We start from the raw sequence: 57,671 nt of genomic DNA on the forward strand, positions 1-57,671 counted from the left end.
TGATTACATAAGAAATCAGACGACGGTTGGAGGGTTGACTAATTGGACTGTTTGCTTAATTAATTACGAAGCAACAGGAAGAAAGCCATTCCCAATTGCTTCTATAGATGCAGTTGGTGCAGGCTTGACAAGAGCAAATCCTCAGATTACTGACGGAGAAGCAACGTGTGATATCCATACCCTTTTATCAAAAGATCAGGAATACTTGGATTATGATCAAAAGCAATTTGAAAAAGTAAAGCAAATGCAAGAAGACGGTGATTCAGCCGAAAAAATTCGAAAGAATACTCGTTCAAGAGAACATGGATTTTTAATGCTGTATCCAATCGGTAATGTTGGTCCCATTACGGAAGAAATGGATCGCAATAACAGTAAAACACCATTTGCGGTAGCCGTTGTATTTCCGGATAGAAAGGGAAAAGGAAATATTAAGTCCTATCATGTAAATGATATTGCTGTGGAGAACAAGAGCTATGACTTTGACGCATAAAATCTACAATGATTTGAGTGTATCCTTAAGTGCCGGGAAGCACCAAACATTATCAAAAGTATATACAACACCTAACGGAATATCACTTATCTACGCAATGAATCGTGATACAGAAAAAAGAGCCTTGTATTTCGTTGCGGAAGAAAAATCAGTGGATAGTATGCCGCGATGTAAAGGGCTTGATATCGGAAAGGTACACTTGTATGAATACAGTCCTGTAGATTTCTTTTGCGAAATTGCGCAAAACTCTGGCGATGAAAGTTATATGTTTGAAATCATCATCGAGGACATACGTAAAAATGCTGATGAATTAAATGATAAGCAACAACTGGTTGCACGAGTGTCGAAGTTGCTTATTAAATGGAAGAGTTTTTTTGCACAGGAAAAGACCTTGATGCTATCGCCAGAACGCCAGCAAGGCTTATATGGTGAACTCTTATTTTTGAAGCAACTGATTGGCATGTTTGGGACTAGCGCTGTATCATTTTGGACTGGATGTGATTATGAAACACATGATTTTTACATAAGAGGAAATGCTGTGGAAATAAAAACAACATCTTCGAAAGCTCTATACAAGATGCACATTAGCAGTGAATATCAGCTTGACGATTCAGAGATATCAGGGGAGCTGCTTGTCGATTTTTTTGCACTAAGAAAAAGTTCTGCAGATGGTGAAACGCTTCCGCAGCTTATTGATGATATTAGATTCAAATTGGACGATAATCCATTGATGCGTAAAAAGTTTGACACAAACTTGGAGACATATGGGTATTTTGATGGTCTCGAGGATAAATACACGACTGGCTATCATATCCGAGAGGAGCACTCTTATCGTGTCGCAGATAGATTCCCTAGAATTGTTAAGAGAGACATTTCAAATGGCATTTCAGGGTGTACATACGATGTGCTGGTAAATAGTTGTGCATCTTTCGAGATTACTGCTTCGGAAAAGGAGCATAAAATGAAAGGAAGTGAGGAAATTGTCTGATAAACTGGCGGAATTTAATCAGGATATTTTGGAAGAAGTTGTATCCTATCGCACGAATAACATCGTTTCCACTTCGGTTGCGTTTAAGACAATTTTCTTATCCTATCTTGCAGATATAGGAGAATCTAGTATTTCGGACTGTCAGATTATTGATTTTAAAAAAAGCAGCAATAAGATGCGTCTTGATGGATACGTCTTTAACGAGTATTTTAATACGCTCACGCTTATCGTTAGTGATTTTAGTCCTTCACCGCAGATTGTAAAGACCGGAAAGGTTGAAATAGAGAAGACAATTAAACAGGCTCATCGATTTCTAAAGAACTGTTTTACCGGATACTTTGAAGAAGTCGAGGAATCAAGTGATGGATATCAAGCGTATGAATATATTCAAGCGTGTAAAGATGATATCGAAACCGCAAATATTATATTGCTTACAAATAAAAAAGCTGTTTTATACGTGCCAGAGGATTCTAAGATTGGGAAAATTACTGTTCGATATGATGTTTGGGATATAGAACGGCTGTATCAGCATGTGTTCCTGAATGCTCAAACGGATGTAATAGAGATAAAGCTTGGAAAAAAATATGGGGTAACACTGCCATTTATTAAAGTGTCCGGAAGCAGTCAGCAACCATATGACTGTTATGTAGGAGCAATCTCTGGTGAACTTTTGGCAAAAATCTATAGTGATGAAGGTCAAAAGTTGATTGAAAAGAATGTCCGTTCATTTCTTCAGGCTGCCGGGAAAATTAATAAGGGAATACGCGACTCTCTTAAGAATGAGCCAGATATGTTTATGGCTTACAATAACGGCATTTCAACAATTGCAGAGTCGATTGAGATCGATGAAGATGCTTCTTCAGACCGTTTTGTTGTAATCAAGTCTATTACAGGATGGCAAATAGTAAATGGTGGTCAAACAACCGCTTCGATCTATAATGCCTATAAGGGCAAAGTAGACTTATCTTCAGTTAGCGTTCAGATGAAACTAGCTGTAATAAAAGCTGAAGATAGAGTGAGTGAAATCGTTGGTAATATTTCAAAATATGCCAACAGCCAAAATCCCATTAAAATGTCGGATTTTAGCGCAAATGATGATTATCATATACGGATGGAGCGGCTATCGCGAATTGTATATATACCAGTTACCAAAGGAAAATCTGTGGATAGATGGTTTTATGAAAGAGCAAGAGGTCAATATTTAGTTGAAGTGAATCGTCAGCTTACCCCTGCATTAAAAAAAGAATTCAAGGCTCATAACCCGAAGAAACGGTGCGTGTCTAAAGCTGTTGCTGCCAAGTGTATGATGTGTTGGATGGGGTACCCGGATGTCGTCAGTAAGGGCCTTGAAACAAATTTTGTTTTCTTTACAGGACTTATAAATGACGGAAAGATTCCAGAGGCAACAGAAACAAACTACAAACACATGATAGCCGAAGTGATTCTTTTTAATGAGTGTGATCATATTGTGGCAAATCAAAAATTTGGCGGATTCAAAGCTCAGATTGATTATTACACAGTTGCATTATTAGGAACATACTATAAAGATCAAATCGATCTGGATATAATATGGGAAATTCAAACGATAGAGCCTAATGTTACATTACTTATAGAAGAATTGGTTTATAAGGTTTGGCGGCACTTTCAGAACCCCACTACTCCAGGTGTAAACATCGGTCAGTGGTGCAAAAAAGCTGAATGCTGGGAATTGTTGAAAAAACGATTTGAAAATGATGAGCTTCAGTGAGAGGTAAAAAATGTATAGAACAATAGACTTATTTGCTGGAGCTGGAGGACTAAGCCTTGGCTTTTTGCAAACAGGAAAATTTGATATTAAAGTTGCATTTGAAAATAACCCTAACATGCAAGAAACATATCGACGAAATCATCCTGGTGTTGATGTAAGAGGTGATGTATGTGCGGCTGATTATGAAGAAATCCAAAAGCAATATGGGAAAATCGATGTTGTGATTGGAGGCCCGCCTTGTCAGGGGTTTTCAAACGCTAATCGCCAGAAAAACCATGCGATAAGCCAGAATAATATGTTGGTAAAACAGTATATCCGTGCAATTCGCGAACTGCAGCCGCTGGCTTTTGTTATGGAAAACGTGAGTATGCTGCGCTCAGATGTTCATAGGTTTTATTTGGACAAAACGGATCACGACTTAATTATCCAAAATAGCTATGATATCCCAATGCAGGAAACAAAGCTGGTGTTGCTTGAAAAGGAGTATCTTTTTAATGGTGCCATGGAGATTGTGCAATCTTTAGATGCTATCTCCGAAAATATTTGGCCAGAGGACTGCTATGTAGCCCTCAATGTAATTTACAAAGCCACTAAAAATCCCAAAAAGGTCGTTAGTGCACTATCAAAGCACAAGAAGAAACTGTTGAAATATGCTGACAAAGTAACAAGTAATATTTCGGAGTCGTATATTGCCATTCAGTCCAGAACGGCTTTCAATGCCATTCAGCAGTTCTTTGATGGGACACTCGAAGTCTGCAAGCTGAAGCAAGCAATTGAACCAGCTATTATGATTCAGCGGATGCTTAGTAAGGCAAAGGAAATCTTTGACAATCAGATTGTTGTTGATTCATACAGTGATGAAAATGACTTGGTTGCAGTAATTAGGTCCTATGCAGTATTTGACTATTTGAAAGCAATTCTCGGTACGGAACCAAATAGCTATGCGATAAATGCAGATATTCTTTGTGCAGCAAACTATGGGGCACCTCAAAAGAGAAACCGTTTTATTGTAATGGGTATAAAGAAATCGTTGGCTGACGAAGTCAAATTACCGGTCGGTACTTTTTCAGAGGAAACATACCGGACCGTCCGGGATGCGATTAGTGACTTGCAAGAGGTGAAGACTGTAACTGAGGTGGCAGATGATACTGGTACATCTATAAAAGCTATGAGCAATATCAGTGAACTTGGACGTGCCCTTCGTGACACAGACACGCTGTTTAATCATATCATTACAAATACAAGAGAAACTGCAATGGAACGTTTTAAGGCACTTAAACAGGGTCAAAATTTCCATTCTCTTGATGATGATCTGAAGACTAATACTTATACAGATGTAAGTCGAACTCAAAACACGATATACCTTCGCCTTGATTATGATCAGCCGAGCGGTACGGTTGTAAATGTTCGAAAATCTATGTGGGTTCATCCTGTATTAGATCGCGCCGTGAGTGTACGTGAAGCAGCCCGCCTGCAGACATTCCCTGATAGTTTCGTATTTTGCGGAACAAAGGACAAGCAGTACCAGCAGGTTGGTAATGCTGTGCCACCAATTATGGCAAAGGCAATTGCTAAAAAACTGGCGCAACAGTTAAAGAAAATAGAGAATGGTTCGGAGCAATAGATAATGGCTGATAATCATACCAAAGAGGTACGAAGTCGAAATATGTCTCACATCCGAAGCAAAAACACGAAGCCCGAGGAGAAAGTGAGAAAGTATCTCTTTTCCAAAGGATTTCGATATAGGAAAAATGTTCACACTCTTCCGGGATGCCCAGACATTGTGCTTCCAAAGTACAAAACCGTTATTTTTGTAAATGGGTGTTTTTGGCACAAACATGACTGTCCAAGATTTGTTTGGCCCTCTTCCAATGAGGAATACTGGATTCCAAAGATTCAGAGAAATGTGGAAAGGGATGAAATGAATACTCGCCATCTTATGTCTCTGGGGTGGAATGTACTCGTGGTATGGGAGTGTCAGCTGAAGAAAAAAGCCTTTGAACATACTATGAGCCAGTTAGAGTCTGATATTAGGAAAGGAACGGAGAAACATGAATAGATATACTTTTTCAACACAATCAGGAAAGGCATACTATTGTAACTCCATTCCTGGATTTATTGCTGATCAGTCAACCGATATTGTGGGCCGACTGGTCAGACATGCATTTGATATTAACAAAGAACAGGCTAATGCTTGGGAAAATCAAATCACTGAGTTGCAACGCCGCCTGGAAGAATGCGGTATGGAGGGAGATATCATATTTGAGTATGATATTGTTCGCCTTGGCAAGCGTATTGATGTTATTCTGCTTATTCGACACATGGTATTTTCTCTCGAATTCAAAAACGGAAAAAATGTTTTTACCGCACAGGATGCGCAGCAGGCTGAGGATTATGCCATTGATATAAAGAACTTCCACAAAGAATCTGAAGATCTGTATGTTTGTCCTATTTTGATTGCTACCGATGCCGCACGATATCCGAAACCCCAATCTTGCGATTGTTATCCGGACAAGCAAGTTCATCTGCAGAGAGAGAATATTGAAACGCTTATTCCAAAGATTACAGAAATCTCCTCCTTGTACGGTGATGATGGAGAGATTGATTTTGATAAATGGTTTAATTCTCCTTACTACCCTACCCCTACTATTATTGCAGCGGCTGTGGAGGCATATAGTTCTCATAATTTAAGTCAGATTGCTCAATCAGAAGCTGGTCAAGAGAATATCAATCTTTGCGAAGCAAAAATCTATGAGATAATTGAATACGCAAAGGTACAAAAGAAGAAATGCATTTGTTTTGTTACAGGTGTGCCCGGTGCCGGAAAAACCTTGGTTGGCTTGGATGTTGTGGCTAAAAGCCTAGATGATGCAAACGGTTTAAGTGTTTATCTTTCGGGAAACGGTCCTCTGGTTGAAGTACTGCGCGAAGCATTAAAGAAGAGTGTCGAATCCAATGACAGAGAGCGTGAAGATCTTTGGAAGAGAGCAAAGAAGTCTGCAGGAAAAACATTTGATGTTCCTAAACCTGAGAAGCTGTTTAACAAACATACCCAAGCTGCAATCAACACACTGATCCAGAGTAGTTATGCATTCAAAAAAGACAATGCATCGCATAGTAACCCAACTCCGGAGAACATTCTGATATTTGATGAGGCTCAACGTGTATGGAATCAGGAAAAGATGGCTCGTAAACATGATGACCCCATAATGGCAGTAAGTGAGCCTAAGCTGCTGTTCAGTATTATGGATCGTCATCAGGACTGGGCAGTTATGATTTGCTTGGTTGGTCTTGGACAAGATATCTATGATGGCGAAGTGGGAATCAATGAATGGTTTCGCTGTGGTATTGAAGAGTTCAAAGAATGGGAATTGTTTTATTCTCCTTTGATTTTCAGTCAAGTTGAAGATAAGAATATTGACCAAGAAAAGATTCTCTCATGTGAAAGATGTCACCAGATCGATGAACTTCATTTGAAGACCTCTATTCGTTCGTTTAGAGCTGATAAACAGTGCCAGTTTGTTGATGCACTTCTTGATAATGATCCGAAACAAGCATCGGAAGTATATCAACAAATTGCCTCGAAGTATCCTATATACATAACAAGAGATTATTCTTTGGCTAAGAAATGGGTACGTGCGCATGTACGTGGTTCTCAGCGTTCTGGCGTTTTGGCATGCAGCAGTGCGCAAAGGCTGAAGCCAGAAGGCATCTATGTTCCCACTGAGATAGATGTCAAAAATTGGTTCCTGGCACCAAGTGATGATTTGCGTTCGTCCAACATGCTGGAGGTAGTCGCAAGTGAATTTAAGGTACAGGGGCTTGAGATTGACTGGGCAATTGTTTGCTGGGATGCGGATCTTCGACGCAGTAAGAATGGAGCAGATTGGGATCACTATTCATTTAGGGGAACGAAATGGAACAAAAGAAATAAGCCGGAACAAAAGCGTTATTTGGTAAATTCATATCGTGTTCTTCTTACAAGAGCACGCCAAGGAATGGTGCTGTTTGTGCCGAAGGGAGTTGATCCCGAGGAAGATCCGACAAGAGATACTGAGTATTATGATGGTATCTATAAGTATCTTGTTTCTTGCGGGATTCAAGAATTGTAGTAGATTTTTACTTTTTCCCAAATGATTACATAGACACTATCTTAACGAGGTTTCATATGGAAAACGGAGCAAAACTCAGAATCTTATATTTATATCAACATCTTGTTCAACATACCGATGCCGAACACACTTTATCAACCGCCGAGCTGATGAAGATCCTCAAAGAAGATTATTCGGTGAAGGTTTCCCGAAATACCATCAGCGATGATCTTGCCATGCTTCACGACTGCGGCCTACATATTGAGCACTATGAGTCTACCCAGAACAAGTATTATTATGACGGCCACATTTATGAGCTTCCAGAGCTCAAGGTTCTTGTTGATGCTATTTCTTCTTCCAAATTCATCACGCAGCGAAAGAGCGATGAATTGATAGCGAAGCTTCTTACCTTGACCAATTCGCAGAATGCGGCAAAGCTCCGCCGTCATATTTACGTTGCCGGTCGTGCAAAATCGGACAATGAAAACGGATATTATATCGTCGATGCCATCAATGATGCGATCGATACCAAGAGAAAGATATCATTCCGCTACACGGATTTTGATGTGACAAAGCAGCGTTATATCGCAAATGATGGCGAACCCTACACGGTAAGTCCGTATACATTGATCTGGGACGGAGATTACTATTACATGCGCGGCTTCTGCGATGAGCGTCAGGAAATGCGGAATTTCCGCCTGGATCGCATCGCGGAGCAGCCGAAGATCCTTAACCAGATTGCGGTAATGCCCCCAGAAGATTATACTCCGGCAGACTACAGCAAACATGTCTTCCGTATGTATGATACCGATGAGCCGGTTTCCGTGCAGCTGTATTGCCATGTGTCGGTGATGAAGTATCTCATCGATAAGTTTGGCAGCGATTTCGAAACCATGGTTGTGGATGACGAACATTTCAAAGCAACGGTCAGTGTATGCCCCAGCACCACTTTCTACAGCTGGGTGTTCGGATTCAACGGAAAAATCAAAGTTGAAGGACCGCAGAATGTTGCTGAGACATACAAGGAAATGCTCGTCAATGCATTGAACGAGATGTAATTCGCACTACTGCACAAAATTCTGCGCACCTGCGTTCCATTAAACAAATCACCCCTTGCTTCCCGGAGCAAGGGGTATTATAATACATTCAATGGAACGATTCGTTCCGTTATCGAGAGAAAGGAATTAAAACCATGAGAGCTATGAGCACAGAAACGATGCAAAACATCATTTCCTATGTTGATCAATACTTCTGCGACAAACATACCACACCCTCTGTAAATGAAATTGCTTTGGGTGTAGGTATTCCTAAAACGACTGCTTTTCGCTACCTGGTCGAAATGGACAACCGTGGAATGCTCGAATACGATGGTAAGTCTCGTACCATTCGTACTCCTATGATCAAGAAATTTGCTCCCGATTCTGCCCCCTGTCCTCTTGTTGGATCCATTCCCTGTGGTTCCGCGCAGACAGAGGAAGAAAACATTCTTGAATATGTCAGCCTTCCTGTTTCCCTTTTCGGGAATGGCCGGTACTATATTCTGGAGGCTTCCGGTGATTCCATGGTTGATGCGGGTATCGATAGCGGAGATCTGGTCGTTATCAGGACAGATTGCAATGCTGAGATTGGTGATATCGTTGTTGCCCTTACCGGCTACAGCGAAAGCACATTGAAGGTTTACGCCGGAATCGATGAAGATACTCAGGAAGCCATTCTTGAGTATCGGAATCAGGCAAAATATCCGGACGAAGAGATCCGCGTGAAGCAGCTGATCGTCCAGGGCGTAGCCAAGCATGTAATCAAAGCATTATAAATGATATTGTTGTCACCGGAGGTGAAGTACGAGATTATGAATACATATGACGTGAAATGCCCGGTATGCGGCGTAGTCAATCACAGCCTGTTTCTTGAAGAGACGGATGGCTGGATGGAATGCGAGCACTGCGGCCATACGGCAAAATACTGCTGGGAACCGCAGACAAAAAAACAGATTCCGGTATTTGTAATCCGAAATCTGCAGGCGCAGGTCGGACCTGCCGATTGCGTACACACATGTAGATAAGAAGGGAGTTAAATAAGTGCCACATGAAAACTTTGTATGGCGCTCAAGAAAGATATACTGCCCCAACTGCCGCCAGTTAGTGATTGGCTATGAAGGCAAAGATGGCATAACCCGAATGACCTGCGACAGATGCGGGACCGTGATGGTCAGCAAATCGATGGGACGCAGGCATGACCGCATTGACATATACGCCCCACGGGGTCAGGAGCGCATTTAACAATTGAATCAACTTGGCATAACGACGGAATGGTTGAGATGAAACAGGCTGCGTAAATCCATCTCCAGGTCATATGCTGTAATGATCGGTCAGTTAAACCAGACATACATGAGAGGCTGCCGACAAGACGGGATTCCTATATCCATAGGATCCCTGCCTTGCCGGTGGTCTTTTTCTTTTTTCGGCAAGGCTTTCAAAACCAAAACATCATATCGAAAGCCTGACATGCATTAAGGGCTGAGGATACAAATATTGCTCAATTTCTGATTTTCAGAAAAGCAGTATCGGTACCCTTTCTTTAGTGCACCTCTTTTTCGGGGACATGGTCAGGAACGTACTGTGAGCAATGGTATCCTTTGCTCTTCCGCAGCAGGCGGAAAGGAAAACAGTATGTATTTTGACGCAACCGAATTCGCAGCTCGCCTGAGCACTCTTCGAAAGGCACAAGGAATGACCCAGGAGGAAATGGCCGAAGCACTCAATATCAGTTTGGAGCATCTCAGCAAGATGGAACGTGGTAAGAGAAAACCGTCTATCGATCTGATCATTGCTATGGCCTGCTACTTCCATGTGAGCACCGACTATCTGCTCATGGGGAAAGATCATGACATGGTGGACAGTCGCACGAAGCTTCTGGATGTGGTGACTCAGTTGACAGAAATCGCAAAAAGCCTGTAACTCTAACAGCAATGCACGAAAAAGCAAGTTCAGAAGCGCCGAATTTGCACGAAAAAGCAAGTTCAAGGCATCACTCGCAAAAAAATATGCAAATCCGTACAACCAGGGCGGGCAACCCGTACAGTCGGTACCTAAAAACATCCATCCGTATGGGCTAAACTTGTACATGTAAGGAGCCAAACGACTCCTCTACAGGAACCTTGAAAATTACATACCATTCTTCAGGCACAACCCTGTGATGGGGAGCCACATCAGCGGATGAACGCAACGATCGCCATTAGGGGGCGGGAGCGTGAACTGGCCTGTAAGTATCGGATTGCTTCCGATATACAGCATTGATCCATCACAGCACAATGATACTTCTGTACGCAGCTCGGTGAGAACCACGGAGGGGTTAGATTCCCATGGATCTGGTAGCAGCCAGACGCCTGAATGTATTCCCGGCAGGTCAGAGCACCTGCCAGTTCCCAGGGGCGTCGAGGACAAATGTGGGGATAACATATTTTGCAACTATGCAGAGCCATGCAGCGATGCAAAACCAGGTGCTTGCACATGGGTTTTGTCATCGATATATGGCGAGCTAACCACATGAGCAAAAAAGCAGCATAGCTGCGGTTTTGCGAATGGGGTGCTGCATAGTTGCTGGGAGAAAAAGCCCTTAGCGGCTTTCTTGGGTGGGAAGCGATATCCCGCCCTTTTACATAGAACCTACATGAGGAGGAGAAAACATGCTTAAAAAAGATTGGAATTATAGACGCGGTGATATCTATCTGGCAGACCTGGGCGAGCATCGCGGTAATATTCAAGGCGGTGTTCGTCCGGTTATCAATATCCAGAACAACAGCGGCAATTTCTTCGGACCGACGTTGATCGTCGTGCCGCTTACCACGGAGCTGAAGAAACTGGGCCAGCCTACACACTGCGTTCTCAAAAAGCAGCGCGGTCTGAGTGAAACCTCCATGAGTGAGGCGGAACAGATTGTAACCATCAATAAGTGCCAGGTAATCAAGTATCTGGGGCGCACGAGCAAGAATCATATGGAGCGCATTGACGACAGCATCCGCGTAAGCCTTCATCTGGATCCGGACGATACCTTGCCCATTCCGGAGTGCGTGGAATTCCCCTGATTTTGAATTTGCGGCAAGGATGAAAACGGAAAGCGAGGAATGACATATGGAAGCAATTGAGACTTTTGAATTACCGGCAGAAAATGCAATACCCATCACAGAGAAACGCTGCTATACCGTTGAGGATCTGCAGATCATCCTCGGCATCAGCCGCGGCACGGTATATAAGCTGTTGGAACAGCAGGAATTTCGCTGGTTTAAGATCGGAACCGCCTATCGAATTTCAAAGAAGAGCTTTGATGAGTGGTTGGACAACAAGCTGTAAGCTGTCAAGGATGTCGAGCTGTTCCGCGACATCCTAACAATCCGAACGGATAACCGCTACGATGTAGCCAGGTCTTAAGACCTGGCTATCACTATATAAGGAGGACCCGATATGGATGAAAAGAAAAGGACTACAATGTCCGTTCCGGAGATGCGGCGGATGTTGGGGCTTGGAAAAACTGATTCTTACTGGCTGGTACATAGGCAGTGCTTTGAAACGATCATTGTTGCAGGCAAGATGCGAGTTGTGATCGACAGCTTTGAGCACTGGTATGCAAATCAGATCAAGTACAAAAAGGTTGATGGATCGCCGCCCGGTACGGAGCTCAGAGCATATTCTTACTCGGTTCAGGAAATGGCGGAGCTGCTCGGTGTGTCCGACGATACGGTTTATACCTTGATCAAGCGGGATCACATTGAGACCTTTGAGGTGGATACCTGGATGCGTATTCGAAAGGATGTTTTTGAGGCATGGTACAAGACGCAGACCAAATATCGAACCCAAGCGGATCGGGAACGAGATGCAGAGCTTGAAGCTGCATCCATGACGATGCCGGAAATGGCCAGACTGCTTTTGATCACCCGGAAGGAAGTCTACAATATCCTTCTTACCGGCAGAGATAAAGATCAGTTTGAGTTTGTCTATATTGCAGACCGACGGCACGTAACAAAGGACAGCTTTGAGCGCTGGTATGCCGGTCAGAGCAAGTATCGCAAACTTTGCGACAGATCACCGGAGGAGATCATGGCGATTGAGAGAAAGCAGCAGGAAGCCGTGAAGCCTCGTCTCAAGGTGGATGAAACAAAGGCAGCATTTACCCTGCAGGAAGCAGCCGTACTTCTTGATCTTACATACAATGAGGTGCGCAGGCTGATCCAGACCGGAGAAATTGAAGCCAAAAAATACGGACTCAAGTATCTGATCCCCCGGGATGATATTAAATGGTTCCTGTTTCAGCAGAAACTCGAACGTGAGAACTAGGAAAGGAGTGAAAGACAATGGCATCCATTGTGCAGAGAAATAACCGTTACAATGTCGTTTACCTCTACGACGATGAGGCAACCGGCAAGCGAAAGCAGAAATGGGAAAGCTTCAAGACCATGGCCGATGCAAAGCGCCGGAAAGCTGAGATTGAATATCGGCAGGAAATAGGAACTATGGTAATCCACCAGTGCAAGACGGTGGATGAGCTGCTGAAAGAGTATGTTGCTCTCTATGGCAAGACCACATGGTCCATGTCCGTCTACGGAAGCAATACGGCTCTGATCGAGCATTACATCTCACCAATCATCGGCAGTATGAAGCTCAGTGACGTGACAGCACGGGTTCTGGAGAAGTATTACATGCAGCTTCTGAAGACCCCTTCCGTACACAGAATCACTCAGAAAGCAAATTCAAAAAATGTGATTTATGTGGCTCCGCCGACCGTAAGAAAAATACATAACATTCTTCGCAGCGCTTTTCATCAGGCTGTGAAATGGGAGCTGATGGAGAAGAACCCTGCCATGTATGCAACGGTTCCAAAATCCGAAGCAAAGAAGCGCGAGATCTGGGATGCTCCTACTCTGTTCCGTGCCCTCGAGGTATGTGAGGATGAGCGCCTGAAGCTGGCCATCAACCTGGCATTCGCCTGTTCCCTTCGAATTGGTGAACTGCTTGGCCTGACCTGGGATTGCGTAGACATCTCTCCGGAAAGCATCGCTGCCGGAAAGGCCTATGTCTATGTGAATAAAGAGCTGCAGCGCGTCGATAAGAGTGTTATGAAGGTTTTGGGAAAGAAGGACGTGCTTCGCGTCTTTCCGGAGTTGCGGGAAAGCAATAAAACAGTCCTGGTATTGAAGAAACCAAAGACGGCAACCAGTACCCGCAAGATCTTCCTTCCGAAGACTGTCGCTGAGATGCTGGTAGACTGGAAGCGAGAGCAGGATTTTACGAAAGAAGCCCTTGGCAGTGAATACGCAGATTTCGATCTGGTCATGGCCAATGGCTTGGGCATGCCGACAGAGCAATCCCGTATCACGGCCCTCTTTGCAGAACTGATTGAGAAGAATGATCTGCCCAAGGTCGTCTTTCACAGTCTTCGTCATTCCAGCATCACTTACAAGCTGAAGCTGAACGGCGGCGATATCAAATCTGTTCAGGGCGATTCCGGCCATGCACAGGCGCAGATGGTTACGGATCAGTATTCCCACATTCTCGATGATGACCGCAAAAACAACGCAGCACTGTTTGAGAAGGCCTTTTACAGCGGGAAGGGCTCAGACAGTATTGAGGCACCGGCTGAAACCGGATCCGAAGCAAAAGCTGCCCCTTCAGGTGTGAATCCTGACCTTCTGGCAAAGATACTCAGTAATCCGGAAATGGCAGCGCTGCTGACAACTCTGGCGAAGAGTCTGAACTAAAATAAGGGCCGGATCACCGGCCAACACTTACATAGAGAGTATTGTAAACTCGGATTTCACTCGAACCGAGGATGCAATACTCTCTTTTTTATCATCTTCCCCAGCGAGTACTTTTCAGGGAGATGTGAGATATTCTGTTTAGACTCGCGGTTCGACTGCAGATGGATTTTTGCTCAAAATTGTGCTAAAATTGGCGGTAGATGAAAAATGTTCTTGTTCCCCTTTTTAGAAAAATCCAAAAAACTGCTAAAATGAACCGGTGAACATCTAACGACACCGGTGAACTTGGACGAACACGGAGCAATTCGGAACATGAAAAAAGCCTGACGGATAGCAACTTTCCTGTACATAGGTGAACACAGATGACAAATGTTCAATGGTTCTCCTAAGCAGTAGGCCGGGCGTTCGAGTCGCCCCGGGGACGCCAGAAAAAACGCCGAAAGCCTTGATTTTAGGGCTTTCGGCGTTTCGTTTTATTTCGGTTGGCTTTTTTGCTTCTGAGTGGTTGTGGTTCCCTACGTCTTATTATTTACGTTCCTCAGAAAACCTTTGTGCAGGAATTCTTGCCTGCGCGGAAGGAATTTCAGCTTCCCTTTTATAGGTTATTTTATTCCCAATATATTGATATTTGCCATTCCCTAAAGTTCTTATGGTTACCTCATGGGCAAATAGGCGGTCGGCGTGGTAATCGAGGCACATGACGTTTACGGTTAACTTTATGGTGTTTTTATCAATTGCTGTATAGCTGGTGACTTCCGGTATTAAGGAAGGGTAGTATAAAATGTTTTCGCAGCCGATATCCTGCCAAGGGTATGTCTTGCTGCTAGCATCATACAAGGCTCTTTTCCGGAATTCATTGATGGGAATATCAAAATACGGAAGTATGGTCTTTTCAAATAATTCCGCAGGGATAGCCATATGAGGATATGGATCGTTATAGTAGGGATAATCACTGGCAGAGAGATAGTTGTGGTTCTCTACTCTATACAAATATTCAAACAGGTCATTAAAACACAAATTTCCATAATTATTGGCACTCCAGTTCAGCAAAAACAGATTTACATTTTGATAGCCAATCGGTAGGATATATTTCCTATTCAAATCATAAAGGACTTTATCGACCGGATGCAGCCGGAGCAGCACCGAGGCACCCCAATGCCGATCGGTATAGAGGTCCTGGTAATACAAATCCTGATGATAGGTCATATTCCAATGGAGGATTTTCCTTTTCTCAATGCAGTTCATTTCGAGTTCTCCGTTTTTATTCCAACTGGCTGTTGCATAAATGCAGTAAGGCGTTTTGTTCCGGAATTGAAGCCGTCGATACGATAAGGCGCCAGATGCCAAGACACTCCAGATTTCGGTTTCTGCATCCGTTCCCTGCTGCACCTTTTTCCAAAAAGAATACACTCCGTCCGAATTTTGCAGGTAGTCCGGGTAAACACGGTCACTGTTCATGACAGGATAACCCGCAGAAGATAAAATATTTTCAATTTCATCTATGGTTTCCTGCTTCATTTCATCATCCGCTCCCCAATATTGGGATGGAGCCTTTTCTGCATTTTGGTATATTTTCTGATACAATCTAGAAACTTCAATACACTTTGATTGAATGGTTTCTTTTTCTTTATCGGTTACGGTTGCTGTCTGCGCGAACTCACTTGTACTTTTAGACCCGGATCCATCAGAGCTTGAAGTATTTGTCTGTATAGGACGGTTACGGTCATTTGAATATTTAGAATTCTGCATGAGGAGCAGGAGACTGCCACCCGCCAATACCAAAAACAACACAGCGATGACGATGGATTTCTTCACTTCCCGACACCCCCTTTCTTTAGGATATTACAAATGTAAGATTATTGAGCGGAACCTTTTCTTTCGTTAAACTGCACATAGGATTATTTTATTTCAACCATTTCTACTCCTTCTTGTTTAAACCGAGCGATGGCTTTTTGCGTAAGCGGAATGACGCAAAGATTTGCTGTCCCGGCTCCGTAATATCCATAAAGACCAACTGTGTCATATTGATATATCTTGTTTATCGCTGGCCGTTCGGTTCCATCATCGGAGGGATAATCCCCCCAGAAGTTTTCCTCTGTTTGTATATATAGCTTCTCATACAAATCGCGAATATCGGCATTACTTTGTTCCGGAAGAATGGTTTTAAGCGAGCAAAAGCACATTTTTTCAAATTGTGTGTACAGCGGTTCCTGATCCCCATGCTCATCAAAAGTTAGCTTTATCTCGTAGATGCCATCTTCATTTTTAGAAGTATAGATTGATATGGTCGGCATAGACCAAGTTTGTTCATCTGCGGAAAAACGATAATGAACGGAATCATATTCGAAGCAAGGAGATTGCTCCAGCAGACGGGTCCAGCTTGATATGGGAGGAAGATAGTCTTCTGCATACATCTGTTGATAAATGCGATTAAAGCTCGATATAAAATCGTTTATAAAAGCGGTAAATACCGTTTCACCTTTTTTGTTTTCGGCTGTCTGCGTTGAAAAATGGAATTTATCCGTATGAATCGGCGTGATATCCCACAATTTTTGGATTTCTTGGACTGAATTTTTTTTACCAATTCTTTCGGATGTCACCGTTCCATCGAAATACAGTGTATCGATTTCGTCCTCCTGCTCTTCTCCGGAAATTATAATCTGAACACAGTTGCCCTGCCAGATTACATGCCAGTTATCCGGCTGAAGCATTCCTCCATCGTTTGCAATCTTAATTTTAGATTGTGAAATGATTCCGTTTTTATCTTTTAATACAAGCCGGGCATGAGAAGCTCCAAACGGCCAATCCGGTTCGCCGATTGCCTGAAAACTAACTTGATAGTTGCCATCGATGGACCGAGCGGAATCGATATCCGATATTTTGTACTTTGTGGTATATAGAAAACGACCCAATAGGAGCGCGAAACCAACCCCAATACCAAGGAGCGCCAATGGGATCTTTTTCAATACCTTCATTGTAACTCTTCGCCTTTTATTTCACGTTTTATCTGCGCCATTACTTTTTCAAAATCTTTTTCCGTAAAACCGTCGCGCCGGACAACACAACTTGTTAAATGCGGAAAAGAAAGAATGATAAGGTTCTCTGTTAAAGCAATCTTCTGAATGTCATGATAGGAGAGCCGTGCGATGATTTCATTCCCTGCTTTCAGTTCCAAGTGGTCTTGATAAAAGGCTGTGGTTCCACAACATCCATTTCTGCATAAACGGTATTGTTTGTAACGCAGCCTTCCGAGCAATCTGCTTATGGCATAGCGGAAAAACAGCGCAATTACCAAGCAAACCGACACTAAAATAATATAAACAGAAGACACTGCCTTCCTGTTCAAAAGAAACGACGCCAGAACCACTGCATAAAACAGTGCGCAAAGGCTTACGGTAGCAACAAATGGCACCTTTGTTCTTATGCTTATAATTTCATCCATCCATTCGATGAAATCTCTTTCGCGCAAAGGCAAATTGTTGGCTGCGAGCAGGTCGTTGGTTGGAACAGAGCGATCCGGATTCATCATTTATTTTCCCTCACTTTTTTTATTAAAGATTACAAATGTAAGATATGAAGCAATAGGGGAAAGCTGCTCGGATTGCCGTCGCCTTCAGAGCAGCTTTGCATTTTTCGCAATTACTGAAACTCTTTCGCCAAAACAGATGTTGCAGTTCGATACGCAGCCATACCGTCGGCGCCATCGTTGGAGTTCAGGTAAAACGCGAAGAAGTAAGCGTTATTTTGCGTTTCTGCAAATCCTATAAACCAACCGGCAACATTTTGGTCATTGGCACAACCGGTCCCGGTCTTTCCATACAGGTGAAAGGTTCCATTTGACGCAAGTTCCATGGAATTCTTGACAGCATCAATATTTTTTTCCTGCAAATCAAAACCATTGCGGTACAGTTTTACAAGTGCTTCTACTTGTTCCAATGCGGAGATTTTGATTCCAGTCCCATTCCATAGGCTGTTTGGATCATCGGTTGGATTACCGCTGCCAAACCCAATCTTTTTAAAAAACGCTTTGGTTTGCTCATAATCTGCTATGCGGTCCAATTCATGAAAATACCAGTTCACCGAGGACTTCATAGCAGAATTTAGATCTTGGTCTTTATTCCATGCTGCATAATCATAGGCAGTTCCGTCCCATGCAAGGGTGTTTGATTCGGTGGTAATCACACCTTGCTCCAAAGCATTGAGCGCACTATAGATTTTATAGGTGGAACACGGCGGCATTCTATGGGTAATTTCCGCTTGGTTATAAACGGTATATTGATTTGCGTTCAAGTCAAAAAGTACCCCGCACCCATCGGCACCTTGAAACTCATTGGACCAGTCTGCCTGCGAAATGGATAGCGAGTCCGGCAGCTTGCAATAATCTTCTGAATCATCCGTGCAATACGCTAACACAGGTATTTGACACATGGTTGCGACTGCCAACAGGCAGGCAAAACAGCAACCAAACCTCTTTCTCCGCTTTGTCTCATGACGAAATCCAACAATTTGCTCCAAGCGGTATTTTATTTGGCGCCTACTCTGGCACAGGCCGTTTGCTGTATCAAACCGGGTGTTGCACAGCACGGCAAAATGCAGAACCGTCTGCCCATAGTTGATGCGGGCGGCTTCATTCTCCAAGCCATTCAGCACCGCCCAGTCACAATAGGTTTCTCGGTCACGGCGCATTTGCCGAAAGGCTACCCACACAAAGGGGTTGAACCAAAAAATTGCCTGCACAAAGCAAATAAAGTAATTTGAAACAAGATCTCTATGCTTAATATGTGTCAGTTCGTGGAGTAGAATATGCTCCAACTGCGTTTCAGAGAGCGAATTTAATTTATCTGACGGCAATACAACGAAAGCGGTTTTTACCCCGAAGCTGATTGGTGCCGTGATGAAGCGCGATTGCCTGAGTGCAATGTGTTTCTTTAATTGTAATTTGACACAGCATTTATCAAATAGCGACTGAATTTTTGAGGAGGGGGACAAAGCATACCGGCGAATCATCCGAAGCCGATGGCTGCCGCACCAATATACGCTAAGCAGAACCAATACACCAATCAACCAAATTGTGAGGACAGCAAATACGGCCTGACTGCTTTCCGGTTGGTACATCAGTTCCGCTGTATCTTGAATCCATTCGTGGCTAAGTGGGACATTCTTTGCAGCTGCCGCCTTCGCGCCGGCGATGGCAAATGTCTGCTGCGAAATGGGTTTACTATGGGTGGGTAATTCCAATATTCCTGTTGGCAGGAAGGAAAGCAGCATGGAGAAAAACAGAAGATACCAGCTTATATATTGAAAGCGAAGAGAAAGCCGGTTTCTTAGCAGGTATTTTAATCCAAGCATCAAGCAGATTAGAACAGTGCTCCACAAATTGCAAAAAAGAAATCGTTCTAAAAACATACCTTTTTCCTCTTAACTACGCCGCTTTTTATCTAAAACTTCTTGTAACTCCTCTAAGTCCTTGGGTGAAAGTTCCCTTTGATTTAAAAAGCTAACCACCATTTGATCCATTGCGCCGTCAAAAAAGCGGCTTGCCAGTCTGCGGCTTTCTGCTTCCAGGTAATCTTCTTTTTTTACGCAAGGCGTATAGATAAACACGCGGCTTTCTTTTTCATGGCGAATTGCACTTTTTTTCTCTAAGCGCGAGAGCATCGTATAAATTGTCTTTGGACTCCATTCCTTTTTTTGTGCCAGTCTTTCTGTGATTTCATTTGTGCTAATGGGAGCATATTTCCAAATGATGTCCATCACTTCAAACTCAGCGTCTGAAATCTGCGGTAAAGTTTTCATATTATCGCTCCAAGTCTTACAACTGTAAGATGAATTATAGTCCCGCCTGATTGGTTTGTCAACCCTTCTGATTGCCCACCGTGCAGATGGTTGAGAAAATCGAAAAAAATGCAGGGTGGGAATGCCCCAATGCCCCGCCGCGCGGGCGCGCTCTCTTTACAAAATTAGGGAACTGATGTATGATTAATATCATTATTGGAATGCCGCTTTGCCGGATGGGACCGGCGTGCGGTCAGCCGTGGATTTGCTTTTTGGACCGCGGTTTCACTCGGAACTTGTGCGTGAACGACGGTTCAACGAATATATTACATCCCCTAAAACGCGATCGGTCAGATGGCTGATACCGTTCTTTCGCCTGATTTTTGCGGGGCATGAGCGGGAAACGGCTTTTATCCAAGGAGGAACTATGAGTTATCCGCCCTATATACCATATCAGAATTTCGGAATGTACCAGGTAACACAGGCCGCCAAACACGACCTGCGCAGAACGGCCAATCGGCTTTGCTGGACGCTGATTATTGCCATGTTTGGAATGAGTTTTCTGACGATTGGCTGTCAGTCCCTACTGCATGCATTTGGAATTACGGGGGACTTTTCCAATCCCGATTTTAACGGGATGCCTCCGGTTTTATATTATCTTTCAGATGGAATGGGCTATGTGGTCGGTCTGGCCGTGCCTGTACTCCTTTTTTTTGCCATCTGGAAGATTCCGCTGGACGACGCGCTCGCGTTCCACAAGGCGGGATTTGCAAAAACCGCGGCCTGTGTGTTTTTTGGCACCGCCGTATGCATGCTGGCTAACATTCCGGCGAATATTGTGGTGAATCTTGAAAAGGCGATGGGGTTCAGCGGGAAAATGCCGGAAATGCCGCTGACAGACGACCCGTCGGTGCTGGTTCTGTATTTTATCACCATTGCGGTGATTCCTCCGGTTGTAGAGGAGCTGATGTTCCGCGGGATGATTCTGCATGGGCTGCGGCGTTTTGGCGACGGATTTGCCATTGTTGCTTCCGCTCTTCTATTTGGCTTGTACCACGGCAATTTTGTTCAGTTTGTTTTTGCTTTTCTGGCTGGGCTGGCAATGGCACTGGTGGTTGTGCGCACCGGCTCGCTGTGGACTTCCATTCTGATTCATTTTGTTAACAATTCCATTTCCGTTGGACTGGAGATGGTGCAGCGGTACTACGGGGAGGGACTTGCCAATCAGGTCAATTATGCCGTTATGGCTGCGATGCTTGCACTTGGCTTGTTCGCCCTGATTTGGCTGATGATTAAAGAAAAACGCTTTTTCCGGTTGGGACCCCCGGACCCGCTGCTGCGGATGTCCGCCAAACTCGGTGCAGTTTTTTCCAACCCGGGTGGGGTGGCATTGCTCCTGATTTTCTGCTTCTCCTCCATTATAATCCTGACAAGGTATTGAGCGTAAGATGGACGAAAACGAGAAATGGATGCGCGAGGCGCTTGCGCTCGCGCAGGAAGCTGCCCGGGAGGGCGAAGTGCCGGTTGGTGCTGTGGTGGTGCTGAACGGGCGGGTCGTTGGTTCCGGCCGGAACCGGCGGGAACGGGGAAAAAACGCCCTGTGTCACGCGGAACTGGAGGCCATTGATGAGGCGTGCAAAACGTTGGGTGGCTGGCGGCTCTGGCAGTGCGACCTTTATGTTACACTGGAACCCTGCCCCATGTGCGCCGGGGCGATGATTAATGCGCGGATTCCCCGCGTGTTTTACGGCGCGAAAGACCCAAAAGCCGGTTCGTGCGGTTCGGTTGTGAACCTGTTTGAACTTCCGTACAACCATAAGCCGGAGCTGACCGGGGGCGTGTTGGAGCAGGAATGTGCGGATTTGCTGAAAGAGTTTTTCCGCAATCTTCGGAAGAATCGCCGGGACAGTTCCGGTGAAAATCAATAAAGAAATGAAAAGCAGTAATTTATCAGACGGAGAGGGCAAAACCCTAGAATCAAAATGAAATCAAATGAAAAAGCCTGACGGGATAACACGGCACATGCCGGTTCCGTCAGGCTTTTCTTTTCTCCTGCAAGGGAGATACGGTTCTGTTTTTCATCGATTCTGTATTTGTTTTGCATTTCGCCCGGAAAAGCAGCCATTGGCCAAGTTCCCCAATGGAGGAAGAACCCCACCGGTTAGGCCGTTTTATTTTTTGCGGGTAAACTGGTTTTTGTCCAGGTAGAGTGTGTTGCCATCCAGCTTCAGCTGATACGTGTTTTTGATGTCTTTCATCAGGATGCGGTACTGAATTGTAATGCGATCGTCTTCAATCTGATAGGTGCCCTTAAACGAGCCAAGATTGAGGGCTTGTATTTTCATTTTCCCATCTGGCTGAAACTGATATTTTGTCAGCCCATAAGCGTCGCTCCATTCCCCAACAATGGTGTCCGGGTTGGTGCTTGCTTTTACGGTGGTGCATCCCGTAAAGGAAAAAATCATGATTACTGTCAGAAGAACCGTCAAAATTCTTTGTTTCATCCGTGTCCTCCTTTGCGATATTCAAATACAATTCAGGATTGCATGGAATCTTCGCGCACAGACATTCTAGCACTATTTTCAGCTTTTGCCAAGGTGGGGAAAATTGGAGAAAAGGGAATCTGCACTTCAGGAAAAGGGGAACAGTGTCCCAAAATAGTCCCATTGAAGGTGAAATTAGAACATTTGTTCTAAAAACTATTGAAATGCTTCTTTTTTTCTACTAGTATGGAATTATAACATCAATTCTAGTCCAGCGGAACGTACTGCTGAAGAATGGGACAAACGGAGGATGAAAGGAGCATTATGGATTATTACGAATGGGGGATGCAGTACCTGGGGGAGGCGCAAAGCTTGAAAGAACGTCTTTTGCTGCTGCGCCGTAAAGTAAGGGAGTGCGACAACGAAACGGCGCTGAAGCTGTGCCGGCGCATTTCCATGCTGAACGAAATGTACCTGGAGTGCCTGCATACGGGCAAATACCTGATTGAATACGGAGGAAGTCATGAGGAGAAAATCAAATCTCAGTCTTGATTTGTTTGGGGACAGGCTAAACCTTACCCCGCCCACGGACGAGGAGGACGGGGAATACCGCCGAATGCTGTGGGCCTTAAAACGCGCGATGGACGGGGAACTGACCGCGCGGCAGAAGGAGTGCATCCGGCTGAGGTATTTAGAGGGAAAGGGCGTTTATGAATCCGCCGCCCAGCTGGGGATCAGCGCGCCGACCGTTTCCAAGCATTTAAAAAAAGCGCGGGGTCGTCTGGAAAAAGTGATGCGGTATTCTTTTCCCAGATTGAACTGAAGTACGGTGGTAGTTCCGCTTCCATAGTCCCGCTTATTATTATTCAAAAAAGGAGGAAAACGATGCATCGTTTTCCTCCTTTTTTATTCTGTTTCAGCGATTACTGCGCCGCCTGTATGGTTCCGCCGCCAAGGACCAGATCATCATCGTAAAAGACGACGGCCTGTCCGGGTGTGATGGCGCGCTGGGGCGTTTCAAATTCCACGCGGATGGTTCCATCCGAAAGGGGAACCAGCTTCGCAGGGGCAGGCTGAGCCTGATAGCGCACCTTGACCTGTGCGGGAATTTCATGGTCGAGCGTGTCGAACGGAATGAAATTTAAATCCGCCGCGATGAGGGAAGAAGAATACTGGCTGCCTTCCTCGCCAAGCGTAACTTCATTGCGTTCGGTGTCAATTTTCGTCACATACATCGGCTGCCCAAACGCGACGCCAAGGCCTTTGCGCTGGCCAATGGTGTAGTGTGTAATGCCGCGGTGGCGGCCGATTACCCTGCCGTTTTTGTCGACAAAATTGCCCTGTGGGGCCTTTTGACCGGTGTACTTTTCGATAAAACCGGCGTAATCCTTGTTTTCGACAAAGCAGATTTCCTGGCTGTCCGGTTTATGTGCAACGGGAAGTCCCGCTTCTTCCGCCAGCGCCCGCGCCTGCGGCTTAGTATAACTGCCAAGCGGCATCAGCGTATGGGCAAGCTGATCCTGTGTAAAGGAATACAACACATAGCTTTGATCCTTACTGTTGTTTGCCCGCCGCAGCAGCCACCGCCCGGCTTCGTTCTGCTCAATCCGTGCGTAGTGTCCGGTTGCAACATAGTCAAAATCCAGCTCCCGCGCACGGCGGAGCATGGCGTCGAATTTTACATACCGGTTGCACGCAATGCAGGGATTGGGCGTCCGTCCGGCCGCGTATTGCGCAGCAAAGTAATCAATGACCTGCTTTTCAAAAATATCCTGAAAATTGAGCACCAGGTGCTCAATGCCGAGTTTGTAGGCGACCCGGCGCGCATCGTCAATATCATCCAGCGAGCAGCAGCCGCCCGCGGAGCACTGCTGCATGTATTCATCGGGGCGCAGGCGCATGGTAACACCCGTTACATCATATCCTGCGCGCAGCAGCAGCAGTGCGGCCACGGAACTGTCCACACCGCCGCTCATGCCAAGCATAACCTTTTTCTTCATTCGCGTTACAGCTCCGGCGGAATGGGTTCGTCGTCATCCGCTGCCTCTTCCGGAACTTCATCCGCGAACGCAAAAGAGGGCACAGCGATGTCTTCAGGGGATTCCTTGGCGGGAGCGGAGGGTTCCTCCATTGGTCCTTCCGCGGGGACGTCCACGTCGTCCAAGGAATCGGTGTCGCCGCAGTACGGGCAGAAATCGCAGTCGTCGACGCAGTCGGCTGCGGAATCCTCTTCACAGCCTTTGGGCGAGGCAATTTCGTCCAGCTTGGCGAAGGCTTTTTTCATGCGGCGGTCGGAAAAGTCCACAGCACGGCACAAGTGCTCGGTTTCTTCGTTTTCCGGGTCGCGAAGATGCTGATAATAGTATTTGCCCAAAGCGGCGAAAGCACGCGCCTCGTTGTCCCGCTCGTTTTTAATGACGATGCGGAGGCGGTTCATGACGGCCGCTTTACGGTTTTTTTCGACGAGATAGTCCACGGCTTTTGTTACATTGCCGGTTACGGATTCGATAAAGTTCATAAGCGCTCCTCCGGCCGCATAGGCGGCAAATAAAAAATAAATCTTCTTGCATTATTATAGCGCAAAAGTGCCAAAAATAACAGTACGGAATTGGTATTGTAAAAAATATCGGCAGAACCCCTAAGTTTATTAGGGCTTGTCTGCAAAATGCTGAAAAGGTTGCCGATAGGCGCGGCTGCCTTGGAACGGGAGACTGCAGCCGGTGGGTTCGCTTTGGAAAGGAAAAGCGGAAAAAACTTGCATTTTAGTTCCGATTGGGGTCTTTTTCTTTTTTAGAATAGGACTTGGTGCCCGGCGACAGAATTTTACAGAAACCTCATACCGTTCTACGCTAAAATGAACCAGAACTTCTGCGTTTTCGAATCCGTATTCCTTTTTTCCCCTTTGTGTGATATAATTACAAAATATGCAAAGGCAAAGGGAGGCAAACCGGAATGTCAACGCAGATGAACAGGGATGTGAGCTGCCCGCACTGTGGCGCCGCAGTAAAAACCAGAATGTATCCCGGCATTGGGGCCGACGAATCTCCCGAATTAAGGGAGCACGTGCTGGATGAAACGCTTTTTGACTGGAAGTGCCCGGCGTGCGGCTATGAAGCGGAGCTGGTATATCCCTGTCTTTATCATGATAAAGAACATAATTTTATGGTTTATGTGGTGCCCAACGGAAACGAATGTGAAATTGCGTCGGTGGATGTATCCAAAGAATTTCCACAGCTTTCCGGAATGCGGAAGCGCGTGGTGATTTCCTTGGCGGGGCTAAAAGAAAAAATACTGATTTTTGAAGCTGGCCTGGACGATACTGCGGTGGAACTGACCAAGCTGGCGTTGACGGATGTTGCGGCGCAGAAGCACGGCGCAGTGGTGGATTCCTGCTATTTCTGTTCGGCGGATGAAGAGGCCGAACGGATTACTTTTTCCTTTTTCCTGCATGGGGAAAGCAAGCCCGTGGTGCAGGGTACGCGGATGGATGTGTACCGCAAATCGCTGGAAATTGTAGAAAGCATTGGCCGGCCCGGCGAAGAATTCTGTGCGGTGGATGCCGGCGCCGCGCAACAGATTCTGCGGGCATACCGCGGAGAGGACTAGGCCCTGCGATGGGGTTTTGAAAGTGAAAGGAAGGTCATAAACAGATGTGTGGACTTTGCGGATTTACAGGAGAAGTGATTGACCGCGACGCGGTGATTCAGCGCATGACGGACCGGATTACCCACCGCGGACCGGATTCCAGCGGCGTTTACCAGGACGATTCCATTTCAATGGGATTCCGCAGATTAAGCATTATTGATATTGCTTCTACGGGGGATCAGCCGATTTACAACGAGGACAAAACGCTGGTGCTTACGTTTAACGGGGAGATTTACAACTATCAGGAGCTGCGCAAAATCCTGATGGAGAAGGGCCACCGGTTTTACACCAACACGGATTCCGAAGTGCTGGTCCACGGGTTTGAGGAATGGAAGGAAGACCTTCTGAACCGGCTGCGCGGCATGTTTGCGTTTGCCATCTGGAACACAAAGGACCACAGTTTGTTTATTGCCCGCGACTTTTTCGGCATTAAGCCCATGCATTACACGCAGGTTGGGGAACATTTCGTTTATGGCTCTGAAATCAAGAGCATTCTGGAATTCCCCGGGTTCGAGAAAAAGTTTAACCTCAACGCACTGAACAATTACATTTCCTTTGAATATTCCGTGCCGCCGGAAACGTTTTTTGAAAACGTATTCTGCCTGATGCCTGCCCATTACCTGTGGTACCGCGACGGCAAGGTGGAAACTCACCGTTACTGGGAACCGAAATTCTGCCCGGACGAGGAAATGACAGAGGAACAGGCGGTTGCCGAAATCGAGAAGGTGTTCGAGGACTCGGTCGCCGCGCACAAAATCAGCGACGTGGAGGTCGGTTGCTTCCTTTCCAGCGGCGTGGACTCCAGCTATGTTTCCACCTATTTTGCGGGGCAGAAAACCTTTACCGTCGGCTTTGACAACGGCGAAAAGTACAACGAAATCAGCTGGGCGAAGAACCTTTCCGAAAAGGTCGGGGTGGAGCATCACTGCAAGGTAATTTCCGCCGACGAGTACTGGGGCAATATCCGCAAGGTACAGTACCATATGGACCAGCCTTTAGCGGATGCCTCCTGCATTGCGCTGTATTTTGTTTCCAAAATGGCGAGCGAATATGTGAAGGTAGTACTTTCTGGCGAAGGCGCGGACGAACTGTTCGGCGGTTACAACATTTACCACGAACCAGATGATTTTGCAGCCTATAAAAAGCTTCCGTTAGGGCTGCGCAAGGTACTGGCGAAAATCGCAAAATCACTACCGTTTTCCTTTAAGGGCAAGAATTTCCTCATTCGCGGCGCTCAGCCGATTGAAGAAATGTTCTATGGCAACTGCAGCATGTTTACCATGGAAGAAAAGCGCAGCCTGCTGAAAGACACCATTCCGGTTACACGCCCGCAGGAATTGACGAAAAAGTACTACGACCGCGTAAAGGACCAGGACGACGTGACCAAGATGCAGTATCTGGACATCAACGTGTGGTTGGTGGGCGATATTCTGCTGAAGGCCGACCGCATGAGCATGGCGAACTCCTTGGAGCTGCGCGTGCCGTTCCTGGACAAAGAAGTGTTCGGCGTGGCGTCCCGCATTCCGCGCAAACTGCGTGTGAATCCGCAAAACACCAAGTACGCCATGCGCAAGGCTGCTATGAAGCATCTGCCTGAAGCGACTGCGCAGAAGAAAAAGCTGGGCTTCCCCGTACCGACCAGAGTATGGCTCCGCGAGGAGAAATACTACAATATCGTGAAAAAGGCGTTTACGAGCGACACTGCGAAGCAGTTCTTCAATACCGACGTGCTGATGCGCTTCTTGGATGACCATTACAACGGGAAATGCGACAACAACCGAAAGATCTGGACGATTTTCGTCTTTTTGATTTGGTATGACATTTACTTTAACAATGGTTCGCATGAACCGGGCGACATGCCGAATCTGCAATAATACGAATCCGTAATAATATAAATAAGATAAGGGCGGCGGATTGTAATCCGCCGCCCTTTGTTTTATTCCGCAATCAATCCCAAATGCTCCAACGCATGGTAGATGCCGTCCTCAAACACGGAACTAGTCACGTACCCGGCGCGCTGCTTGACTTCTTCCACGGCGTTCCCCATGGCGACCCCGAAGCCTACCGTCTCCATCATGGAAATATCGTTGTAGCCGTCGCCGAACGCGATGGTGTCGCTCCGGTCGATTCCGGAGTATTCCAGCAGGGCACGGATGCCGCCGGCTTTGTCTTCCCCGCGGAAGCTCAGGTCGGCTGCGCGGTTGCCCGGATGGTAGTTCAGCACCATGGTGTCGTCAAATGCGGGGCGGCAGCGGTGGTATTCCTCCTCATCCCGGAACAGGAAATCCATCATGCTCGCGTGCACGTTCTCCGGTCTCCAATCCATCACCAAGTAATCCGGAATGCCGTAAGCCTCATTCAGCCATTTTGGATACCGTTCGGAAATATTCCTTCCCCAGGCGTGGTCTTTTCCGACGAACGTATAGCGGCAGCCATAAGAATCGAAGTGCCGCATGAGCGTTTTGACCCGTTCGGTCGAGAATTCCCGCGTTAGCACCGTGGTGCCGTCAAACACTACGTGGGCACCGTTCAGTGCGACATACGTTTGAAACAGGCCGGGGAAATACCGGTGAATAAAGACTTCCGGTCGGCCGGAACAGATTGCAATGCGGTGCCCGTTTTGGCGCAGCTTCTCCAGCGCCTGAAGTGCGCTTGGCGGAATGCAGAACGGGCGGCCGTCTTTTGTGGAAAGAAGCGTACCGTCCACATCGAAAAAGATTAATTTTTTCTTCATTGGAAACTCCTTTCATGCGCCGTATGGATTCGATATTTAGGATAGCCGGCTTTCTTCCAGGTAAAAATACAGTGCTGCACAAACACGGGACAGATCGGGCTTTGAACTTCTGCAAAAGCGGAGGAGATTAATCTTTTGCCGAAGAAATTCTTCGATGTTTTGAATTGGAATTCAGTATAAGTTTTCCAAAAAAGGCGAAACTAAATCCGAGGTGATAATGTGGAATATGTATGGGCATTTTTAATCGGCGGAGCCATCTGCGCGGTTGGGCAGGTGTTGATTGACTTTACCAAAATGACCCCTGCACGGATTCTGGTTTTGTTCGTCACACTGGGCGTTTTGCTGACTGCACTGGGCGTATATGAGCCCCTGGTGAAATTAGCCGGGGCAGGCGCGACCGTTCCGCTGACCGGGTTCGGGTACCTAATGGCGAAAGGAACCATGGAAGCCGTGCAGCAGAAAGGGGTGCTCGGCGCGTTATCCGGCGGAGTGACCGCCAGCGCAGCAGGGGTTGCGGCGGCGGTCTTTTTCGGATACTTTGCGTCGCTGGTCGCCCGGTCGGGCGATAAAAGCTAAATGCCCCGCGAAGCGGTACCGCCGAAACGAGCCAATCGAATACTAGAAAACGGGCAGGTGTTCACCTGCCCGTAGCATTATGCGAATTTAAAATGATTCGTTACTGAATGGAATTGTTCAAATATTGCTCTAGTTCTTCTTCGTCTTTGCGCTTTTTTTCGAAGTATAGGGTGACAGCAACAACGGCGGTAGCGATCGCGGCTACTGCGGAAATTACTGACAACAGTATGCTGAATGTACTGTTCTTTTTCAACAAGAGCACCTCCGTCTCAAATCTGCAGCTCTGTTTGTAGGTTCTTTTTCTATATGATAACGAATAAATGAACAAATGTCAATTGCAATCATTCGTGGCTTTTAGGAACCTGCGGGTATAAAAAAAGCAGGGCGCGAGGCTCTGCTTTTGCTTTTAAACCGCGTACAAGGTTATGCGTTGGCTGCGTTCAGTTTACGGGCAAGAGCCGACTTCTTTCTCGCGGCGGTATTCTTGTGCAGAATGCCCTTCGCAGCGGCCTGGTCAATCGCTTTGACGGCGACTTTCACGGCTTCCACCTTGTCGGACGCTCCGCTCTCGATGGCAAGGTTAGCCTTCTTTATATTGGTCTTTAAACCGGAATTGATTTGTTTATTAAACTGAGTCTTAGTGGCAATAACCTTTACGCGCTTTTTCGCTGATTTGATGTTTGGCATGATCACACCTCCTTTGGCATCGTCACATAGTAATAATATTATCATTTACAAGCCTAAATTGCAAGGGTTTTTCGAAAAAATATACTGGGAGCTGATAAAGTGATTTTACGAACTGATTTGGCACTGGAAAATACCGAACCGCAGAAACAGGTCCGGCGCGAAGAAGACGGCTGCGTGGTTACGCACATTGATGAGGACGGCAAGTCTTACATCACAGTGGAAGTGCCAGCCATTTCCGACCATTTGGACGCCGACCGGGGCGTGCTGAAACTGGTAGTGGAAGAGCTAAATACCCTGCTGCCGAAAGAAGGCATGGCACTGGTCGCCGGCCTTGGTAACCGGGCTATTACGCCGGACGCGATTGGGCCCATGACGGCGGAAAATGTGATGGCAACCCGCCATATTACGGGCGAGGTTGCACGCCTGACCGGGCTGGAGGACTTGCGCCCGGTAGCGGTGATTGCGCCCGGGGTCCTGGGCAACACCGGAATTGAAGCGATGGAACTGTTGAAGGCACTGGTCCACAAGCTGAAGCCTTCGGTTGTGATTGCGGTGGACGCACTGGCCGCCCGCAGCCCTGCCCGGCTGGGCTGCACGGTTCAGCTCAGTTCGGCTGGTATTTCCCCGGGGGCCGGCGTGGGCAATGCCCGGCCGCGCATTGATGAAAGCACCCTGGGAGTCCCGGTTATCGGGATGGGTATTCCCACTATGGTGGACGCGACTACGCTTGCCTATGACCTGCTGGGGGAGGAGTACCGCGATGCTATGGACAAGGTGGAGCCCCGAGGAGCCCCAATGATGGTTACGCCCCGGGAAATCGACTTAATCATCGGGCGGGGCGCACGGCTGTTGGGCATGGGAGTGAATCTGGCGCTGAACCCGAGCCTTTCGGTGGAGGAATTTGAGGAGCTGATCTAAGTGCCTGTTTGTTTTCCGCGCGATTTAGGACGAGCCTCGTAGTCGGAACCTTCGCCGGATTTTATGCTTTGTCCCGTAGAAAATCACGCCGCACGGCCGGTCACCATTTCGGAAGAAGTCCTTAACATGAAACCGGGTCAATCCGCATAGAATGGTAACGGGCGTGGCGAATCATGTGCCAGGCCGATTGTTAAAATTGTTTGGCAAGGTTTGAAAAATCCTTTTCAAACCGGAAGTAAATTTTTCCCGCGGAAAAGACAGCGGGAATCCGGCTGCAGTAAGGCAGCCGGAACTTCCCGCCTGCGGCGAAAGGATGGTCGTAAATATGAAAGGCTGGACGCAGAAAGCAGCAGGATTCGGTTCCATTGTTCTAGTGATGATCGCCGTATTGTGCGTAGCGAACCGGATTCCCCAGGTGGTTACCCAGAACACCGCGCTGGCTGCGGCCGGATTTATTATGCCCGGCGGCGCTGCCGAAGCGTTTGAGTCCGATTTTCTGGAAGAAGAGGAAGAGGACGGCGGAACCGGTTCTCAGGCATTTTCTTCCGTGCCGCAGGAGATGAGCAGCATGCCTGCTTCCTCCGTACCGGAGAGCAGTTCCCAGGTATCTTCTCAAGCGTCCTCCGAAACATCCTCCACACCTGCATCTTCCGTGCCGTCTTCTTCTTTAGGCGCGAAGATACAAGAAATCAGCATTGCAAACTCCGGAGTTCAGTACCAGAACATCTGGGTCCGCAATTCTAATAAAAATCACGGAATCGATATTGCGTCGGAACTGGCGAAGGCACCCGCAGTGAAAATCAAGAAGAATTCCACGCCGCAGGTGCTGATTTACCATACCCACACCACCGAGGCATTTTTGGGGGACACGCGCAGCCAGGACCTTTCCCGCTCGGTTGTAGCGGTTGGGGATCAGATTGAGGCACAGCTGAAGGCGGCGGGGATTAATGTGGTGCACGACAAAACGGTGCACGATTATCCGACTTACAACGGTTCGTACGACCGTTCCAAAGTTACTATGCAGAAGAATCTGAAACAATATCCTGGCATTCAGGTGACGCTGGATATTCACCGCGATGCCATGGCGGCTTCGAATGGAACGCGCATTAAGCCGACGGCGGTCATCAATGGCAAAAAGGCTGCTCAGGTGATGATTATTTCCGGCTGCGACGATGACGGTACATATGGATTCCCCAACTGGGAGTACAATCTGCGGCTGGCAGTGCGTCTGCAGCAGTCGGTTGCCACCATGTATCCGGGCCTGGCAAGGCCGCTGAACTTTTGCCCGCGTAAATACAACGAAAACCTGACCAAGGGTTCCCTTTTGGTGGAAATCGGCACGGAGGTCAATACGCTGGATGAGGCGAAATACACGGGGGAACTGTTCGGAAAGGCACTGGTCGACACCTTGAATAAACTGACCTGACGGAAAAACCGCTGATTTACAGCCCATGAGCCGGGGCATACTAGAATTATAAAGATTACCGGCTCTGGGGGAAGTGAATTCAAGCGATGAAAAAGTATGACCGGAATGAAAAGCGAATTTTCTTCACGTCCCTGTTCAGCACACTCTGTGTTTTTCTCCTGATTGCTGGGATTCTGGAGGTGGATGCAAATTCCCGCAGAATCGGGTTTGGGGACGACCAGACACTTTACCGCCAAATTACGGGACAAACTTGGCAGGAAACTTGCAATGACATAAAAATATGGTATAATCATTTTATATTATTGATAATAGAGAATGATCCGGAGGAATTGCAATGAGGAAACAAGTGAAAGTATGGCTGTGCTGTCTTACCTTCGTATTTGCAGTTTCGTTTTATACGGTTTTGGCATACGCTTCTTCCACCTCTTCTGCACAGGATTTGACCGGGACCGGGGGCAATGTGAACGGACTAACCGCGTCGGAGGTTCAGAGAATTCTGGATGAGCAGTCCAAAGCAGCCATGGCGGCCTCCTCAAAAGCATCGTCCGCACCGAGTTCCAGAATTGCATCGTCCAGCCGAAGGGCTTCTTCCTTCAGCAGCAGTGGAAACGGCGATTCCTCCTCGGTTTCCTCCGGGGATACTTCCGGCGGCGTTTCCAGCGGACTTGCCTCCGACCCGGCGGAAAGCAACTGGGGATCCTCCAATGAAATCAGCCTGCCAAGCGTGGGCAGTGTGGAGGAAGAAAATCCGCTGAGTTCCGTGATCGTGAATCCGCAGCAGAATCAGCAGATGAGCCTGATCGGAATTATTTCCTGGATTTGCATTCTTTTGGGTGTAGTAGTTGTGCTGGCTGTAGTTTTCAGCAACCGCAGGCCGCCGCGGGGCGGCTCCGGACGCAAGCGGTACCGCCGGCAGAACCGCTCGAACAAGAAACATCTTCTGAACGATAAATATTACCGCCATATGCGGTATTGAAAAAGGCGGTGCGAAATGAACTGGATTCATTTTGCACCGCTCTTTTTGGCAGTACGCCGAATCATCGCGCGGCAGCTCCTTTTTTAATGAGGTGATTTTGTGGAAGAACGGAAACGTTCCTTCGATAAGGTAGTGCAGGCTTATGACCGAAGGCGCCCCCGCTATGTGCCGGAGCTGTTCGATGCTATTTCTCAATTTGCCCGGCTTACACCTGACAGCCGCCTGTTGGAAGTCGGCTGTGGAACCGGACAGGCAACGGAGCCGTTTTTAAATCGGGGCTGTTCGGTTACAGCGGTGGAACTGGGGAAGAATATGGCGGCGTATGTGAAAGAAAAGTTCCGAAACTTTCCCAATTTCCACGTATTCAACCAACCGTTTGAAGAGTTTGAGGGGGAGGAAGGCGAATACGACTTGTTGTATTCGGCGACGGCGTTCCACTGGATTGCGCCCGAAACCGGGTATCCGAAGGCGCTCCGGCTTTTAAAGCCGGGCGGAACGCTGGCCCTGTTCTGGACCCGGCCAACCCTTGCCCCAAACCAGCCGCTGACCCGGGAGATAAACGCGCTGTACGCGGGAAAATACGCGCGGTATTTTCCGCCGGACGAAGCGAAAAAGCCGGAAAGCCGCGGCCGGCTGTTTGAAAAAATTCAGCGCGAAATCGAGTGCTTCGGTTTTACAGAACTGTCGTTTCAGCTGTTCCACGGGACCAGGGTGATGACGGGCCGGGAGTATGCGGAACTGCTGGACACTTATTCCGATCACCGGACGCTGGAGGAACCGGTGAAACGGGAGTTTTACCATGCGGTTCAGTCGGCGATTGAGTCCCACGGAGACCGGCTGGAACTTTTGGACACCATGGATTTGTATCTGGCGCGAAAGCCTTGAACCCTCTGTTTTTTGCGAAAGCGGTATGGTATAATAGTCCAATCAGCAGGGCTGATTGGACTTTCGGAAATTGCTGTTCGGCACGCGGTGCCTCCGCGCCAAAGGCGCCGCAATTTCTGCAGCCTGGGACTTCTGCGGTCAGGGAATGATTGGACTATGGAGGCTCCTTTTCAACTACGGGTGAATTATTTTGCCTGTTTTCTCATTTGCTGTTTATTTTAACAAGATAAGGATTAGGTGATCAATTTGTCGGTATCACGCGATAAACTGCGCAATTTCAGCATTATTGCGCACATTGACCACGGAAAAAGCACGCTGGCGGACCGGATTCTGGAGCAGACCCAGGCGGTTGCGCTGCGCGATATGGAAAATCAGATTCTGGACGATATGGATTTGGAACGCGAGCGCGGCATTACCATTAAGGCGCACGCGGTTACGTTGGTGTACCACGCGAAGGACGGAAACGATTATGTGTTCAACCTGATTGACACGCCCGGCCACGTGGACTTTAACTACGAGGTTTCCCGCTCGCTCGCCGCGTGTGAGGGTGCAGTGCTGGTTGTGGACGCAACGCAGGGCATTGAGGCGCAGACGCTGGCCAACACGTACCTTGCCGTGGACGCGGGGCTGGAAATTGTTCCGGTTATTAATAAAATTGATCTGCCCAGTGCGCAGCCGGACAAGGTTCGCGCGGAAATCGAGGACGTCATCGGGATTCCGGCGGATGAAGCACCGTGTATTTCGGCAAAAATGGGCATTAATATCGACCAGGTGATGGAGCAGATCGTGAAAAACGTACCGCCGCCGGAAGGTGACGAAAACGCTCCGCTGAAGGCGCTGATTTTCGATTCCTATTATGATATGTATAAGGGTGTCATTATCCATGTCCGTCTGCGCGACGGGCAGGTTCACCCGGGTGACGTAATCCGGATGATGGCGACGGGCGCGGAGTTTACCGTGGTAGAGTGCGGCTATGGCCGCGCAACCCGGTTGGAGCCAAGCGACGGCCTGAGCGCCGGGGAGGTCGGCTATATTGCGGCTTCCATCAAGACGGTTCGTGACGCGCGCGTGGGCGACACGGTCACGCTGGCGGAAAATCCGGCCAAGGAGCCCCTGCCCGGCTACCGCTCTGTGCAGCCAATGGTGTTCTGCGGTATTTACCCCGCGGACGGGGCGAATTATCCCGACCTGCGCGACGCTCTGGAAAAGCTGCAGCTGAACGACGCTGCGCTATCCTATGAGCCGGAAACTTCGGTTGCGCTGGGCTTCGGCTTCCGCTGCGGCTTTTTGGGGCTGCTGCATATGGAGGTGATTCAGGAACGCCTGGAACGGGAGTACAACCTGGACCTGGTCACCACCGCGCCAAGCGTTATTTACCGAATTACTAAAACCACCGGGGAAGTCCTGATGATTGATAACCCCTCCAACTACCCCGATCCGTCGCAGATTGCACAGGCGGAGGAACCGATGGCGAGCGCACACATCTATTCGCCAAGCGAATACGTCGGCAATATCATGGAGCTTTGTCAGGATCGCCGCGGCGTATTCCGTGATATGAAATACATTGATACCGACCGCGTAGACATCCATTACGAACTTCCGCTGAACGAAATCATCTATGACTTTTTCGATGCACTGAAGTCCCGCACGCGCGGCTACGCCTCGTTTGACTACGAACTGAGTGGATACCAGAAGAGCCGTTTGGTGAAGCTGGACATTATGCTCAACGGCGATGTGGTGGACGCGCTCTCGTTTATTATTCACGAGGACAAGGCCTATTCACGCGCGCGCAAGATGGCGGAGAAGCTGGCAGAAAAGATTCCGCGCCAGCTGTTCGAGGTGCCGATTCAGGCGTGCATTGGCGGACGCATTATTGCCCGCGAAACGGTGAAAGCGCTGCGCAAGGACGTTTTGGCCAAGTGTTATGGCGGCGACATTACGCGAAAGAAGAAGCTGCTCGAAAAGCAGAAGGAAGGCAAGAAGCGCATGCGCCAGCTTGGCACTGTAGAAGTGCCGCAGGAGGCGTTTATGAGCGTGCTGAAGCTGGACGAGTAACTTTCGGAAAAGTCACTCGTCCATGAACAGAGAACAATGAACCGTGAACAAGTTGCAGCCGCGCGCTTACGCACGCGGCTGTGAAATTTAGTCCCTGAGGTTTTTCTATGAGTCGAATGTGTACAACAAACGGTTTGCTTTTTCACTGTTCACGGATTCGGGGGGTTCTATGGAAAAAGAAAAAAAGATAGGCCTTTACATTCATGTTCCGTTCTGCGACGGAAAATGCCCGTACTGCGATTTTTACTCCATGCGTGGAACCGAAGAACGTATGGAACAATATACAAATAGTATAATTTCCTCCATATTATCCTATGGAAAGCAGCTGAATCGTAGGGCGGACACCCTTTATTTCGGCGGCGGTACGCCCAGCCTGTTGGGTGCGGCGCGAATCCGTTCCATTGTGCGGACCGCACAGGAGTGCTTTGGGCTGGAAGATGCCGAAATTACGCTGGAGGCCAATCCAGCGGCGGATTTGAGCGAATTTTTCAGGGCGGTTCACGATGCCGGAGTGAACCGCCTTTCCATTGGTATGCAGTCTGCGGTGGAGGAGGAATTGCACCTGCTGGGGCGCAGGCACACTGCGCGGCAGGCGGAACAGGCGGTGCGGGACGCGCAGAAAGCGGGCTTCACCAATATTTCGCTTGATTTGATGATTGCCACACCGAACCAGACGATGGAAAGCCTGAAGCGTTCCATTCAATTTTGTGCGGACACCGGGGTTCAGCATATTTCTGCATATTTGCTGAAAATTGAACCGCATACCGCCTACGCAAAACAGCGGGAACAACTCGCCTTGCCCGACGACGATACCGCCGGGGAACTGTACCTTTGCGCATGCGAAGAATTGGAACGGCTTGGATTTTTACAGTATGAAATTTCTAATTTTGCGGTGCCGGGGTTTGAAAGCAGACACAACCTAAAATATTGGCACTGCGAAGAATACCTTGGAATCGGTCCGGCCGCGCATTCGTTCCTGAATGGGAACCGGTTTTATTACGAACGCAGCCTGCTCGACTTTCTAAACGGAGGAAAACCGAAAACGGACGGGGAAGGCGGCGGCTTTGAAGAATACGCCATGCTGGCTCTGCGTCTTTCGGAAGGGCTGACCGAGCGCGGCTGCCGGGAACGGTTTGGTTCCGGAATTCCCGTATCCATGCGGAAAACCGCGAAAAAATATGAGCGCGCCGGACTGACCGCCCCAACCCCGGACGGGTTCCGCCTGACCAGGAACGGCTTTTTGGTGTCCAACACCCTGATTGCGGAGTTGCTGTTTGGGAACTGACTCTTGACGCAAAACTTCTATACTTTTTATTCTTTCGCCCTTTATAAAGTAGATGATGGCTACGGATTTTTAAAATTATAGAAACAAAATTTGGCGAACAGCGGACGGTTCTAAAACGCAAAAACGAACGTGCCGCGCTTCGCATAATCGCTTTTCAATCACATACCATAAAACACGGAGCGCCAAATATGACATATATGGCGCGCTTTTATTGCGATTTCACAATTAGTTTACAAATATTATATTGACATTAGCGCTTGGGAATGGTAAATTAGTATCAAGAGTTAGCACTCACATATAAAGAGTGCTAAAGCTGAAACGAGGTGAGAAGATTGCAGCTAAGCACAAGAAAGCAGAAAATATTGGCGGCTGTGATTGACCTCTATGTTTCTACAGGGGAACCGGTGGGTTCCAAGGCAATCTGCGATATTCTTGATTTTTCCGTTTCTTCCGCGACGGTGCGAAATGAACTGAGCGAACTTTCCGAAATGGGGCTGCTCGACCAGCCACACACTTCGGCGGGACGCGTGCCGTCCCACAAAGGCTATCGCCTTTATATCGACACGCTGATGAAACGCCGGCCGCTTTCCAGCGAGGAACAGAGGTATATCGACAGTCTGCTGCTTCCGAGCGCCTATGACCCGCAAAAGCTGCTGGATGGGGTCGCGCGGGCGCTTGCCGGGATGACCCGGTTTGCTGCGGTTTCCATTACGCCAAGCAGCGGTGAGGCCGAAATTCGCGCCATTCAGTTTGTGCAGACCAGCCGGCGCACCGCGATGGTGATTTTAATGACCTCCGCGGGAACCATGAAAAGCCGTGTGTTTCACTGTGACTTTGATTTAACCCCGGATATTCTCCGTGTGTTTTACCGCGTGCTGAACGAAAGGCTGGTGGGACTTCCTGTTTCCACGGTTACCCCGGCGTACATTCAGTCTTTGGCCGTGTCCCTTGGGGACATGTCCATGCTGATGAGTTCCCCGCTGATGGCGCTGCTGGATGTGGCGCAGGATGCCATGCAGGCCGAGGTGCTGACGGACGGTGAAATGAATCTTCTGTTTTACCGTGAGTTCAGTCAGGATGAGCTTCGCCGCATTATGGATTTTCTTTCCCGCCCGCAGGAGCTTTCGCGGATGCTGATGAAACCGGCAAACAACGTCCGGGTGCTGATTGGGGAAGAAACCGACCAACCAGAGCTGAGCGGTTCCAGCGTGGTGGTTTCCCGTTATGCCGTAGGCGGAAAAGACGCCGGTGCGCTGGCCATCATTGGGCCGACGCGTATGAATTACAGCAGAATCATTTCCAATATAGAATACCTTTCCAACTCCGTGGGAAGAATGCTGACGGAGCTTATGGATTCGGAATAAAGGAGGCTGTTTATCTTGAGCGATCAGGAAAACAAGCAGAGAAACGAACAGACCAACGAGCCGACTAACGAGCAGGAAAACGAAACAACCAACGAACAGAAGAACGAAACACAGCAGCCGGAAACGGATGAAGCGGCTCAGAACCAGGACGCCGCCCCGCAGGAAGCGCCGGAACCGGATGACGCACAGACGCTTCTGGCAAAGGCCCAGGAGGAATTAAAGCAGCAGAAAGACCGCTTTTTGCGCACGGCTGCGGAATATGACAATTACCGCAAGCGTACCGAGCGCGAGAAATCCATGCTGTACCTGGATGCAACCGCCGCAACGGTAGCGGAGTTCCTTCCGGTGGCGGATAATCTAGAGCGCGCGCTTGCTCAGCCTGACTGTTCCGTCGAAGACTTGCGAAAGGGCGTGGAAATGGTTCTTACCCAGATGCAAAATGCGCTGAAAAAACTCGGTGTGGCGGAAATGGGGGCGGAAGGCGAACCCTTTAATCCCGACCTGCACAATGCGGTTTCCCACATAGAGGATGAGAACGTTGGGGAAAACACCATTACGCAGGTGTTCCAAAAAGGATATAAAATTGAGGACAGGGTCATTCGGCACGCAATGGTGCAGGTGGCAAACTAACTCAGAAGCTGAATCTTAAAATTCGTAGCGATTGTAATGTAAATGAATTTTGCTGGAGGTAATCATTATGTCAAAGACAATAGGCATTGACTTAGGCACTACCAATTCTTGTGTGGCTGTTATTGAAGGCGGCGAACCGGTCGTTATTCCTAATGCGGAAGGTGCGAGAACCACCCCATCTGTTGTGGCTTTTTCCAAAACCGGCGAGCGCATGGTCGGCCAGGTTGCAAAGCGCCAGGCAATTACGAACCCGGAGCGCACAGTCATTTCCATTAAGAGAGAGATGGGCTCCAATTACAAGGTAAAGATTGACGATAAGAACTATACTCCTCAAGAGATTTCTGCTATGATTCTGCAGAAGCTGAAGACCGACGCGGAAGCATACCTTGGCGAACCGGTAACTTCCGCCGTTATTACGGTTCCGGCTTACTTCACCGACGCACAGCGCCAGGCAACTAAGGATGCTGGTAAGATTGCCGGACTGGACGTCAAGCGTATCATCAACGAACCGACGGCAGCGGCCCTTTCCTACGGTATCGACAAGGGTGAAGAGCAGAAAATTATGGTGTACGACCTTGGCGGCGGCACCTTCGATGTGTCCATCATTGAAATGGGCGACGGAGTGCAGGAAGTGCTTGCCACAGCGGGCAACAACCGCTTGGGCGGCGATGACTTCGACAAGCGTATTATGGACTGGATGATTTCCTCCTTTAAGCAGGAAACCGGCATTGACCTGAGCGGCGATAAAATGGCCATGCAGCGCTTGAAGGAAGCTGCTGAAAAAGCGAAGATTGAGCTTTCCGGCATGACTTCCAGCGCAATCAACCTGCCGTTCATTACGGCGGACGCGACCGGACCGAAGCATCTTGACCTGACCCTCACCCGGGCGAAGTTCAACGAACTGACTGCCGACCTGGTGGAAATGACCATGGGCCCGGTTCGTCAGGCACTTTCCGACTCCGGCCTGAAGATTGATGAAATCAACAAGGTGCTGCTGGTTGGCGGCTCCTCCAGAATTCCGGCGGTTCAGGAAGCCGTGAAAAAGTTTACTGGGAAAGAACCGTTCAAGGGTATTAACCCGGATGAATGTGTTGCCATCGGTGCTGCGCTGCAGGCCGGCGTGCTCGGCGGCGAAGTGGAAGGGCTGCTGCTGCTCGACGTTACTCCGCTTTCCCTCGGTGTGGAAACCATGGGCGGCGTAATGACCAAGATTATTGAGCGCAACACCACCATTCCGACCAAGAAGAGCCAGATTTTCTCTACGGCGGCGGACGGCCAGACCCAGGTTGAGGTTAACGTTCTGCAGGGCGAACGCGAATTTGCACGCGACAACAAGCAGCTCGGTTTGTTCCGTTTGGACGGCATTGCCCCGGCACCGCGCGGCATTCCCCAGATTGAGGTTACGTTTGATATTGATGCCAACGGCATTGTTAACGTGTCTGCAAAAGACCTTGGCACGGGCAAGGAACAGAAGATTACCATTACCTCCAGCTCTAACATGAGCAAGGAAGATATTGATAAGGCCGTGAAGGACGCGGAGCGTTATGCCGCAGAGGATAAGAAGCGCCGTGAGGAAGTTGAAAAGAAGAACGAAGCAGAAAACCTTTGCTATGCGGTGGAAAAGCTGATTAATGAAAACGGCGACAAGATTTCGGAATCCGAAAAGACGGACCTGAACGCGAAGGTTGCCTCCCTGAAGGAAGCAATTTCCGCAAACAACATCAGCGATGTAACCGCAAAAACTGAGGAACTCCAGAAGGCAATGTACGCGGTCAGCGAGAAGCTGTATCAGGCGGCCGCACCGCAGGGCGCCGCTCCTCAGCAGGGACCGGCAGCGGGACCGGCTCAAGACGCGAACGGCAACCCGGTGTACAACGCGGAATATAAAGAAGTGGACGACGATAAGAAATAATCCTTATCGGTGAATAAGGGCATGGGGACGGAATCCGGATACGGCGATTGCTTTATTTGCCCATCGCTGTTATAATGGATTCCGTTCCCGGCCCGTTCTTCATTATGGGTATGGATCGTTCATTGTTATTAGGAGTGATTTGGTTTGGCTGATAAAAGGGATTATTACGAGGTCATGGGTGTGCCGAGAAACGCCACCGACGATGAAATAAAAAAGGCGTACCGGAAGCTGGCCAAAAAGTATCACCCCGACCTGAACCCGGGGGATAAGGAAGCCGAAGCGAAGTTTAAAGAAATCAACGAGGCCTATGAGGTGCTTTCCGATAAGGACAAGAAAGCGCGTTATGACCAGTTCGGTCATGCCGGTGTTGACCCGAACTTCGGCGGCGGGGCCGGGGGTAGTCCATTTACAGGCGATATTGACCTCGGTGATATTTTCAATAGCTTTTTCGGCGGCTTTGGCGGCGGCCGGACAGTCAATCCGAACGCTCCGCGCCGCGGCGGTGACACCGAAACGACAGTTAACATCAGTTTTGAGGAAGCGGCAAAAGGCTGCAGCAAGACGATTTCCTTTGACCGGATTGACGATTGTTCGGATTGCGGCGGCAGCGGCGCGCAGCGCGGAACCTCCGCCAAAACGTGCCCGCAGTGCGGCGGCACCGGCCAGGTGCGCATCAGTCAGCGGACACCGTTCGGCGTGGTGCAGACCGCGCGGACCTGTAACCGCTGCGGCGGCTCCGGCCGTGTCATCGACACCCCCTGCCATACATGCGGGGGATCCGGCAAGGTGCGCAAGAAAAAGACGATTGAAATCAACATACCGGCAGGCATTGACAACGACCAGGTTCTGAACGTTGGCGGACAGGGCAATGCCGGTACCAACGGTGGCCCCAGCGGCGATTTGCACGTTTATATCAACGTTCGGCCGCACCCGATTTTTGAACGCCGCGGCGTTGACGTGTGGTGCGAAATGCCGATTACGTTCAGCCAGGCGGCGCTTGGCGCAGAGGTTGTGGTGCCTACGATTGACGGCAAGGTCAGCTATGCAATCCACGAGGGTACGCAGCCGGGCGATGTGTTCAAGCTGAAGGGCAAAGGAATCCCGCGCCTGAGCGGGCGCGGCCGCGGTGACCAATATGTGCGCATTACCATTGAAGTGCCGAAGAATTTGACCGACCGACAGAAGGAAATTCTGAAGGAGTTCGACAGCGCAACCGGGGAGAAAAACTACCAGAAGCGCAAGGGCTTTTTTGACAAGCTGAAAAACATGTTTGGTGAGTAAACCGTATCGGTTTCGAAAAATAGAATAAGGGCTGCTGCAAACGGGATTCGTCAGCACAGCCCAAACGGAACGAGATCCCTGCTAAGTGGAAACATCCATTTTGCAGGGGTCTCTTTTTCTTTGTTAGCCTGCAAAGGGAAAAAAATCACCTTCTTTTTCTCTATGTTGAAAGCATATTCAATATAGGAGGAACAAGATGGGCATTCACAAAGGAATGGATATTTCCCGTTATCAGGGGACGGTTGATTTTGAGAAGGTGAAAAAATCCGGCATTGAATTCGTGATGATCCGCGCCGGATACGGATGGGAAAACCGGAACGTGCAGACCGACCCGAATTTCCGCCGCAATTACACCGGCGCGGTAAAAGCCGGCCTTCCATGCGGAGCGTATCATTATAGTTACGCGAAAACTCCGCACGACGCGGAACTGGAAGCGGATTTTTTCCTGAGCATCGTCAAAGGGTGCAAGTTTGCCTACCCGGTGGCGTTTGACCTGGAGGACACGTCACAGGCAAATTTGGGCCGGAAAACCCTGACGGAAATTGCGGCTGCCTTTTGCGGTAAGGTCGAGCGCGCCGGTTATTATGTGTGCCTGTACACGAACCCGGACTGGCTGAAAAATCGACTGGATCGAAAGCAGCTGAACCGGTTCGACCTTTGGTTGGCGCACTATGCGCAGAAACCCGGCGTGGACGGAATCGGCATGTGGCAGTATTCCAGCACGGGCAGGGTGAACGGCGTCAGCGGAAGAGTAGACCTGGACATTGCCTACCGGGATTATCCGGCCATCATGGCCTCTAAGGGGCTGAACGGATTTCCCCGGAAAGGCAGTTCCAAAACGTGAACCGGAAACTTTGGAGCCCGGGAAAGGAGGTTCTATGAACGAAGTGGAGAATGAGCGCCAAAAGCGCCTGGACGAACGGTTTCAGCGTGACCGCAGGGACATTGAAAAGCTGGAGCTGCGGCAGGAGGAAGAAGAGGAGCGCAGCCGCAGGCTGGCGGAGCTCAATATTAAAATGGGCGAAATCCTGAAAAATCATGAGGAAAAACTCACCAGCCACGACCGCCGCATCGGTGCGCTGGAAAGCGTGGCCGGTTCCCGGTGGAACCAGCTGGTGAATTACCTGTTGGCGGGGGTGACCGGTGCAGTGACCGCTACCGCGATGAAGCTGATTTTGGGGACCTGAACCTCGATGGTTGGGCTGAGGCAAACTGGGTAACACCAATGCATGAAGCGAAAGGACGGTTGATTTTATGGATTACTTCGGGCTGATTTTTCTGGCGATTATTCTGGAAGGAATCATTACCTATGTAAAGGAATTCTTTGTGAAGGGCCATATTAAGTGGGAAATGGTGATTTCCATTGTCATCGGCGTGCTGACCACCTGTGCTTATGGGGTGGATGTGATGGCTATGGCCGGTCTAAAAACTAACATCCCATTCCTGGGTTGCATCCTTACGGGAATTCTGGTCAGCCGGGGCAGCAACTATGTGTTTGATCTGATTAAAGCAGTCGGTGCAGCCAAAGAGAAAGCGGCATAAAAACAAGCCGTCGGAACATTTCCGACGGCTTATTTTTATGTGAGAGGTGCTGGAGGAATGAAAGACTTAGTCATCCCTGCCGCAGCACTTCTTGTATTTTTTACCGCTTCCGCAGGGGCACGGGTCGTTGCGGCCCGGCTTCTTGCCCTTGTGGACTGTCCGAGGAGTGTCGGTTCCGTCCGCACTGGTGGCGGTCGGGGTGGCAACCTGCTCACGCTTTGGCTCTTCCTGTGTGCGGATTTGTACGGTGAGCATCATACGCGCGGTGTTTTCGCGGATGGTGGCAATCATTTGATCAAACATGTCGAAGCCTTCCAGACGGTATTCCACAACCGGGTCATGCTGACCGTAGGCGCGCAGGTTGATGCCGCGTTTGAGCTCTTCCATAGCGTCGATGTGATCCATCCATTCAGTGTCCACGTTTTTCAGCAGAACCACGCGCTCCAGTTCGCGCATGATTTCTTCGCCGAACATCTTCTCACGCGCTTCATAGAGTGCGGTCGCCTTTTCGACCAGCTCATTCTTTACAAATTCCGGTTCCAGTCGTTCCAGCTCGTCGGCAGAATAAACCAAATCATCCTGTGTAATCAGCCATCCCATGTAGTGGTCGCGCAGGCCGTTCATGTTCCAGTCGTCATGCAGGGTGTTTTCCGGCAGATACTGCTTAACCTGGGCGTCTACCGCCTGTTCAATCATTTTCAGAATCTGCTCTTTGATATTTTCTCCGTTCAGAACCTGGTCGCGCTGGCTGTAAATGATTTCACGCTGGCGGTTCATGACGTCGTCGTACTGCAGAACGTTTTTACGGATGCCGAAGTTGCGGCCTTCAATCTTGCGCTGGGCGCTTTCAATGGTGTTGGTCAGCATCTTGTTTTCAATCGGCGTGTTCTCATCCACGTTGAGGCGTTCCATCAGCGCATTGATGCGGTCGCCGCCGAACAGGCGCATTAGGTCGTCTTCCAAGGAGATGTAGAAGCGGCTCATGCCTGGGTCGCCCTGACGGCCGGCACGGCCGCGCAGCTGATTGTCGATTCGGCGGGATTCATGGCGTTCGGTGCCAATGATGTAAAGTCCGCCGGCCGCTTTGACTTCTTCCGCTTCCTCTTTAATCTGTTCCCGATATTTTTGGTCTAGTTCCGCAAAAACCTTGCGGGCGTTTAAAATTTCCTCATCCGTTGTTTCAGAATAGGCGGTTGCCTCGCTGATCAGTTCTTCAGAGAACTGCATGCGGCGCATTTCCGTTTTCGCCATGTATTCGCTGTTGCCGCCCAGCATGATGTCGGTACCACGGCCGGCCATGTTCGTCGCAATGGTGACCGCACCTTTACGGCCCGCCTGTGCGATGATTTCCGCTTCCTTTTCGTGATACTTGGCGTTCAGAACCTCGTGCTTGATGCCGCGGCGGCGCAGCAGGGCGCTGAGTTCCTCGGATTTTTCAATGGAAATGGTGCCCACCAGAACCGGCTGGCCCTTTTCGTGGTGTTCCAGAATATCGTCGATTACAGCATTGAATTTTGCTTTTTCGGTTTTATAGACCACATCCGGCAAATCCTTGCGGATCATCGGCTTGTTGGTCGGAATCTCGATGATGTCGAGCTTATAGATTTCGTTGAATTCGGCCTCTTCCGTTTTTGCGGTACCGGTCATACCGGAAAGCTTGGAGTAGAGGCGGAAGTAGTTCTGGAAGGTAATGGTGGCGAGCGTTTTGCTTTCGTGCGCGACCTTTACGCCTTCCTTGGCTTCGATAGCCTGATGCAGGCCTTCGTTGTAACGGCGGCCGTACATCAGACGGCCGGTAAACTCATCCACAATGATGACTTCGCCGTCCTTGACCACATAGTCAATATCGTTGCGCATGACACCATTTGCCTTGATGGCCTGGTTGATGTGGTGCTGGATGGTCAGGTTATCCGCGTCCATCAGGTTTTCCAGGTGGAAGTATTCCTCCGCCTTTTTTACGCCTGACGGGGTCAGTGTGGCTGTTTTCGCCTTTTCATCTACGATATAGTCGGCGTCCTTGTACAGTTCGTCGTTGTCTTCCTTTTCGTTCAGTTCAGCAACGCGGACCATGCGGAGCGACTTTGCAAAATGGTCGGCAATGGTGTAAAGCTCGGTGGATTTGTCACCCTGCCCGGAAATAATGAGCGGGGTTCGAGCTTCATCGATGAGGATGGAGTCCACTTCGTCCACGATGGCATAATTGTGGCCACGCTGCACCTTGTCCTCTTTATAGATCACCATGTTGTCGCGCAGGTAGTCAAAGCCGAACTCGTTGTTGGTGCCGTAGGTAATATCGGCCGCATAGGCCTTTTTGCGGTCCTCATTTTCCAGGTCATGTACAATCAGACCGACGTTCAGACCCAGAAAACGGAAGATTTTACCCATCCATTCGGAGTCGCGGCGGGCAAGGTAATCATTGACGGTAACCACATGCACGCCGTTGCCGGAAAGCGCGTTCAAATAAGCAGGCAGCGTAGCAACCAGCGTTTTACCTTCACCGGTTTTCATTTCGGCGATGCGCCCCTGATGGAGCACGATGCCGCCGATGACCTGAACCGGGAAATGACGCATGCCCAGCACACGGGCGGATGCCTCGCGGCAGACTGCGAACGCTTCGGGAAGGATGTCGTCCAATGTTGCCCCGTCGGCAAGGCGTTCCTTCAGCGCGGGGGTCTGAGCTTTCAGCTCTTCGTCGCTCATGCTTTTATACTGATCTTCCAGTGCAAGCACCGCGTCGCAGATGGGCTGAATGCGTTTCAGCTCCCGTTTACTGTAGTTGCCGAAAAACGCGGAGAGTATATTTTTAGCCATGAAAGTCACCTCAGAATTTCAATCTTATTCATTTTCAAGTTTTCGGCAGCGACAGAGGAATCCGGCGGTTGCCGAACGTTTTCATACGGAATCCGGTATGAAAAGGTTTATTTCTTTTAGGAATTTAGTATTACAATCAATACAAATTATATCATAGCAAGACTTAAAAAAAAAGAAATATTTCATGAACAATGCGCTTTTCTAAAAAAGAAGGGCGGCGGATTGTCCTCCGCCGCCCAATGATGAGATATTACGAAGATTAACGACCTGCGGCCGCGATGGAGCCGAGCGCCGCCATGATGCTGGCACTAAAGATGATGCTGAGAACAATGCCGATTGCCATCATAATCAACATAGCACGCGCATAGTTTTTACGGTTTGTGTTGGAGTTGCCGCTGAAGCCCCACACGAACATCATGATCAGACCGACCAACGGGATTGCACCGACAATCATCATGACAATGTACTCGCCGATGCTGAGCGGGCGGTCATTCGCCATTGGCTGGGGATACTGGACCTGGTTGGGGGTTTGATTGTTTTCCATGTTCTTTTCCTCATTAAGGATAATTTAAGGTTGTTACACATTATACTATATTTTTCCATTTTCGACAATATAAAAAATTAAATATTCTTCCATAAAATATTATTATTATACTGTTTACTATACTGTGGAGGTGGGAAACCGGAATTCACGAACATTCCTGCCACCGATTGCGTACTTTTCCGGGTGCTGCGAAACGCTTTTTAAGCATGGTTCCGGTATTTACGAAGGAAACACGGATTCCGGGTAAAATCCGGTGGAAGCAGCATGGAAATTTCTGCATCTTTATGGGGAATTTCCGGACTTGTTAATTTTTTAATTATGTTTTTCAGACCTATTGCGAAGAATGTCAAAATGCACTATAATAAACCGAGTATGTTTGGTTGGTGGAAAAGCCAAAGGACATTGAAACCGAAAGGAGTACCGATATGAACTATTCCGCTGAAGTGGAAAAAATGTGTACTGTAACCAAGGGACCAAAGCACGGCCCCGCACCGATCCCGGAAGAGGGAAAATGGGTAAAAGCCTATGACATCAAAGACATTTCCGGCCTGACACATGGCGTAGGCTGGTGTGCACCCCAGCAGGGCGCATGCAAGCTGACCCTGAATGTAAAAGAAGGCATTGTGCAGGAAGCACTGGTAGAAACCATCGGCTGCTCCGGCATGACCCATTCAGCTGCTATGGCTGCTGAAATTCTGCCGGGCAAAACCCTTCTGGAATGCCTGAATACCGACCTGGTGTGCGACGCCATCAACGTTGCGATGCGCGAACTGTTTAAGCAGATCGTTTACGGCCGCAGCCAGACCGCGTTTTCCGAAGACGGCCTGCCGATCGGTGCAGGACTGGAAGACCTGGGTAAGGGCCTGCGTTCCCAGGTTGGCACCATGTACAGCACCGCTGCAAAAGGCGTTCGTTACATGGAAATGGCAGAAGGCTATGTACTTAAGATTGCTCTGGACGAGAACAACGAAGTCATCGGCTATCAGTTTGTAAAGCTGGGCAAAATGCTCGAAGACATTCGTCACGGCATGAGCCCGGACGAAGCGTATAAAAAGAATATCGGTCAGTATGGCCGGTTCGACAACGCGGCGAAGTACATCGACCCGCGTGAAGAATAATCAAGACCATAAAAGGAGGACTACACTCAATGGCTAACGATGTAATGTTTGAAGGAAAAGAAAGAAGAATGGCCAAAATCGAGAAGTGTCTTGCCGAGTATGGCCTTGGCAGTCTCGAAGAAGCGCGCGACCTTTGCCTTTCCAAGGGAATTGATGTGGACAAAATCGTGAAGGGTGTACAGCCCATCGCGTTTGAAAACGCTTCCTGGGCTTATACGGTCGGCTGCGCAATCGGCCTGAAAACCGGTGTGAAATCCGCTGCTGAAGCGGCTGAAAAAATCGGTATCGGTCTGGAATCATTCTGCATTCCCGGTTCCGTTGCGGAACAGAGAAAAGTTGGCCTCGGCCACGGCAACCTCGGTGCGATGTTGCTGCGTGATGAGACCAAGTGCTTTGCGTTCCTCGCAGGCCACGAATCCTTTGCTGCTGCGGAAGGTGCAATTGGTATTGCCCGTACGGCAAACCGCGCCCGCAAAGAGCCGCTCCGCATTATCCTGAACGGCCTTGGCAAGGACGCTGCTTATATTATCTCCCGTGTAAACGGCTTTACTTATGTACAGACTGAATTCGATTTCTTCAACGACGAGCTGAAGATTGTGGGCGAGAAGAAATTCTCCGACGGCGAACGTGCAGCGGTTAAGTGCTACGGCGCGAACGACGTGCGCGAAGGCGTTGCAATCATGCAGCACGAAAGCGTTGACGTGTCCATTACGGGCAACTCCACCAACCCGGTTCGTTTCCAGCATCTTGTTGCCGGAACCTACAAGAAATGGGCCAACGAAAACGGCAAGAAGTATTTCTCCGTTGCAAGCGGCGGCGGCACCGGCCGTACCCTGCATCCGGATAACATGGGCGCAGGCCCGGCTTCTTACGGCCTGACGGACTCCCTGGGCCGCGTACATGGCGACGCACAGTTTGCCGGCTCCTCTTCCGTTCCTGCTCACGTGGAAATGATGGGCCTCATCGGCATGGGCAACAACCCGATGGTTGGCGCCACCGTTGCCTGCGCGGTTGCGGTTTACGAAGCCTGCAAATAAGTTTTCGCAATAACCCTTTCGGCAAAGCTGCCCCGATTTTCCGGGCAGCTTTGTTTTTTTGTTTGGGTTGATTCGGCAGCATCTATGCGGGCAAAATGGATTTTGAAACTGGAAGAACACGATTTAGGCGGTGTGCCTGTATTCCTACGGGTTATTGTCGATTCGAATGTACTTCATAAAGAAAAAACAGGGGCTGCCATTTGGCAGCCCCTGAATTGTGTTTGGGGTAATGATTAAGCTTTGCCTGCGCAGCCGAGGACGGTGTTGATCTTGTGTGCGACCATTTCCTTAATGGCAGTACGGGCAGGAGCGAGGTACTGGCGGGGATCGAAGTGGCTCGGATTTTCCGCCAGATACTTACGGATGGAAGCGGTCATGGCAAGACGCAGGTCGGAGTCAACGTTAATCTTGCAGACGGCCATCTTTGCGGCTTCGCGGAGCATTTCTTCCGGAATGCCAATGGCGTCAGGCATCTGGCCGCCGTATTTGTTAATCAGTTCGACGAACTCCGGAATAACGGAGGAAGCGCCGTGCAGAACAATCGGGAAGCCCGGCAGACGGTCGGAAACTTCTTTCAGAATATCGAAACGGAGCTGCGGCTTCTGGCCGGGTTTGAACTTGTATGCGCCGTGGCTGGTGCCGATGGCGATTGCCAGGGAGTCCACGCCGGTACGGGTGACAAAGTCCTGAACCTGAGCCGGGTCGGTGTAGTTAGCCTTGTCGGCTTCGACGGAAACTTCGTCTTCCACGCCGGCAAGCTGGCCGAGTTCTGCTTCTACGGTTACATTATATTTGTGAGCATATTGTACAACCTTGCGGGCCTCTTCCACGTTTTCCTCGTAAGGCTTGGAAGAACCGTCGAACATAACGGAGGTGAAGCCGCCGTCGATGCAGTCCTTGCAGAGCTCATAGGATGCGCCGTGGTCAAGGTGCAGGGCGATTGGAATGTCGGGGTGTTCAATAACAGCCGCTTCCACCAGTTTAGTGAGGAATGTGTGGTTGGCGTATTTACGCGCACCGGCTGAAACCTGAAGAATAACAGGAGCCTTCAGCTCGTCGCAGGCCTCTGTAATTCCCTGAACAATTTCCATGTTGTTCACGTTAAAAGCGCCGATTGCATAGCCGCCAGCATATGCTTTTTTAAACATTTCAGTGGTATTTACTAATGGCATGATGGTGTCCCCTTCCTGTCTTTTCTATTTCTGGCTTCATTATAACTCATTTTCCGAAGAATGAAAAGAGATTTCCCCAAATTATGATAAATAATTAACGAATTTCTCACAGAAGAGATCTTCTCTGAGAAGCGGTCTTCTCTGGGAAGCCGCCGGAGAGGGAAGGTTCGGGTTATGAGGCTGCTTCATCCTCCGCAAACAGCTGCGGATTCATTCGGCTGTAGTGAAAAATGTACTGCTGTGCAATTCCGGCGTACGGCCCGAAGAAGTCCGGTGTGCGGCCGGGGAACAGAACGCGCATGGCGCGCTTCATCCACACATCCATGGGGAACGCGTCCAGCCGGTGCAGACCGTACAGCAGCGCGCAGTCCGCTACCTTGGGTCCCACTCCCACAATAGTCATCAGCTTTGCTCTAGCTTCGTCCAACGGAAGGCGGCGCACCTGTTCCAGGTCGATTTCCCCGCTTGCCACCTTTTTTGCCGCATCAATCAGGTAGCGGGCGCGAAAGCCGCAGCGCACCGGTGCCAGATCCGCTTCCGTCAGCTCGGCGAGCGTTTCGGGCGTGGGGAACGCATGCCCGCCCTGCTCCAGCGTCTCGCCGAATTCCCCGCACAGCCGGGCGACAAGGCCCCGGATGCGGGGAATATTGTTGTTCTGGGAAAGGATAAATGAACAGAGCGCTTCCCATGGTTCCTGATTTAAAATACGCATACCGGGTGCGTATTCAGCTGCGCGCGCCAGAACCGGATCTTTTTTCGCAAGTTCCGCGCGGATATTCGTATAATTTAAATCAAAATCAAAATAATGATTCCAGAAAGGGTCTTTGATTATGTCTGGTAAATTTTCCTCGGAGACCCGAAGCGTCCTTCCGGAAGCAATCCCCGTGTAAGAACCGTCCGGCTGGTGGTCCCAGCGGAAGCACTGGCCGCATTCCAGTGTTTGGGCCAAATCGATGTAATCCATGGCATCCTCATATCTTTGCAGCGGCTGGACCGGATGGATCGGCCGTTCCCGCTGTTGAAAATCGGTTTATTTCCGTGGAAATCTTTGGAGCAAGCTCGATTGTACCACGGATGTTCCATTATTATAGCATAAAAAGGGGGCTTAGAAATACGGAAAGTTTTGAAAATTTTCTCGATACCGGTTGACATAAATTAATATTCATCTGTGATGTATAAGAATCAAATTGCGCTGTTTACGGGACTTATTAACATTTTCCACAGGGTTTTCCACCGTTATAAAACAGTTATTCCACGGTTTTATGTTAACCTTTGCAAATACAGGGGGTATAAACCCAGTCGTGGCGGGAAAAAATCGCATGTATATTCTGTTTTGGAATGAATGATTCCACAGAAATTCAACATTTTACATTTGAAGGGAAAATGCTCTTAATTTTCCCAAAATTGTGCTATAATAAAAAAGAATATCAAGAAACAACCGGCGTCCGCCGGGAATAGGAGTTGCACTTTATGAATACGGAAAATACCCGGCGCGGGGAAGATGTGATAGCGGGCAGAAACGCGGTTGCCGAGGCGCTGAAAAGCGGGCGTACCATCGACAGCCTTTATGTTGCACGCGGCGAGCATATGGGTTCGCTGAGCGCGCTGATTGCCCGCGCCAAAAAAGCCGGAATCAATATTAAGGAAGCTGACCCGAAAAAGCTGGACTTTCTGTGCGGCGGGGCGGTGCATCAGGGCGTGGTCGCGGTTGCGGCGGTAAAAGAATTTTCCACCGTGGAGGACATGTTCCGCCTGGCGGAGGAGCGGGGCGAAGCGCCGTTCCTGATTCTTGCGGACGAGCTGGAGGACCCGCATAACCTGGGGGCCATTTTAAGAGTCGCGGAGTGCGCGGGCGCGCACGGGGTTATTATCCCAAAACGGCGTTCTGTGGGCCTGACTTACGCGGTGGGCAAAGCGAGCGCAGGCGCAGTGGAATATGTGCCGGTTGCCCGGGTGACCAATATGGCTGCGACGATAGACGACCTGAAAAAACGCGGCGTGTGGATTTACGCGGCGGATATGGACGGCGAACCCTGGTGCAGTCAGGATTATGCAGGCCCTGCGGCGGTTGTTATTGGTTCCGAGGGCTTCGGCGTAAGCCGTCTGGTAAAAGAAAAATGCGATTTTGTGATATCTTTGCCGATGAAGGGAAAAATAAGCTCGCTGAATGCATCTGTGGCGTGCGGCGTTCTCTGCTATGAGATTGCGCGCCAGCGCGCCGGACTGAAAGCAAAGAATTAAAAAATAGGAGCGGATATTTTATGGCCGATAAAAACAGAGCTCCGCAAAATGATTTTTCGATTGATGAAATACTGGCGGAGGCACATACGCTGAAAGAGAAAGAACAGCCGGAAGCTGCATCCGCAAAGGAATCCGCACAGCCGGAGAAGGACACTGAAGGGAATCGGCCCGCCTGTTCCTCCCCGGAGGCAATTGCCCGGGAGGCGAGCCGCGCGCTGAATCAGAATATGGGCGGGCAGCCCTTTACACGCCCGGATTCCTCCTTTTTGGAACAGGAGCCGGAAAAGAAGCGCCGTTCCCTGTTCCGAAGACGGAAAAAGGCGATTCCTGAATTTCGGGAAGAAGAGGATATTTATTACGGCTTGCAGCTGAAATCCCTTGAGGAATACCGTGAGGATTATGAGAGAACCATCCGCATCGATTCCCAAAAAATCCGTGCGGCGGAAGGTGCATCCAAGTTTGCCTATCTGTTCGAAAAGGACGATGAATCGGAACCGGAAGGGCCCGCTCCGGAACAGTTTGAGCAAATTCACCGGGAGCGCCAGGAACGCTTAGAGCGCGTGATGCGCGAAGCGGGACTGGATCAGAACGAGATTGAACCGCTCATTGATTTTGCACCGCCGGAGGAGGAATTTTCCGCGGGAATCGCGTCTTCCGTGAAAATTGCATCTTCCGCGGAACCGGAACAGTCTGCGGCTGAAGAAGCAGCGGCTCCGGAGCATCCCGAGCCCGGCATTCCGCAGCCAGCGCCGTCGCCCGTTCCACAGCCTGCCCCGGCACCAGCACCTAAACCGGAAATCCCGCCGGAACCGGTGCAGCCGGAAATTCCACAGCCGCTGACTGAGCCGACGTTTACACCGCAGCCTGGTTCCCCGCAGCCGGCTACCAGCCCGGTGATCCGCTGCGAGGAAACGCCGGATGTACAGGAACATCCCCCGGTAAAGGAACCGGTTACGGTTCCTGTGGTGCAGGAAGAAATTACCCCTCCGCCCGCAGTACGGGAGCCGCCGCTCCGGCAGGAGCCGCGTTCGAAGGCACCCGAGCGAAGACCAAATCAAATTCCAACCGGTTTCCGGTCTTTGACCGGCAGACCGGTACATATGATTGAATCCAGCAGTTTTCCCGATCTTCTGAAAAGTGAAATTCAAAATAACCCAAACTATGCAGAACCAGAGCCTACCGCTCCGATTTCTCTTCCACAGCCGCCTGTCACCGGGGAGGAAACGCGCCTGCGGCCTCCTGTGCTGCAGCAGGAGGAAGTCCCTGAGCCGGAGGAAGAAGCGCAGGAAGAGGAACTTTCCGCGGAGCCGGCCAAACCGGAAGAGGAGCCGATTCCGTTCCCGATTCCCACCGCACCACCCGTGGCGGATGAATTTTCATCGGAGGAACCAAGGAAGGAAGAAACCCCGGCTAAACCGGAAAAGAAAAGACGCTTCCATGTGTTTGGAACTGAGGAAGAGGACAACGATGCGACGGAGGAACTGCAGGACGAACCGGAGGAACTGGACGATTACACCAGCGCTTCGGATGCACCGGCGGTTGCCAACGACATTGCGGCGAATCTCAGCCGGTTTTACCTGCGCTTTGCTGTAACCGGCCTGTGTACGCTTTTGCTGTTTTTCTTCGGCCTTTTAGGGGAGTATGCCGGAATTTTGCCGTCTTTCCTGCAGGTCAGCCTGGATACCAAAACTTATCTGATTTTGAATATGATCTTTTTGGTGATTGCGGGCGCGTTCAGCGCCGCACCCGTTGCCGGCGGACTGAAGGGCCTGTTTACGTTTCAGGCGAATGCTGACAGCGCGGTGGCGGTTGCCCTGATTGCTTCGATTGCCCAGAGTGCGGTGCTGTTTTCTGCGCAGGAGCGGCTGAACAGCGGTACGCTGCACTTATATTCCTCCCTGACGGCGCTGGCTCTGTTTTTGAACGCCGCCGGCAAACTGAGCATGATGCGGCGCATCCGGAGCAATTTCCGCTTTGTGTCTTCACCCGACCAGAAAAAGGCGGTTCTTCTGTATGACGATTACAATACCTCCCTGCTGATGACGAAGGGCGTGGTACTGGATTCACCTGTGGTCGCCTATCAGGTGAAGGCCGATTTTCTGAAGCATTTTCTCAAACTTTCCTATGAACCCGACCCGAGTGAACAAAGCTCCCAGATGATGGGGCCGATCGGGTTTGTGTGTTCGCTGGTTCTTGGAATCGTCGCGTTTGTGCTGTCCCGCGACTGGCAGCAGGCGGTGACTGCTTTTTCGGCGGCAGCTTGTATCAGCGTACCGTTCATGAACATGCTCAGCGTAAATCTTCCGCTGAAGCGGCTGGTCAAAATTGCTTCCCGCTGCGGCGCGATGGTGGTTGGATTCCCAGCGGTGGATGCGTTCAGCGGGGTCAACGCCGTCATGGTCGATGCCAAGGACCTGTTCCCGAAGGGCACCGTGGTGCTGAACGGCATTAAAACCTTTGCAGGGCAGCGTATTGACGAGGCCATTGTAGACGCGACCGCGCTGATGTGTTCTGTCGGCGGGCCGCTGAGCGATGTGTTCGACCAAATCATTCAAAATCGGCGTGAAATGCTGCCAAAGGTTGAAAATGTGACCTATGAGGACGAAAAGGGCGTGTCCGGCTGGGTGTCGGGCAGAAGAATCCTGATCGGCAACCGCGCCCTGCTGGAAACGCACGGAATTGAACCGCCTTCCGCCGATTACGAAGAAAAGTACATTCAGGGCGGAAAAAATACGGTGTATCTTGGGGTGGGCGGCGATTTGGTGGCGGTTTTCGTCGTTTCCTATAACTCCGACCTGCGGCGCTCTATGGAACTGCGCCGCATGGAAAACAACGGAATCAGCTTGGTGGTTCGCACCCGCGACCCCAACATTACGCCGCAGATGCTGGCGGATTGTTTCCATCTGGACGAGCACTGCATCCGTGTGCTGCCTGAACGGCTTGGCGAAGTGTATGAGGAGCTGACGCAAACGTCGCGGGAACGTGCCCCGGCTATGCTGGCCACGAAGGGCCGCCCGACGACCATGATGCGGATGCTTTCCGCCTGTGTGCGCCAGCGAAGCAATATTACCGTGGCGGTCGCACTGCAGAACATTTCCGTAATCCTCGGGCTTTTGCTGGTGGGTCTGCTTACCTGCTACTCCGGCCTGAAACTGCTGGGCACGGTGCCGCTTCTGCTGTACGAGCTGTTCTGGGTAGCGGCCGTCTGGCTGATTCCCCGTCTTAGAAAGCCATAAAAGAATTGTGAGTGAAAATATGCATTCGATTCAATGGAATCAATCGCTTTTTCGGCGTGTGCGCATGGTATGCGTCGGTGTATTCCTAATGGGATTTTTTATCGCTGTTTTTGTTTATGCGAACCTTGGCAGTGACCCTTGCACTGTAATGAACCTGGGTGTTTCCGGGAAATTGGGCATTCCATTTGGTGTATGGCAGTTGATTGTGAACTGTGTCATTTTAATTTTTACCTTTTCCCTTTCCCGGAACCTGATTGGAATCGGCACGGTAGTCAATATGGTGAGCATCGGTTTTTTGGTGGACTTCTTCCGAATGATCTTTGCTCGGATTCTGCCGGCGGCCCCGGCACTGTGGCTCCGAATTTTGCTGATGGCCGTTGCGGTTGTGGGGCTTTCGCTGACCGCCGCGCTTTACATGTACCCGCAGCTTGGCATTTCCCCGTATGACAGCGTGCCGGTGGTGTTGGCTCAAAAGACTGGAATCCAGTTCCGCTGGTGCCGCGTTTTCTGGGATTTGCTGGCCATGCTGATCGGTTGGCTTTGCGGCAGCGTGGTGGGGGTTGGAACCGTCATTACCGCATTCTTTCTGGGGCCGCTGATTAAATATTTTACAAACCAGGTGGCCCGCAAGGCAAAGTTCCAGGTAGAAGCAATGATATAGAACATACAATAGAGCGAAAATAGCCCAAATATCAGGCGTGATGCCCCGGCATACCAATTTGGTCTGCCGGGGCATCATTTTTTAGTACGGAATCCGCACGGAGTGGGAGCAACGGGAAGCCGCGACGCAGCCGAATTTGTTCAGCGAAAAGGGGAAGGGTGCCTATAAATTACATAAACTTGGAATTTGATTCATAAGATGAATTATTCGGGTCCCTGCGTCGGAACCGGCCATGCTTCGTTTCGACCTTTTTCAACCGGAAGGCGTGTTCTGGGGGGAGCTACACGGAAAAAAGCTTGGGCAAATTTCATAAAAAACCAGTTTAAGTCTTGGAACGAAAATGCTAAAATTTACTGATTCGGCATTGTATTTTTTGTGGCAATACGCTATAATTATGCTTAAATTGGGTAAACAATTGTACTTATGTACCAATGGACCCACGAAAGGAGATTCCAGAATGAAACAGTATCCAGCGAAAAATATATTGAATATCGCAATTGCAGGTCATAGTGGTGCCGGAAAAACCAGCATTGCAGAGGCGATGCTGTACCTTTCGGGCGCAACCGACCGTTTTGGCAAGGTCGGGGAGGGAAATACGGTTTGTGATTTT

Annotated in this window: 56 protein-coding genes (2 of these 56 only partly in view); 41 read left to right on the forward strand and 15 right to left on the reverse strand. The window is 49.3% G+C overall.

What is annotated here, in order from left to right; translation table 11 throughout:
• From ACSVDI_RS02130 to ACSVDI_RS02195, 14 genes are all read left to right on the forward strand, one after another.
• Positions 1–490, forward strand: the final stretch of a protein-coding gene (locus tag ACSVDI_RS02130; protein ID WP_306569409.1) for a Z1 domain-containing protein. Its footprint begins 2,303 nt before the window's first position; only the last 490 of its 2,793 coding nucleotides appear in the window; its start codon lies off the left edge, out of view; the stop codon is at positions 488–490.
• A complete protein-coding gene (locus ACSVDI_RS02135) occupies positions 474–1,478 on the forward strand; it encodes a PD-(D/E)XK motif protein (protein WP_457944361.1) in 1,005 nt (334 codons plus the stop codon). Before ACSVDI_RS02130 ends, ACSVDI_RS02135 begins: the two co-directional genes overlap by 17 nt.
• The gene (locus tag ACSVDI_RS02140; protein WP_306569407.1) at positions 1,471–3,225 is read left to right on the forward strand and encodes an AIPR family protein; all 1,755 of its coding nucleotides are present in this window, start codon (positions 1,471–1,473) and stop codon (positions 3,223–3,225) included. Before ACSVDI_RS02135 ends, ACSVDI_RS02140 begins: the two co-directional genes overlap by 8 nt.
• A 10-nt stretch (positions 3,226–3,235) precedes the next feature.
• Entirely contained in the window at positions 3,236–4,849 is a 1,614-nt protein-coding gene (locus tag ACSVDI_RS02145; RefSeq protein WP_306569406.1) for a DNA cytosine methyltransferase, read from the forward strand.
• A 3-nt stretch (positions 4,850–4,852) separates the two neighbouring features.
• Positions 4,853–5,284 (forward strand): very short patch repair endonuclease, encoded by a 432-nt coding sequence (locus ACSVDI_RS02150; protein ID WP_306569405.1) that lies wholly within the window; start codon positions 4,853–4,855, stop codon positions 5,282–5,284.
• Complete coding sequence (locus ACSVDI_RS02155) at positions 5,277–7,337, forward strand: DNA/RNA helicase domain-containing protein (protein ID WP_306569404.1); 2,061 nt, start codon at positions 5,277–5,279, stop codon at positions 7,335–7,337. Before ACSVDI_RS02150 ends, ACSVDI_RS02155 begins: the two co-directional genes overlap by 8 nt.
• Positions 7,338–7,513: 176 nt before the next feature.
• Entirely contained in the window at positions 7,514–8,374 is an 861-nt protein-coding gene (locus tag ACSVDI_RS02160; RefSeq protein ID WP_457944363.1) for a helix-turn-helix transcriptional regulator, read from the forward strand.
• 134 nt (positions 8,375–8,508) lie between these two features.
• Positions 8,509–9,129, forward strand: a complete 621-nt coding sequence (locus ACSVDI_RS02165) for a LexA family protein (RefSeq protein ID WP_457944364.1) — start codon at positions 8,509–8,511, stop codon at positions 9,127–9,129.
• A gap of 36 nt (positions 9,130–9,165) precedes the next feature.
• Positions 9,166–9,378: a translation initiation factor 2 gene (locus ACSVDI_RS02170; protein WP_306569401.1), complete on the forward strand. Its 213-nt coding sequence runs from the start codon at positions 9,166–9,168 to the stop codon at positions 9,376–9,378.
• Between the two features lie 556 nt (positions 9,379–9,934).
• Positions 9,935–10,273 carry a helix-turn-helix domain-containing protein gene (locus ACSVDI_RS02175; RefSeq protein ID WP_235227995.1) on the forward strand — a complete coding sequence of 113 codons (339 nt, stop codon included), beginning with the start codon at positions 9,935–9,937 and terminating at the stop codon, positions 10,271–10,273.
• A 728-nt stretch (positions 10,274–11,001) separates the two neighbouring features.
• Positions 11,002–11,400 carry a type II toxin-antitoxin system PemK/MazF family toxin gene (locus ACSVDI_RS02180; protein ID WP_306569400.1) on the forward strand — a complete coding sequence of 133 codons (399 nt, stop codon included), beginning with the start codon at positions 11,002–11,004 and terminating at the stop codon, positions 11,398–11,400.
• A 46-nt stretch (positions 11,401–11,446) separates the two neighbouring features.
• A complete protein-coding gene (locus ACSVDI_RS02185) occupies positions 11,447–11,665 on the forward strand; it encodes a helix-turn-helix domain-containing protein (protein WP_268824265.1) in 219 nt (72 codons plus the stop codon).
• Positions 11,666–11,776: 111 nt separating this feature from the next.
• The gene (locus tag ACSVDI_RS02190; protein WP_306569399.1) at positions 11,777–12,646 is read left to right on the forward strand and encodes a helix-turn-helix domain-containing protein; all 870 of its coding nucleotides are present in this window, start codon (positions 11,777–11,779) and stop codon (positions 12,644–12,646) included.
• Between the two features lie 17 nt (positions 12,647–12,663).
• Positions 12,664–14,067 (forward strand): tyrosine-type recombinase/integrase, encoded by a 1,404-nt coding sequence (locus tag ACSVDI_RS02195; RefSeq protein ID WP_306569398.1) that lies wholly within the window; start codon positions 12,664–12,666, stop codon positions 14,065–14,067.
• A gap of 525 nt (positions 14,068–14,592) precedes the next feature.
• Here ACSVDI_RS02195 and ACSVDI_RS02200 read toward each other — a convergent pair.
• The 5 genes from ACSVDI_RS02200 to ACSVDI_RS02220 form a co-directional block, all read right to left on the reverse strand.
• Positions 14,593–15,882, reverse strand: coding sequence for a DUF6070 family protein (locus ACSVDI_RS02200; protein ID WP_457944367.1), 1,290 nt, complete (start codon positions 15,880–15,882; stop codon positions 14,593–14,595).
• Between the two features lie 83 nt (positions 15,883–15,965).
• Complete coding sequence (locus tag ACSVDI_RS02205) at positions 15,966–17,042, reverse strand: hypothetical protein (protein WP_457944368.1); 1,077 nt, start codon at positions 17,040–17,042, stop codon at positions 15,966–15,968.
• Entirely contained in the window at positions 17,039–17,596 is a 558-nt protein-coding gene (locus ACSVDI_RS02210) for a YcxB family protein (protein ID WP_457944370.1), read from the reverse strand. The genes ACSVDI_RS02205 and ACSVDI_RS02210 overlap by 4 nt, the downstream gene beginning before the upstream one ends.
• 110 nt (positions 17,597–17,706) lie before the next feature.
• Positions 17,707–19,473: a BlaR1 family beta-lactam sensor/signal transducer gene (locus ACSVDI_RS02215; RefSeq protein WP_457944372.1), complete on the reverse strand. Its 1,767-nt coding sequence runs from the start codon at positions 19,471–19,473 to the stop codon at positions 17,707–17,709.
• Positions 19,474–19,485: 12 nt separating this feature from the next.
• Complete coding sequence (locus ACSVDI_RS02220; RefSeq protein ID WP_457944373.1) at positions 19,486–19,863, reverse strand: BlaI/MecI/CopY family transcriptional regulator; 378 nt, start codon at positions 19,861–19,863, stop codon at positions 19,486–19,488.
• 406 nt (positions 19,864–20,269) lie between these two features.
• On the opposite strand from ACSVDI_RS02220, the gene ACSVDI_RS02225 reads away from it, so the two are divergent.
• Together ACSVDI_RS02225 and tadA are read left to right on the forward strand one after the other, a co-directional pair.
• The gene (locus tag ACSVDI_RS02225) at positions 20,270–21,283 is read left to right on the forward strand and encodes a CPBP family intramembrane glutamic endopeptidase (protein ID WP_457944374.1); all 1,014 of its coding nucleotides are present in this window, start codon (positions 20,270–20,272) and stop codon (positions 21,281–21,283) included.
• A gap of 7 nt (positions 21,284–21,290) precedes the next feature.
• Positions 21,291–21,770: a tRNA adenosine(34) deaminase TadA gene (tadA, locus tag ACSVDI_RS02230; RefSeq protein WP_457944376.1), complete on the forward strand. Its 480-nt coding sequence runs from the start codon at positions 21,291–21,293 to the stop codon at positions 21,768–21,770.
• Positions 21,771–22,013: 243 nt separating this feature from the next.
• Here tadA and ACSVDI_RS02235 read toward each other — a convergent pair whose 3' ends face one another.
• A complete protein-coding gene (locus ACSVDI_RS02235; RefSeq protein ID WP_457944378.1) occupies positions 22,014–22,346 on the reverse strand; it encodes a DUF5640 domain-containing protein in 333 nt (110 codons plus the stop codon).
• A gap of 303 nt (positions 22,347–22,649) precedes the next feature.
• On the opposite strand from ACSVDI_RS02235, the gene ACSVDI_RS02240 reads away from it, so the two are divergent.
• Together ACSVDI_RS02240 and ACSVDI_RS02245 are read left to right on the forward strand one after the other, a co-directional pair.
• Positions 22,650–22,877, forward strand: coding sequence for a hypothetical protein (locus tag ACSVDI_RS02240; RefSeq protein WP_457944379.1), 228 nt, complete (start codon positions 22,650–22,652; stop codon positions 22,875–22,877).
• On the forward strand, positions 22,849–23,148 hold the full coding sequence (locus ACSVDI_RS02245) for an RNA polymerase sigma factor (protein ID WP_457944381.1): 300 nt from the start codon (positions 22,849–22,851) through the stop codon (positions 23,146–23,148). Before ACSVDI_RS02240 ends, ACSVDI_RS02245 begins: the two co-directional genes overlap by 29 nt.
• A gap of 100 nt (positions 23,149–23,248) precedes the next feature.
• Here the strand turns inward: ACSVDI_RS02245 and mnmA are convergent, their stop codons facing one another.
• Together mnmA and ACSVDI_RS02255 are read right to left on the reverse strand one after the other, a co-directional pair.
• The gene (mnmA, locus tag ACSVDI_RS02250; protein ID WP_457944383.1) at positions 23,249–24,325 is read right to left on the reverse strand and encodes a tRNA 2-thiouridine(34) synthase MnmA; all 1,077 of its coding nucleotides are present in this window, start codon (positions 24,323–24,325) and stop codon (positions 23,249–23,251) included.
• 5 nt (positions 24,326–24,330) lie between these two features.
• Positions 24,331–24,843, reverse strand: coding sequence for a hypothetical protein (locus ACSVDI_RS02255; protein ID WP_457944385.1), 513 nt, complete (start codon positions 24,841–24,843; stop codon positions 24,331–24,333).
• A 434-nt stretch (positions 24,844–25,277) separates the two neighbouring features.
• On the opposite strand from ACSVDI_RS02255, the gene ACSVDI_RS02260 reads away from it, so the two are divergent.
• The gene (locus ACSVDI_RS02260; protein WP_457944387.1) at positions 25,278–25,931 is read left to right on the forward strand and encodes a CpXC domain-containing protein; all 654 of its coding nucleotides are present in this window, start codon (positions 25,278–25,280) and stop codon (positions 25,929–25,931) included.
• Between the two features lie 44 nt (positions 25,932–25,975).
• A complete protein-coding gene (gene asnB, locus ACSVDI_RS02265) occupies positions 25,976–27,844 on the forward strand; it encodes an asparagine synthase (glutamine-hydrolyzing) (protein WP_457944389.1) in 1,869 nt (622 codons plus the stop codon).
• Between the two features lie 62 nt (positions 27,845–27,906).
• Here the strand turns inward: asnB and ACSVDI_RS02270 are convergent, their stop codons facing one another.
• Positions 27,907–28,704 (reverse strand): HAD family hydrolase, encoded by a 798-nt coding sequence (locus ACSVDI_RS02270; protein WP_457944390.1) that lies wholly within the window; start codon positions 28,702–28,704, stop codon positions 27,907–27,909.
• 219 nt (positions 28,705–28,923) lie between these two features.
• Between ACSVDI_RS02270 and spoVAE the strand changes: the two genes are divergently transcribed.
• Positions 28,924–29,280, forward strand: coding sequence for a stage V sporulation protein AE (gene spoVAE / locus ACSVDI_RS02275; RefSeq protein WP_457944392.1), 357 nt, complete (start codon positions 28,924–28,926; stop codon positions 29,278–29,280).
• A 100-nt stretch (positions 29,281–29,380) separates the two neighbouring features.
• On the opposite strand, the gene ACSVDI_RS02280 is transcribed toward spoVAE, so the two are convergent.
• Both ACSVDI_RS02280 and rpsT read right to left on the reverse strand, forming a co-directional pair.
• Positions 29,381–29,533, reverse strand: coding sequence for a hypothetical protein (locus tag ACSVDI_RS02280; protein ID WP_457944394.1), 153 nt, complete (start codon positions 29,531–29,533; stop codon positions 29,381–29,383).
• Positions 29,534–29,703: 170 nt separating this feature from the next.
• Entirely contained in the window at positions 29,704–29,967 is a 264-nt protein-coding gene (rpsT, locus tag ACSVDI_RS02285; RefSeq protein WP_457944395.1) for a 30S ribosomal protein S20, read from the reverse strand.
• A gap of 99 nt (positions 29,968–30,066) precedes the next feature.
• Between rpsT and gpr the strand changes: the two genes are divergently transcribed.
• The 14 genes from gpr (at position 30,067) to ACSVDI_RS02355 (ending at position 44,241) form a co-directional block, all read left to right on the forward strand.
• Positions 30,067–30,885, forward strand: a complete 819-nt coding sequence (gene gpr, locus ACSVDI_RS02290; protein ID WP_457944396.1) for a GPR endopeptidase — start codon at positions 30,067–30,069, stop codon at positions 30,883–30,885.
• A 325-nt stretch (positions 30,886–31,210) separates the two neighbouring features.
• Positions 31,211–32,311: a stage II sporulation protein P gene (gene spoIIP, locus ACSVDI_RS02295; RefSeq protein ID WP_457944398.1), complete on the forward strand. Its 1,101-nt coding sequence runs from the start codon at positions 31,211–31,213 to the stop codon at positions 32,309–32,311.
• Between the two features lie 86 nt (positions 32,312–32,397).
• Positions 32,398–32,649 carry a hypothetical protein gene (locus ACSVDI_RS02300; RefSeq protein WP_457944400.1) on the forward strand — a complete coding sequence of 84 codons (252 nt, stop codon included), beginning with the start codon at positions 32,398–32,400 and terminating at the stop codon, positions 32,647–32,649.
• Positions 32,646–33,287, forward strand: a complete 642-nt coding sequence (locus ACSVDI_RS02305; RefSeq protein ID WP_457944401.1) for a hypothetical protein — start codon at positions 32,646–32,648, stop codon at positions 33,285–33,287. The genes ACSVDI_RS02300 and ACSVDI_RS02305 overlap by 4 nt, the downstream gene beginning before the upstream one ends.
• A gap of 99 nt (positions 33,288–33,386) precedes the next feature.
• Entirely contained in the window at positions 33,387–34,172 is a 786-nt protein-coding gene (locus ACSVDI_RS02310) for a class I SAM-dependent methyltransferase (RefSeq protein WP_457944403.1), read from the forward strand.
• 246 nt (positions 34,173–34,418) lie between these two features.
• Positions 34,419–36,227, forward strand: coding sequence for a translation elongation factor 4 (gene lepA / locus ACSVDI_RS02315; RefSeq protein WP_457944405.1), 1,809 nt, complete (start codon positions 34,419–34,421; stop codon positions 36,225–36,227).
• 169 nt (positions 36,228–36,396) lie between these two features.
• Complete coding sequence (gene hemW, locus ACSVDI_RS02320; protein ID WP_457944406.1) at positions 36,397–37,512, forward strand: radical SAM family heme chaperone HemW; 1,116 nt, start codon at positions 36,397–36,399, stop codon at positions 37,510–37,512.
• Between the two features lie 323 nt (positions 37,513–37,835).
• A complete protein-coding gene (hrcA, locus tag ACSVDI_RS02325; RefSeq protein ID WP_457944407.1) occupies positions 37,836–38,876 on the forward strand; it encodes a heat-inducible transcriptional repressor HrcA in 1,041 nt (346 codons plus the stop codon).
• 15 nt (positions 38,877–38,891) lie between these two features.
• Positions 38,892–39,506: a nucleotide exchange factor GrpE gene (grpE, locus tag ACSVDI_RS02330; RefSeq protein ID WP_457944409.1), complete on the forward strand. Its 615-nt coding sequence runs from the start codon at positions 38,892–38,894 to the stop codon at positions 39,504–39,506.
• Between the two features lie 67 nt (positions 39,507–39,573).
• Complete coding sequence (gene dnaK, locus ACSVDI_RS02335; RefSeq protein ID WP_457944410.1) at positions 39,574–41,418, forward strand: molecular chaperone DnaK; 1,845 nt, start codon at positions 39,574–39,576, stop codon at positions 41,416–41,418.
• 144 nt (positions 41,419–41,562) lie between these two features.
• Complete coding sequence (gene dnaJ / locus ACSVDI_RS02340) at positions 41,563–42,699, forward strand: molecular chaperone DnaJ (protein ID WP_457944411.1); 1,137 nt, start codon at positions 41,563–41,565, stop codon at positions 42,697–42,699.
• Positions 42,700–42,895: 196 nt separating this feature from the next.
• Positions 42,896–43,543, forward strand: a complete 648-nt coding sequence (locus ACSVDI_RS02345) for a glycoside hydrolase family 25 protein (protein WP_457944413.1) — start codon at positions 42,896–42,898, stop codon at positions 43,541–43,543.
• A gap of 34 nt (positions 43,544–43,577) precedes the next feature.
• The gene (locus tag ACSVDI_RS02350; protein WP_457944415.1) at positions 43,578–43,886 is read left to right on the forward strand and encodes a hypothetical protein; all 309 of its coding nucleotides are present in this window, start codon (positions 43,578–43,580) and stop codon (positions 43,884–43,886) included.
• 67 nt (positions 43,887–43,953) lie between these two features.
• Positions 43,954–44,241 (forward strand): hypothetical protein, encoded by a 288-nt coding sequence (locus ACSVDI_RS02355; protein ID WP_457944416.1) that lies wholly within the window; start codon positions 43,954–43,956, stop codon positions 44,239–44,241.
• A gap of 66 nt (positions 44,242–44,307) precedes the next feature.
• Here the strand turns inward: ACSVDI_RS02355 and secA are convergent, their stop codons facing one another.
• Entirely contained in the window at positions 44,308–47,052 is a 2,745-nt protein-coding gene (gene secA / locus ACSVDI_RS02360) for a preprotein translocase subunit SecA (RefSeq protein ID WP_457944417.1), read from the reverse strand.
• A 259-nt stretch (positions 47,053–47,311) separates the two neighbouring features.
• Positions 47,312–47,596 carry a hypothetical protein gene (locus tag ACSVDI_RS02365; protein ID WP_457944418.1) on the reverse strand — a complete coding sequence of 95 codons (285 nt, stop codon included), beginning with the start codon at positions 47,594–47,596 and terminating at the stop codon, positions 47,312–47,314.
• A 425-nt stretch (positions 47,597–48,021) separates the two neighbouring features.
• Here ACSVDI_RS02365 and ACSVDI_RS02370 point away from each other — a divergent pair, with 425 nt between their 5' ends.
• The gene (locus tag ACSVDI_RS02370; RefSeq protein WP_457944419.1) at positions 48,022–48,714 is read left to right on the forward strand and encodes an iron-sulfur cluster assembly scaffold protein; all 693 of its coding nucleotides are present in this window, start codon (positions 48,022–48,024) and stop codon (positions 48,712–48,714) included.
• 29 nt (positions 48,715–48,743) lie between these two features.
• Positions 48,744–49,751, forward strand: a complete 1,008-nt coding sequence (locus ACSVDI_RS02375) for a GGGtGRT protein (protein ID WP_457944421.1) — start codon at positions 48,744–48,746, stop codon at positions 49,749–49,751.
• Between the two features lie 233 nt (positions 49,752–49,984).
• Here ACSVDI_RS02375 and fba read toward each other — a convergent pair whose 3' ends face one another.
• Together fba and ACSVDI_RS02385 are read right to left on the reverse strand one after the other, a co-directional pair.
• Positions 49,985–50,923, reverse strand: a complete 939-nt coding sequence (fba, locus tag ACSVDI_RS02380; protein ID WP_457944423.1) for a class II fructose-1,6-bisphosphate aldolase — start codon at positions 50,921–50,923, stop codon at positions 49,985–49,987.
• Positions 50,924–51,095: 172 nt separating this feature from the next.
• The gene (locus ACSVDI_RS02385) at positions 51,096–51,887 is read right to left on the reverse strand and encodes a DNA-3-methyladenine glycosylase family protein (protein WP_457944424.1); all 792 of its coding nucleotides are present in this window, start codon (positions 51,885–51,887) and stop codon (positions 51,096–51,098) included.
• Positions 51,888–52,393: 506 nt separating this feature from the next.
• Here ACSVDI_RS02385 and rlmB point away from each other — a divergent pair.
• The 4 genes from rlmB to ACSVDI_RS02405 all read left to right on the forward strand — a co-directional run.
• Positions 52,394–53,164, forward strand: a complete 771-nt coding sequence (rlmB, locus tag ACSVDI_RS02390) for a 23S rRNA (guanosine(2251)-2'-O)-methyltransferase RlmB (protein ID WP_457944426.1) — start codon at positions 52,394–52,396, stop codon at positions 53,162–53,164.
• Positions 53,165–53,184: 20 nt separating this feature from the next.
• Positions 53,185–56,400, forward strand: a complete 3,216-nt coding sequence (locus ACSVDI_RS02395) for a hypothetical protein (protein ID WP_457944428.1) — start codon at positions 53,185–53,187, stop codon at positions 56,398–56,400.
• 88 nt (positions 56,401–56,488) lie between these two features.
• Positions 56,489–57,061, forward strand: a complete 573-nt coding sequence (locus tag ACSVDI_RS02400; RefSeq protein ID WP_457944430.1) for a YczE/YyaS/YitT family protein — start codon at positions 56,489–56,491, stop codon at positions 57,059–57,061.
• A 457-nt stretch (positions 57,062–57,518) separates the two neighbouring features.
• A protein-coding gene (locus ACSVDI_RS02405) for an elongation factor G (RefSeq protein ID WP_457944431.1) crosses the window boundary here: on the forward strand, positions 57,519–57,671 show its 5' end (the start). It continues 1,923 nt past the right edge of the window; only the first 153 of its 2,076 coding nucleotides appear in the window; the start codon lies at positions 57,519–57,521; its stop codon lies off the right edge, out of view.

The organism is Caproiciproducens sp. LBM24188 (genome assembly GCF_054130445.1).

What these genes read in the sequence shown, in the direction of transcription:
- ACSVDI_RS02135 (WP_457944361.1), top strand. Translation starts at nt 474, where the DNA reads ATGACTTTGACGCATAAAATCTACAATGATTTGAGTGTATCCTTAAGT.
- ACSVDI_RS02145 (WP_306569406.1), top strand. Translation starts at nt 3,236, where the DNA reads ATGTATAGAACAATAGACTTATTTGCTGGAGCTGGAGGACTAAGCCTT.
- ACSVDI_RS02150 (WP_306569405.1), top strand. Translation starts at nt 4,853, where the DNA reads ATGGCTGATAATCATACCAAAGAGGTACGAAGTCGAAATATGTCTCAC.
- ACSVDI_RS02155 (WP_306569404.1), top strand. Translation starts at nt 5,277, where the DNA reads ATGAATAGATATACTTTTTCAACACAATCAGGAAAGGCATACTATTGT.
- ACSVDI_RS02165 (WP_457944364.1), top strand. Translation starts at nt 8,509, where the DNA reads ATGAGAGCTATGAGCACAGAAACGATGCAAAACATCATTTCCTATGTT.
- ACSVDI_RS02170 (WP_306569401.1), top strand. Translation starts at nt 9,166, where the DNA reads ATGAATACATATGACGTGAAATGCCCGGTATGCGGCGTAGTCAATCAC.
- ACSVDI_RS02180 (WP_306569400.1), top strand. Translation starts at nt 11,002, where the DNA reads ATGCTTAAAAAAGATTGGAATTATAGACGCGGTGATATCTATCTGGCA.
- ACSVDI_RS02185 (WP_268824265.1), top strand. Translation starts at nt 11,447, where the DNA reads ATGGAAGCAATTGAGACTTTTGAATTACCGGCAGAAAATGCAATACCC.
- ACSVDI_RS02190 (WP_306569399.1), top strand. Translation starts at nt 11,777, where the DNA reads ATGGATGAAAAGAAAAGGACTACAATGTCCGTTCCGGAGATGCGGCGG.
- ACSVDI_RS02195 (WP_306569398.1), top strand. Translation starts at nt 12,664, where the DNA reads ATGGCATCCATTGTGCAGAGAAATAACCGTTACAATGTCGTTTACCTC.
- ACSVDI_RS02205 (WP_457944368.1), bottom strand. Translation starts at nt 17,042, where the DNA reads ATGAAGGTATTGAAAAAGATCCCATTGGCGCTCCTTGGTATTGGGGTT.
- ACSVDI_RS02210 (WP_457944370.1), bottom strand. Translation starts at nt 17,596, where the DNA reads ATGATGAATCCGGATCGCTCTGTTCCAACCAACGACCTGCTCGCAGCC.
- ACSVDI_RS02215 (WP_457944372.1), bottom strand. Translation starts at nt 19,473, where the DNA reads ATGTTTTTAGAACGATTTCTTTTTTGCAATTTGTGGAGCACTGTTCTA.
- ACSVDI_RS02220 (WP_457944373.1), bottom strand. Translation starts at nt 19,863, where the DNA reads ATGAAAACTTTACCGCAGATTTCAGACGCTGAGTTTGAAGTGATGGAC.
- ACSVDI_RS02225 (WP_457944374.1), top strand. Translation starts at nt 20,270, where the DNA reads ATGAGTTATCCGCCCTATATACCATATCAGAATTTCGGAATGTACCAG.
- tadA (WP_457944376.1), top strand. Translation starts at nt 21,291, where the DNA reads ATGGACGAAAACGAGAAATGGATGCGCGAGGCGCTTGCGCTCGCGCAG.
- ACSVDI_RS02235 (WP_457944378.1), bottom strand. Translation starts at nt 22,346, where the DNA reads ATGAAACAAAGAATTTTGACGGTTCTTCTGACAGTAATCATGATTTTT.
- ACSVDI_RS02240 (WP_457944379.1), top strand. Translation starts at nt 22,650, where the DNA reads ATGGATTATTACGAATGGGGGATGCAGTACCTGGGGGAGGCGCAAAGC.
- ACSVDI_RS02245 (WP_457944381.1), top strand. Translation starts at nt 22,849, where the DNA reads ATGAGGAGAAAATCAAATCTCAGTCTTGATTTGTTTGGGGACAGGCTA.
- mnmA (WP_457944383.1), bottom strand. Translation starts at nt 24,325, where the DNA reads ATGAAGAAAAAGGTTATGCTTGGCATGAGCGGCGGTGTGGACAGTTCC.
- ACSVDI_RS02255 (WP_457944385.1), bottom strand. Translation starts at nt 24,843, where the DNA reads ATGAACTTTATCGAATCCGTAACCGGCAATGTAACAAAAGCCGTGGAC.
- ACSVDI_RS02260 (WP_457944387.1), top strand. Translation starts at nt 25,278, where the DNA reads ATGTCAACGCAGATGAACAGGGATGTGAGCTGCCCGCACTGTGGCGCC.
- asnB (WP_457944389.1), top strand. Translation starts at nt 25,976, where the DNA reads ATGTGTGGACTTTGCGGATTTACAGGAGAAGTGATTGACCGCGACGCG.
- ACSVDI_RS02270 (WP_457944390.1), bottom strand. Translation starts at nt 28,704, where the DNA reads ATGAAGAAAAAATTAATCTTTTTCGATGTGGACGGTACGCTTCTTTCC.
- rpsT (WP_457944395.1), bottom strand. Translation starts at nt 29,967, where the DNA reads ATGCCAAACATCAAATCAGCGAAAAAGCGCGTAAAGGTTATTGCCACT.
- spoIIP (WP_457944398.1), top strand. Translation starts at nt 31,211, where the DNA reads ATGAAAGGCTGGACGCAGAAAGCAGCAGGATTCGGTTCCATTGTTCTA.
- ACSVDI_RS02300 (WP_457944400.1), top strand. Translation starts at nt 32,398, where the DNA reads ATGAAAAAGTATGACCGGAATGAAAAGCGAATTTTCTTCACGTCCCTG.
- ACSVDI_RS02305 (WP_457944401.1), top strand. Translation starts at nt 32,646, where the DNA reads ATGAGGAAACAAGTGAAAGTATGGCTGTGCTGTCTTACCTTCGTATTT.
- hemW (WP_457944406.1), top strand. Translation starts at nt 36,397, where the DNA reads ATGGAAAAAGAAAAAAAGATAGGCCTTTACATTCATGTTCCGTTCTGC.
- dnaK (WP_457944410.1), top strand. Translation starts at nt 39,574, where the DNA reads ATGTCAAAGACAATAGGCATTGACTTAGGCACTACCAATTCTTGTGTG.
- ACSVDI_RS02345 (WP_457944413.1), top strand. Translation starts at nt 42,896, where the DNA reads ATGGGCATTCACAAAGGAATGGATATTTCCCGTTATCAGGGGACGGTT.
- ACSVDI_RS02350 (WP_457944415.1), top strand. Translation starts at nt 43,578, where the DNA reads ATGAACGAAGTGGAGAATGAGCGCCAAAAGCGCCTGGACGAACGGTTT.
- ACSVDI_RS02355 (WP_457944416.1), top strand. Translation starts at nt 43,954, where the DNA reads ATGGATTACTTCGGGCTGATTTTTCTGGCGATTATTCTGGAAGGAATC.
- secA (WP_457944417.1), bottom strand. Translation starts at nt 47,052, where the DNA reads ATGGCTAAAAATATACTCTCCGCGTTTTTCGGCAACTACAGTAAACGG.
- ACSVDI_RS02365 (WP_457944418.1), bottom strand. Translation starts at nt 47,596, where the DNA reads ATGGAAAACAATCAAACCCCCAACCAGGTCCAGTATCCCCAGCCAATG.
- ACSVDI_RS02370 (WP_457944419.1), top strand. Translation starts at nt 48,022, where the DNA reads ATGAACTATTCCGCTGAAGTGGAAAAAATGTGTACTGTAACCAAGGGA.
- ACSVDI_RS02375 (WP_457944421.1), top strand. Translation starts at nt 48,744, where the DNA reads ATGGCTAACGATGTAATGTTTGAAGGAAAAGAAAGAAGAATGGCCAAA.
- fba (WP_457944423.1), bottom strand. Translation starts at nt 50,923, where the DNA reads ATGCCATTAGTAAATACCACTGAAATGTTTAAAAAAGCATATGCTGGC.
- ACSVDI_RS02385 (WP_457944424.1), bottom strand. Translation starts at nt 51,887, where the DNA reads ATGGATTACATCGATTTGGCCCAAACACTGGAATGCGGCCAGTGCTTC.
- rlmB (WP_457944426.1), top strand. Translation starts at nt 52,394, where the DNA reads ATGAATACGGAAAATACCCGGCGCGGGGAAGATGTGATAGCGGGCAGA.
- ACSVDI_RS02395 (WP_457944428.1), top strand. Translation starts at nt 53,185, where the DNA reads ATGGCCGATAAAAACAGAGCTCCGCAAAATGATTTTTCGATTGATGAA.
- ACSVDI_RS02400 (WP_457944430.1), top strand. Translation starts at nt 56,489, where the DNA reads ATGGGATTTTTTATCGCTGTTTTTGTTTATGCGAACCTTGGCAGTGAC.